This is a genomic window from Burkholderia sp. 4M9327F10 (assembly GCF_005503145.1).
Classification (GTDB): Bacteria; Pseudomonadota; Gammaproteobacteria; order Burkholderiales; family Burkholderiaceae; genus Paraburkholderia.
In genome coordinates, this window is the sequence record NZ_SCNV01000018.1 from 1 (window position 1) to 57671 (window position 57671).

A 57671-nucleotide genomic window follows, 5' to 3' on the forward strand; every position below is an offset into this window, starting at 1 on the left:
ACCATTTGCTGCGTAGCTGTGTGGCCCCGGTTTCCCGAGCATACCCATCCGCGACGCACGAAGTGCGGAGTGGGGTGGATGAGCGCTGTGCCACGAACGAGGGTGGTGCGAGGGCGGGTCTTGTCTTGGGCCGTTCCCGGTGGCGGACCTAGATGGCTCACTACAAACTGGCGGTGTGAGCCCGCTTTCTTTTGCCTACTTTTCTTTGCGGCGGCAAAGAAAAGTAGGTGCCGCCCCGCACAGGGGCAACGCTAATAGACCGATAAGACAACAAGGAAAGGCCAACACCATAAGAACAACCAAACACCAACCCGCCGCAAGGCAAAAAAAACCTCAATCCCGAGCCGAAGAAGCCGCCCCATGACTAAGCCAATCGAGCACAGCGGTAGCATCATCATCCGCGCCACTGCGCGCCTTGGCGACAGCCTCAGCCACATCCTCATTAGGCACGGCGCGCCGAATCGCCACGCCAACAGCAAGAATATCAATCATCACGAGATGCAAAATCCGCGAAATCATGGAAAGCTGTGATTCACGAATCTCAATATGATCAGTCTCAAGCGCCACAGTGGCCCGCTTAGCCAACGGCGTATTGCTAGACGTAATAGCAATCACCTGCGCTCCAGCCTGCATCGCCACATCCAGCACTCGCAGCAACTCAGGCGCACGCCCTGACTTCGACACCGCAACAATCACATCGCCCTTGCCAAGCAGCGCCGCCGACGCTGCCTGCATATACAGATCGCCATAAGCAATGGTCGGAATCCCAAAGCGGAAGAACTTGTAGTGCGCATCCTGAGCAACAATATTCGAATTGCCAAGCCCGTAGAACTCAATGCGCCGCGCGCCGTTCAACAGATCGATCGCCCGTTCGACATGCTCGAAGTTCAAATGCTCGCGCAACTGCAAAATCGCCGAGATCGTGTTGTCCAGCACCTTCGCGCCGAAGTCCGTCGCGGTGTCGCCCAGATGCACCTGGCTGTGGCTCACGGGAATCGTCCCGGTCAGCCCCGTCGCCAGCTTCAGCTTGAAATCGGACAAGCCCTGGCAGCCCAGCGAGCGGCAGAAACGAATCACCGTCGGCTGGCTCACGTCGGCCTTGCGCGCAATGTCCACAATCGGATCATTGATGATCGAACGCGGATGATTCAACGCCAGATCCGCCACGCGGCGCTCTGCCGGCGTCAGCGCGTCGCGCATCTGGCGGATCCGCTCGAACACCGCGGAAGAACTGCCGCCCGCGCGGTTCGACAACTGCTCCGCCAGAATCGCCGAGACGCCAAGGAACGCCGGATACTCCGCCGTGATCACATACGTCGGCACATTCTGCAGATACGTCTCGAAGCGGCCCTTCGCCTCGAAGCGCTTGCGGAACGACGAGCGTGCAAAGAATTCGCCAAGGCGAGGCACCACGCCGCCGCCAATGTAGATGCCGCCCAGCGCGCCAAGCGTCACCGCAATGTTGCCCGCGAAGGTGCCGAGAATGCCGCAGAACACATCTACCGATTCCGCCGCCAGTGGGTCACCGTCGAGCGCGCGCTTGACCACCTCGGAGGTGTCGAAGCCGGCCGCCACGCGTTTCTTGTCGCGTGCTGCCAGTGCCCGGTAAATCACCTCGATGCCAGGGCCCGCGCAGACGCGTTCGAACGATACGTGCGACCACTTCTTGCGGGCGTACTGCAGCACCAGATCTTCGCGTTCGTCCGCCGGTGCGAAGGTGGCGTGACCGCCTTCGCTGCCGAGTGCAATCCAGCGATCGTCGGCGGGAATCAGGCCGGAGACGCCGAGGCCCGTGCCCGGGCCCAGCAGGCCGATCACGCTGTTGGGCCGGCGTGCGCCGCCGCCCACCTGAACGCGTTGCGAGTCGGTCAGGCCCGGCAAGGCCATTGCCAGTGCCGTAAAGTCGTTGACGACCAGCAGCGTGTCGAAGCCCAGCGCACGGCGCGTGGATTCGATCGAAAAGGTCCAGTCGTGGTTGGTCATGCTCACCTGGTCGCCATCGACCGGGTTCGCAATCGCAATCGCCGCATGGTTCACGCGGCCAATCCTGGTGTCCTTCAGATACTTCTTGATGACCTCGGCGACGCCCGGGTAGTCGGCGCACGGGTACACCTGCACCTGGCCAATCTCGCCCGGCCCCGTCTCCAGTGCAAAACGCGCATTGGTGCCGCCGATGTCGGCTAGCAGCCGCGGTCCGTCGGCGTGCTGGCCCGCGCCCGGCACAGCGTTATTTTTCACACCAGTAGACATCGAGTCTCACTCCCTTGTCGTTTGCCAGCTTTGAGATGGCATTTTTTTGTGGCGCAGCGGCGGCGGCATTCAGCACGTCCAGCTTGCGCGGTCCTGCAATCAGCAGAAACAGGCGGCCCATCTGCTTGAGCGCGGACATCGACCAGCTCACGCGCGCATGCGGCGCGCTGCTCGGATGAACCGCGACAAAGCGTTCGGATGTCGTGATGGCGAAGTCCCACTCCGGCGCGTCCGCGAAGATCGACGCCGTGTGGCCGTCCTCGCCCATGCCGAGCACGGCCACATCCGGCAGCGTGCGGCGCGGGTCGGCGTTCAGCGCGGCGACGTGCGCCTCGAGCGATTGCGTGGTGTCGACCAGCGGCCAGAATTCGGCGCCTTGCGCGGCGTTCTGCAACAACGCCTCGTGCGCAAAACGCGAATTGCTCGCGCTGTCCGTTTCCGGCACCCAGCGGTCGTCGACCAGCGTCACGGCAATGCGCGCCCAGTCGAACGGTTGCGTGGACAAGGTTTGCAGGAACGGACGCGGACTGCTGCCGCCCGACACTGCAAGCGTTGTGTGGCCCGCGCCAGTGGCGGTCGCGGCTGCCCGAGCGGCGAGGGACGCGTGTAAAGCGTCGCCCACCGCCTTCGCCAGCGCGTCGGATTGGGCGCGCGGGTCGTCGAAAGCGTGAAGCTCGATCACTTCTCCTCCGTACTGCTTTTTTGTTGGGTCTGCGGAATATGCCGTCACGTCCGGCAACGCCTGCCTGCGGAACTTCAGTGCCGCTGCGGCCATTGCCATCGCTGTGACGGCGCCACCCCGTTCAGTCCATCGGTGTACTGCATGCGGTAGACGCGGCGCGGTCTTTCAATCGCGCCGCGCCGCCGCCATTCAGTTTTCTTCTTCGAGCCAGTAGGTGCCGTGCTGCGCCAGCATCGCACTCGATGCCGCGGGCCCCCATGTACCGGCTGCGTAGGGCTTGGGCGGCCGGTTCGCGGCTGCCCATTCGTTCAGGATCGGTTCGACCCAGCGCCATGCCGCTTCCTGCTCGTCGCGCCGCACAAACAGCGCGAGGCGGCCGTTGATCACGTCGAGCAGGAGGCGCTGGTAAGCCTCCATCTGGCCTTCGCGGAAGAACTGGTCGAACGCGAGGTCGAGGTGGACGCTGGCCAGGTTCATGCCCTCGCCGGGCTGCTTGGCGAGGCAATACAGACGAATCGTTTCATTCGGCTGCAGGCGGATCACCAGCCGGTTCGCGCCCGGACGCAAGGCCGTTGGCCCAAGCGCCGAATGCGGCACGGCACGGAAGTTCACCACGATCTCTGCGACGCGATCGGCCAGACGCTTGCCGGTGCGCAGGAAAAACGGCACGCCGGCCCAGCGCCAGTTTTCGATTTCCACCTTCAGTGCAACGAAGGTCTCCGTATTGGAGTTCGACTTGACGCCGGGCTCGGTGGCATAAGCCGGCACCGGGTTGCCGCGGATCACGCCCGAATGATACTGGCCGCGCACCGCCACCTTGCCGATGTCGCGCGGGTCAATGGGCTTTAGCGCACGCAGCACACGCAGCTTTTCGTCGCGTACGGAGTCCGAATCCATCGAATGGGGCGGCTCCATGGCCACAATCGAGAGCAACTGCAGCAAATGGTTCTGCACCATGTCGCGCAGCGCGCCGGTATTGTCGTAGAAGTCGCCGCGCGCTTCCACTCCCAGTTCTTCCGCAATCGTGATCTGGATGCTCTCGACCCACTCGCGGCGCCACAGCGGTTCGAAGAGGGCATTGCCGAAGCGCAGCGCCAGCAGGTTCTGCACCGGCTCTTTGCCAAGGTAGTGGTCGATCCGGTAGATCTGTTCTTCGGCGAAGATTTCGCCCACAGCGTCGTTGATCGCGTTGGACGACTTCAGGTCGTAGCCGAGCGGCTTTTCCAGCACGATGCGCGCGTTCGTGTTCAGGCCGACAGCGGCGAGCGCGCGGCAGATCGGTACGAACAGCGACGGGCCCGTGGCGAGATAGAACACGCGGATGCCCGGCAGGCCGGCAACCGCATCGCGCAGCAGCGCGAAGTCTTCGGGTTTGCCCAGGTCGAGCTTTACGTACTGGATGCGTTCAAGGAAGCTGGCCCAGGCGGTCTCGTCGAGACCGTTCTTCGAGACATGCGGCTTGACGTGTTCGTTGACCCAACTGATATACCCATCGCGGTCTTCCTCGTGCCGCGCCACCGCCACGATCTTGCCGGCTTCGGCCAGCATGCCTGCACGGTGTGCTTCATACAGTGCCGGGAGGATCTTGCGCATCGACAGATCGCCGGTTCCGCCGAAGAGAACGAAGGTGAAGCTTGAGTCCGTAAACATGAGTCTCCGTCGATGTCCAGGGGCCGCCCGGAGCGACCGTAGTCCGATAAAATTTTTTTTGACACTGAATTGTAGTTTAACTACAATCCAAATCAAGAGGTAGCGCTAAATCGATGAAAAAAGCGTGCGCAGCGAGGCAAGATGCGCGTTTTCCCGAATCGGCAGGCGTCCCCTGCATGTTAATGGACATTGCGTTTCTGCACGTGTTGGCTGCCTTGGTGGCGCACGCCGCAGCGCGGGTGTCAGGGTTAACGTGTGAGGTACCTCGAGTCTGCCGCGCGCGACGCGGGCAGGCAAAAATCAAAAGAGGAGACAGTCAGTTGCATCCCGAACCACTCATCTTCTGAGCTTCCAGCGGCCGAACGTCGGCTCGCCGGCACATGCCCGCGCATGCGCTTGCCCGAAGCTCGATCGCCCAGTGTTTTGCCTGTTTGAACCAACCACAGCACCCTGGAGAATCAGGGGCCATTCGTTTTTTGTTCAGGTGTCTGGAGGAGATAAGCAATGAAATTCCGCGCGATCATGGGCGCTCTGTGCGCCGCAGGTCTGATGTGTGGCGTGTCCGCAGTGCAGGCTGCCGAGTCGATCGAAGTGCTGCACTGGTGGACGTCCGGCGGCGAATCGAAAGCCGTCGGCGTGCTGAAAGATGACATGCAGAAGCAGGGGTACACCTGGAAGGACTTCGCGGTTGCTGGCGGCGCAGGTGCGGCGGCCATGACGGCACTCAAGACGCAGGTGATCTCGGGCAATGCGCCGAGCGCTGCGCAGATCAAGGGTCCGCTGATCCAGGAATGGGCGGAGCAGGGCGTGCTGGTGCCGATCGATTCGGTCGCGGGTGACTGGAAGAAGAACCTGCCGCCGCAGATCGACAAGATCATGCACGCGGACGGCCACTACGTCGCAGCGCCGTTCTCGGTGCACCGCGTCAACTGGATCTGGATCAACAAGGCAGCGCTGGACAAGGTGGGCGCCAAGGCCCCGACCACGTGGCCGGAATTCTTTGCGCTCGCTGACAAGCTGAAGGCTGCCGGCATCCAGCCGGTCGCAGCCGGCGGTCAACCGTGGCAAGACCTGACGCTGTGGGAAGACGTGGTGCTGTCGCAAGGCGCTGACTTCTACAAGAAGGCGCTGGTCGACCTCGACCAGAAGACCCTGACGTCGCAGCAGATGGTCGGCGTGTTCGACACGGTCCGCAAGATCGAGTCGTACATGGATAACGGCCGTACCGGCCGCGACTGGAACCTCGCAACGGCCATGGTCATCAACGGCAAGGCCGGCATGCAGTTCATGGGCGACTGGGCGAAGGGCGAGTTCGCGAATGCGAACAAGACGCCGGGTACGGACTATGTCTGCGCACCGGTGCCGGGCACCTCGAAGGCTTACACGTTCAACGTCGACTCGTTCGTGTTCTTCCAGCAGAAGGGCGCGAAGGACGCCACGCCGGGTCAGCTGGCGCTGGCCAAGACGATCATGAGCCCGGACTTCCAGGAGCAGTTCAGCCTGTACAAGGGTTCGATTCCGGTTCGTCTGGGCGTAAACATGGACAAGTTCGACGCTTGCGGCAAGCAGTCGTACGCGGATGAGCAAACGGCCATCAAGGCCGGCGGTTATGTTCCGTCGCTCGCGCACGGTATGGCTCAGCCGGATGCAACGGCTGGCGCCATCACCGACGTCGTGACGAAGTTCATGAACTCGGACCAGGATTCGAAGAGCGCAGTTGAAGCGCTCGCGAAGGCTGCGAAGACGAAGTAAGTTCAGTAGCACGGCGCCCGGTTGCGACTCCACGCGCCGCCGGGCGCTTCTCTTGAGCACGAAGATTTACCCAGAGTCACAGCCTATGCCGGTTCAGCGTTGCGCATTGCGTGCGCAGTGGCGGGTGGCACAGTTTCAGGAGTCGAGTAGTGACTGCTTCTCTTAGCGGAAACGGGAAAGCCACGGCCTCCGTGACCCGCCGCACGTCGCCCATGGCGGCGCTCGCCGACCGCTGGATCCCGAAGCTGGTGCTTTCTCCCAGCATTGTGATCAGCCTGGTCTTCGTTTACGGCTTCATTGTAATTACCGGCTATCTGTCGCTGTCGAATTCGCGACTGATGCCTCGCTACGATTTTGTCGGCCTCGACCGCTATCGCGAGCTGTTCGATAACGATGTGTGGTGGACCTCGGCCGCCAATCTCGGCTGGTTCGGCATTCCGTTCATCGCAATCTGCGTAGGTCTGGGCCTGTTCCTCGCCATCCTGCTCGACCAGCGGATTCGCAGCGAAGGTGCGTTGCGCGCGGTGTTCCTGTATCCGATGGCACTGTCGTTCATCGTGACCGGCACAGCGTGGCAATGGATTCTCAACCCCAATCTCGGCATGCAAAAGGTGCTGCACGACTGGGGCTGGACGAGCTTCCAGTTCGACTGGCTGGACAATCCGGATCGCGCGATTTTTTGTATCGTGATCGCGGCCGTCTGGCAATCGACGGGCTTCGTGATGGCGCTGTTTCTCGCCGGCCTGCGCGGTGTGGATGCGGAAATTTTCAAGGCGGCACAAGTGGACGGCGCAACGCTGCCCACCATTTACCGCAAGATCGTGATTCCGAGCATGCGTCCGGTGTTTTTCTCGGTGCTGCTGATTCTCTGCCACATCACGATCAAGACCTTTGACCTGGTTGTCGCGTTGACAGCGGGTGGCCCAGGCACCTCGTCGTCGCTGCCGGCCATGTTCATGTACACGTTTTCGTTTAACCGCGGGCAATTGGGCGTCGGCGCAGCGTCGTCGATGATGATGCTCGCAACCGTCGTGGCCGTGCTCGTGCCGCTGATGTATATGGAATCGAGGAGCACGCGTAATGCAGCCTAAGATGACGATCAGCCGTGCCGTCATTTATGCGGCCTTGATTCTGTTTGCGTTGTACTTCCTGTTCCCGCTGTACGTGATGCTCTCGACGTCCTTCAAGGACATCGATCAGTTGCGCACCGGCAACCTGCTGACGCCGCCGTCGCATCCGACTTTCGCGCCGTGGATCAAGGCATGGAGCCAGGCCTGTACCGGCGTGCGTTGCGACGGCATGGAACCGTTCTTCATGAACTCGGTGCGCATGGTGATTCCGGCCGTGCTCATCTCGTCGATCATCGGCGCGTTTAACGGCTACGTGCTGACGCACTGGCGCTTCCGTGGCGCGGACGCGCTCTTCACGATGCTGCTGGTGGGCTGCTTCATTCCGTTCCAGGCCATTCTGCTGCCGATGGCGCGCTTTGAAGGCTTCCTCGGCCTGTCGAACACGGTGGGCGGCCTGGTGCTGGTTCACGTGGTGTACGGCATTGCGTTCACGACGATGTTCTTCCGCAACTTCTACGTCAGCATTCCGGCTGAACTGGTGAAAGCGGCGCGCATTGACGGGGCAGGCTTCTTCCTGATCTTCTCGAAGATTCTGCTGCCGGTTTCGCTGCCGATTTTCATGGTCTGCCTGATCTGGCAATTCACGCAGATCTGGAATGACTTCCTGTTCGGTATCGTGTTCTCGGGTGTCGATTCGATGCCGATCACGGTGGCGCTGAACAACCTCGTGAATACGTCGACCGGTGTGAAGGAATACAACGTCGACATGGCAGGCGCGATTATCGCGGCACTGCCTACGTTGCTCGTCTACGTTATTGCCGGCCGCTACTTCGTGCGCGGCCTGACGGCAGGCGCAGTGAAGGGCTAACCCAAAACGATTGCCGCAGCGCGCCCGCGTGGGGCCTGCGGCGAACCGGCATCCGGCCTGCGCCGCCTGAGTGCGACGCACCTGAAGCTGTATCAGAGACAAGAGGATTCACAGCATGGCAAGCCTTTCCATCCGTGACGTGTACAAGACCTACCCGAACGGGGTGCCGGTCCTGAAGGGTGTCAACATCGACATCGAAGACGGCCAGTTCCTGATTCTCGTTGGCGGCTCGGGCTGCGGTAAGTCGACGCTGCTCAACATGATCGCCGGTCTCGAGACCGTGACGAAGGGCGAGATCCAGATCGACGGCAAGACGGTGAACAACCTGTCGCCGAAGGATCGCGATATCGCGATGGTGTTCCAGTCGTATGCGCTGTATCCGTCCATGACGGTGCGGGACAATATTTCGTTCGGCCTGGGTATCCGCAAGGTGCCGAAGCCTGAGCAGGCGCAGATCGTCGATCGCGTGTCGAGCATGCTGCAGATCCAGCATCTGCTCGATCGCAAGCCGGGGCAGCTTTCCGGTGGCCAGCGGCAGCGGGTGGCGATGGGCCGTGCGCTGGCGCGCGATCCGGTGATGTTCCTGTTCGACGAGCCGCTGTCGAACCTGGATGCGAAGCTGCGCATCGAGATGCGCTCCGAGATCAAGTTGCTGCATCAACGCCTTGGCACCACCATCGTGTATGTGACGCACGATCAGATCGAGGCGATGACGCTGGGCGACCGGATTGCCGTCATGAAGGACGGCGTGGTGCAGCAGTTTGGCGCGCCGCAGGAGATTTATGATTCGCCTTCGAACCTGTTCGTGGCCGGGTTTATTGGCGCGCCGCCGATGAACTTTATTCAAGGCAAGCTGGTGGAGCAGGGCGCGGGAGTGGGTGTCGAGATTGATACCGGGATCAAGCGCAGTGTGCTGAATCTGCCGTTCAACTCGCCCAAGGTTAAGGGACATGTGGGCAAGGAAGTGATTCTTGGCCTGCGGCCTGAGCGCATCACCGATGCTCGTAGCGCGCATAACGTTGATGATGCTCAACTGCAACCGATTGAAGTCAAGGTTGATGTGATCGAGCCGACCGGGCCGGATACGCTGGTGTTTGCCCAGGTGAACGGCAAGCGCGTGGTGAGCCGCGTGCACCCGGCTTCGAATCCGCAACCGCTGACGAACATGACGCTGCTGTTCGATGTGTCGAAGGCGGTGTTGTTTGATCCGGCTAACGAAGAGCGGATTGCGTAAGCGCTAGCTGACGCTTCGACGAAAACAGTAAAGCCCCGTGCGTTGTGAGACGCATGGGGCTTTGTCATTATTTGCGGCCCCTTTATTTGCGGCCCTTTTGCCGTCACGAACCCTGCCCGCAAAAATTCAAAATGGCACTGGCAACCTCATCCGGCGCTTCCCTCTGCGGAAAGTGACCCACGCCCTTGAGCACCACTCGTTGATACGGTCCAGCGAAAAAGCGCTCCTTACCCGCAGAACTATCCGGATGATTGCAGGCATCTGCATCGCCATGCAGAACGAGGCTGGGAACTGACAACACAGGAGCAGGATTCAGGCGCGCTTCGTCTTCCGCATACGCGGGGTCGCCAGCCACAAACCCCCATCTATGCCGGTACGAGTGCAGCACAACACTGGCCCAGTCTGGATTGTCGAACGCGGCGGCTGCCTGGTCGTATTCGTCCTCCGTGTACCAGTTAGCCGGGCACCACGTGTCCCACATCAGACGCGTAAAACCGCGTCGATCCTCTTCGACGGCGCGCTGTCCTCGCGGCGTGGCCATGAACCAGTGGTACCAGTAGTTGCGTGCTTGCAAGTAGGTCAGCGTCTGCTGCGGATCGTTCGTCCCATAGCCCACCGAAAGCATCACCAGATGAGACCCCGCGCCATCGCGCAAGCCGCTGGCGTTAGCCACGGCGCGCGCTCCCCAGTCATGCCCAATCAGAGCCGGCCGATGCACATTCAGGGCGTCGATAAATTCCAGCAGATCGCGCCCAAGCGCCGCGAGTTGACCGCTGCGTGGTGTGTCCGCGCTGCGAAAGCGCGTCGGTCCGAAGCCGCGCAAGGCAGGGCACAGGACCCGATAACCGGCATTTGCCAGATGCTCCGCGACCTGCTGCCAACCTTCCGGAGAGTCCGGCCAGCCGTGAACCAGAACCGCGGTGCGTTCTCCGGCCGGGTTCCACTCCAGGTAGCCCACGTCCAGCTGCGGCGTGCTTACGAACGAGTATTCCATGATCGCTTTCTCCTTCGACCAACGTCGAAGCTTGATTTCGAAGCGTTCAGATTAGGCTATTCTTGCTGGTCTATTCGTGAAGAATGTCGTGATATTGTTTACGTTTCAAAATGAATGCGGGTGCTATCGTGAGCATGGAATCGCGCGCTGCCGGGCTGGAGCTGGTCCTGTTAAGGACCTTTATTGAGGTCGTCGATACAGGCGGCTTTGCGCTCGCGGCGGAGCAACTGGCCCTGACCGCGCCAGCGGTCAGCGGCCATATCAAGCGCCTCGAACAGGCCGCAGGAACCCCTCTGCTGCTGCGCACGACCCGCAGCTTCCGGCTGACGCCGGCCGGCGAAATGCTCTACACGTACGCCCGCAACATCGTCAATCTGGAACGGGAAGTCCGCGCCCGGCTGCGCGACGCGCCGAGCACGGAGCGTCTGCGAATCGGTGCGTCAGAGGACTTCACCGGCGCGTGGCTGCCGGGTGTCCTGCAGATGTTCCGGCGCACGCACCCCGGAGCTTTCGTGGAACTGAAAGTGGGCGTGACGGCCGATCTGGTGAGCGACCTCGAGCGGGGCCACTTCGACGTTGTGTTTGGCAAGCAATGTTCGCGCACACCAGGTAACGGGACGCTGCTCTGGGGCGAGGAACTGGTCTGGGCATTCGACTCTGGAACCGCCTTCGATCCCGGTGACGAGGTGCCCATTGCGGTCTTTCCCGAGCCCTGCGCCTATCGCGAAGCCGCTATCGCCGCCCTGAGCCACGCTGGGAAGCCGTGGCGTCTGGTATTCGAGAGCGGCAGCATGGCCGGCTGCCTGTCCGCTGCGCACGCGGGTTTTGCGGTGACGCCTGTGGCACGCAGTCAGCTACGCGACGGATTGCGTGTATTGACCGTCTCCGATGGAATGCCGGCGCTGCCCGATGTGCAGTTCTACGCATTCGCGAATACGACCTCGCGTGCGACTCGCGAACTGATCGCTGCGGTGGAGAGATCCGGCAGGCGCGCCCGGTTCCACATGCCTGCGCGTTGGTAGCGGTTGAAAGCGACCGCCGTTCAGTGCGGCAACCGTATGTTGAATTTGAACGTGACAAGCCGTGCCAGCAGGATGAAGCCGGTCGCAATCAGCACGCTATAGACGGTATCGAAGTTGAAGTAATCGAGCAGCAGATACAACCAGCAGCCGAGAAACGCACAGGTCGCATACGGCCGCGAGTCCTTCAGGATCAGCGGCACTTCATTGCAGAGCACGTCGCGAATCACGCCGCCGAACACGCCCGTCAGCACGCCGAGAATCACGGACGTGAACCAGGGCATCTGCGCGTCGAGCGCCAGTGACGTGCCGGAAATACTAAAGAGCCCCAGCCCGATCGCATCGGCTATCAGCAATACACGCTCCGACAATAGCCTCGAAGTCATCTTCAGCAGCATCGGCGCGAACAGCGACATCACAAAGATCGCGATCACATACTGCTGATGTTCGACCCAGTAAAACGGCCGTCGCTCCAGCAGCACATCGCGCACGGTCCCGCCGCCGAAAGCCGTCGCCATCGCCACCAGGAAAGTCCCAACCGCATCGAGTTGCCGCGTGCGTGCTTCGATAAAACCCGAGATCGCGTAGGCGAAGATCGCCAGCGCCTCCATGATGGTGAGCGCTAACGTGAGCCTTGGATGCATTAACGACGCCCCTTCAAGGCCTGGTATGGGGGGCTTGCGCCCCCGGCTGCAGCAACACGAGCACAGCACCGGCGCCACCGTCATGTGCTCTTGCCTGGCAAAACGCGATGACCTCTTCCTTCTGCACGAGCCAGGCCCGGACTTTGCCCTTCAGCACCGGCTCCTTGCCGACGGACCCGAGTCCCTTGCCATGAATCACCCGCAGACAGCGCAAGCCGCGCTTGCCCGACTCACGAATGAACTCGGCCAGTGCCTCGCGCGCTTCTTCACGGCGCATGCCATGCAGATCCAACTGAGCCTGCACGATCCACGCCCCGCGCCGCAATTTACGCACGACCTCCTGGCTTACGCCAGGCCGGCAGTACGAAAGCGTCTCATCGGTCTCGAGCAAAACTTCCGGATCAAACTCGTCTGAAATCGCCTCATGCAATACAGCTTCTTCGTCGAGCCTGGTTTGCACCGGCACAGGAGATGGTGGCGTCCGCGCGGGCGGCACTCGTGGCGGCGCCACTAGCGGTGCCACTGCGCCAATTTCCCGCCGGAACAGATCGGCGTCCGCCGACGCTTCACGTTGAACCTGGGCTGCCGCCGCACGTTCACGTTCGCGCCGCTCGGCATCGCCTTTCAGTGCCGCGCGCAAAGCGCCTAAACCGGCAAGGCCGGCGCCCGGCTCGACCTGCGGTTTGGCAGGTGCAGCCGGTGTCGGCGTGGGCTTGACGGCTGCCGAACGGGGGCGTTTCGGCTCGCTAGGGTGGGGCAGATTCTTCGCCATAACGGTGACAAGCGGTAGAGAAATCGATCTTCGCGAGCCCTGATTGCGAGCCGCGCCGTGTATCCAACCGTGCGCCGAATCCGGCGGGCGGGCAGATTCGGATGGATGCGCATTAAAAGCACGAAGGGCCGCCAGCTTTCCAGCCGCGGCCCTTCCTGGGTATTGCGTGCGGTAGCCGGTCAGCATTCAGGCCCAAGCCTGAGCGCCATTTTACCGTTCCCGCTTCACCACACCGGTTTGTGTGCGCCGATTAACGATCCGCTTCGGCACTCATCACGTGCTCGCCGACCATTTCATCAATGGTCTCCAAGTAACGCTGCGCGTCCAGCGCCGCCATACAGCCCGTGCCGGCGCTGGTAATGGCCTGGCGATAGACGTGATCCTGCACGTCCCCGGCGGCAAACACGCCCGGCACGCTGGTGCCCGTCGCGTTGCCCGACAGCCCGCCGTTGGTGATGATGTAGCCGTTCTTCATCTCCAGCTGGCCTTCGAAGATATCCGTATTCGGCTTGTGGCCGATCGCCACAAACAGGCCCTGCAGCGCGATGTCCGTGGTTTCGCCGCTCTTCGTGCTCTTGATGCGCAGGCCGGTTACGCCCGACTGGTCGCCCGTCACTTCATCCAGCACGTGATTCCACTTGATCTCGACGACGCCTTCCTTCTCCTTCGCCAGCAGACGGTCGATCAGGATCGGCTCGGCGCGGAACTTGTCGCGGCGGTGGATCACCGTCACTTTCTTCGCGATGCCGGCCAGGTAGAGGGCTTCCTCGACTGCCGTATTGCCGCCGCCGATCACCGCCACGTGCTGCTGCTTGTAGAAGAACCCGTCGCAGGTCGCGCAGGCCGACACGCCCTTGCCCATGAACGCCTCTTCCGACGGCAGTCCCAGGTACTGCGCCGACGCGCCCGTTGCGATGATCAGCGAGTCGCAGGTGTATTCGCCCGAGTCGCCGATCAGGCGGATCGGCTTCTCGTTGAGCTTCGCCGTGTGGATGTGATCGAAAATGATTTCGGTGTTGAAGCGCTCAGCGTGCTCCAGGAAACGCGCCATCAGTTCCGGGCCTTGCACGCCGTTCGCGTCGGCCGGCCAGTTTTCGACGTCCGTGGTGGTCATCAGCTGGCCGCCCTGGGCGAGACCCGTGACGAGCACCGGGTTCAGGTTGGCGCGCGCCGCGTAGACGGCGGCCGTATAGCCTGCCGGGCCGGAACCGAGGATCAGGACTTTGGCGTGTTTCGTGGTGGATGCGGGCATGATCGAAATCCGTAAAAAGCGCCCGGCTCGCCCATGCGAGGCCGCGCGGCTACAGTTCAACGTGAGCTGGAACTGTAGATGGGTATCAGACGGGCATTATAAAGGTCAGCAGGCGGGGCTGCTTCATGAAGCTTCCTGATCGTCCCGATAGCCTGTTGCGGCCGTTTGGCCCGAAAACCACGCCGGCAGGCCGCAGTTACCGTCATTTACAGCCTTGCGCACGACACTACGTTTACAATAGGCCGGATCGAACGACCCGGCGGCCACGACCGGGCGCCCAGCACCGCCTGGGGCCGCGCCCTGGCCGCTGATGGGCTACACCCGCTACAGGATCAATGGCAAAAGCTCCTTATTCCGCGAGCGCGCAGGCATTGCCGCACCGCATGTCGCGCCTCTTCACCGAAATCCGCTGGATCCTGCAGGTTGCGCTCGGCGTTTTCCTGCTGATGGCGCTTGTCAGCTACAGCCGGCACGATCCGAGCTGGACGCACGCCGCGCAGGTCGACCACATCGCCAACTGGGCCGGCCGCGTCGGCGCCTGGACTTCCGATATTCTGCTGCTTCTGTTCGGCCTGTCCGCGTACTGGTGGGTCGTGCTGCTCAGCCGCAGCATTTCGGCCAACTACCGCCGCATCACCCGTCACGAGGCGCTGCCCGAGGACAAGCCGCGTGATGCGAGCTGGCTTGCCGAGATTTTCGCCTTTGTGCTGGTGCTGCTCGCGAGCGACGGCATCGAGGCGCTGCGCATGTGGTCCCTGAAGGTGCAATTGCCGCGCGCGCCAGGCGGCGTGATCGGCGAGGCCGTGGCGCGCGGCGTTTCGCATGCGCTCGGCTTCACGGGCGGTACGCTCGCGCTGCTGCTGGCGCTAGGTATCGGTTTGTCGCTGTATTTCCGTTTTTCCTGGCTTTCCGTGGCAGAGCGGGTCGGGGATTCGATCATTTCCGCCGTGACTTTTGCCCGGCTGCGCCGCGAAGCCGGCCGTGACCGCAAGCTGGGCGAGGCCGCCGCCGTCAAGCGCGAAGGCAAGGTGGAGCAGGGCCGCGTGCGCATCGAGGAGCACGAGCCCGTCATGATCGTGCCGCCGGTGGCGACGCCGGCCAAGTCCGAGCGCGTCGAGAAAGAGCGCCAGGTGCCGCTCTTCACCGATCTGCCGGGCGATTCCACGCTTCCTCCGATCTCGTTGCTCGATCCCGCGCCCGCCGCGCAGGAAACCATCTCGCCCGATACGCTTGAGTTCACCTCGCGTCTGATCGAGAAGAAGCTGAAGGATTTTGGCGTCGAAGTGAGCGTGGTCGCCGCTTATCCGGGGCCGGTTGTCACGCGCTACGAAATCGAGCCGGCCACCGGCGTGAAGGGCAGCCAGATCGTCAATCTGGCGAAGGACCTGGCGCGCTCGCTGTCGCTGGTGTCGATCCGCGTGGTCGAAACGATCCCCGGCAAGAATTTCATGGCGCTGGAACTGCCGAACCAGCGCCGCCAGACCGTGAGTCTCTCGGAAATTCTCGGCTCGGCTGTGTATGCCGATGCCGCCTCGCCGTTGACCATGGGCCTCGGCAAGGACATTGGCGGCAAGCCGGTGTGCGCCGACCTCGCCAAGATGCCTCACCTGCTGGTGGCCGGCACGACCGGTTCAGGCAAGTCGGTGGGGATCAACGCGATGATCCTGTCGCTGCTCTACAAGGCGAGCGCCGAGCAGGTCCGGATGATCCTGATCGATCCCAAGATGCTCGAAATGAGCGTCTACGAAGGCATTCCTCACCTGCTGTGTCCGGTCGTCACGGACATGCGCCAGGCCGGCCACGCGCTGAACTGGGCGGTCGCCGAAATGGAGCGCCGCTATAAGCTGATGAGCAAGCTCGGCGTGCGTAACCTCGCGGGCTACAACAACAAGATCGACGAAGCCGCCAAGCGCGAAGAAAAGCTGCCCAATCCGTTCAGCCTGACGCCGGACGATCCGGAACCGCTGACGCGTCTGCCGAACATCGTGGTCGTGATCGACGAACTGGCCGACCTGATGATGGTCGTCGGCAAGAAGGTCGAAGAACTGATCGCGCGGATTGCGCAGAAAGCGCGCGCCGCCGGCATCCACCTGATTCTGGCGACGCAGCGCCCGTCCGTCGACGTCATCACCGGCCTGATCAAGGCCAACGTGCCGACGCGGATGGCCTTCCAGGTGTCGTCGAAGATCGACTCGCGCACCATTCTCGACCAGCAGGGCGCGGAATCGCTGCTTGGCATGGGCGATATGCTGTATCTGCCGCCCGGCAGCGGCCTGCCGGTGCGTGTGCACGGTGCTTTCGTCTCCGACGAGGAGGTGCATCGCGTCGTCGAGAAGCTCAGGGAGCAGGGCGAGCCGAACTACATCGAGGGCATCCTCGAAGGCGGCGTGACCAGCGACGGCGACGAAGGTTCTGCCGGCGCCGAGGGAACTGGCGCAGGCGGTGGCGAGTCGGACCCTCTATACGATCAGGCGGTGGAAGTCGTTATCAAGAATCGCCGTGCGTCGATTTCGCTGGTGCAGCGGCATTTGCGGATCGGCTACAACCGCGCAGCCCGCCTGCTCGAACAGATGGAGCAATCCGGGTTGGTGTCGGCGATGTCGTCGAACGGCAATCGCGAGATTCTGGCACCGGCGCGGGAAGCCGAGTAGGCGTCGTAGGCGTTGGCCACGGCCCTGTGACGACCCGCTGTGAGCATGTTTGCTCGCCTTGGGGCAGTGAAGCCAGATATTCCCCCGCGAGCCGCCTGAGCGGCTCATGCACCCAACATAGACGGGCGGCGGCGCTTACCGGGCGTCGCAACGCCTTTGAGCTCGGTCCGATTGAATTCAGGGAGAAAAAATGCAGCAATATGCCGGGCATAGCGCCCATTCTGGCCGTTTCGGTCATCTGCTTCGAACGCTTACGCGCGGCGTGGGCAGCGTTGCGATCGGTGCATCGCTGCTGGTCGCCCAGCAGGCGTTTGCTAGCGGCACTGAACAGTTGAAGGCGTTTGTCGCGCAGGTGCATTCGGCGCGTGGCGACTTCGTGCAGCAGGAAGTGCGTGCGCCGAGCAAGGCGCAAGCCGCGAGCGATGCCGCACAGATCATGCCGAAAAACACAACGTCGAGCGGTACGTTTGTGTTTGCCCGCCCGGGCAAATTCATCTGGTCATATGAAAAGCCGTATGAACAGGTGCTGCAGGCGGACGGCGACAAGCTCTACGTCTACGACAAGGACCTGAACCAGGTGACGGTGCGCGCGCTCGGCGGCGCACTGGGCGCGAGCCCAGCGGCGATCCTGTTCGGCAGTAACGACCTGGACAAGAACTTCACGCTGCGCGACGCGGGTGTGAAGGCGGGTATCGACTGGCTCGAACTGATTCCGAAGGCGAAAGACACGCAGTTCCAGAGCGTGGGCATTGGGTTTCGTGACGGCAATCTGCAAGCCATGGAACTGCACGATGTGTTCGGCAACGTGACCTTGCTGACGTTCTCGAACATCCAGAAGAACCCGCCGCTCCCCGCGGACGCGTTCAAGTTCACGGTGCCGAAGGGCGCCGACGTGATTAACGGGTAAGCGCCGCTTACTCGTCAGCTTTAGCGCCGCGCGGTGGATGCGCGGCTTTCATATCTTCGATAAACGCTTCGACGATATCGGTTCGATGCTGCCGTGCTCGCGTGACCATATGAAACGCCACACGGTACTTCATCTGCGCCGGGTTTAGCGCGGCGAGCAAACCTTGCTTCACATACGGCGCCGCGAAATGCCCCGGCAGATAGCCGAGGTGGTGGCCCGACAGCACCAGCATCGCGACCGCCTCCATGTTGTCGGCCACGGCGGTGACGTTCTCCGGAGTCGTCGAACTCCCGGCCTCGGGTAGCGGGTAACTGCGCCACGCCCACTCATGCAGCGCCGCTTCTGCCGGCGTGACTTTACCGGCCCGTGAGAACAGGGGATGTCCGTTTGCGCAATACGCGAACTGATCCTCGGCGAACACTTCGGTGTATTCGAGCGAGGGCACCCGGTGCCAGAAATAGCCAATCCCCACCTGAATCCGCCCGTTCAGCAGCAGTTCTTCCAACTCGCCCGGCGAGCGCACCAGAATCGAAAACCGTACGGATTGATCGCGCGTGCGAAACCGCCCGATCGCGTTGCTGATGCGCGCGCTCGCCGACACCGGCGTATGCCCGATCATGCCGATGTCGAGCGTGCCGACCAGCTTGCGGCCGACGTTGCGCGCTTGCATGCCGAAGGTGTCGACGGCGGCGAGCAGAGCTCGCGCCGCCTCGATGAACTGCTCTCCACGGGCGGTCAGGCTGAAACCGCTACGGCCGCGCTCGCACAGCCGGTAGCCGAGGCGTGTTTCCAGCGTGGCGAGCTGAGTGCTGATGGTCGATTGGCCGACATTCAGTGTGGCTTGAGCCGGCGAGACGCCGCCGGCGTCCACGATCGCGAGGAATACGCGGATCAGACGCAGGTCGAGATCGGTGAGTTGCGAGAACATGGGTGTGGATACATCGCTATCAATCGATGTGAAGTTTATTCCCCGAGCATTTTATATTGATACAAAGTGCTCAAAAATGAGAATTCTTCCAGCTAATTGACCGATTCGACAGGGTCTTCGCTGGCGATCTTTTCATTGCCGAGACACGATGAATACCTCTTCTTTCATTTCCCCCGATCTTTCCGAACGTCCCCAGCCGTTGTCCGGCAACACAATGCCTCGCTGCGGCGGTATAGCAACGATGATGCGTTTGCCGAATGTCGGCTCGGTGGAAGGGCTCGACGCATGTTTCGTGGGTGTACCGTTCGACCTCGGCACTTCGAACCGTACCGGTGCGCGTTTCGGACCGCGGCAGATTCGCAGCGAATCGGTGCTGCTGCGCCCCTACAACATGGCCACGCGCGCCGCGCCGTTCGATTCGCTGCGCGTGGCGGATATGGGTGACGTCGCGATCAACCCGTACAACCTGCTCGATTCGGTCGCGCGGATTGAAGCCGCCTACGACGAGATTCTCCAGCACGGCACGAAGCCGATCACGCTAGGTGGCGATCACACGATTGCCTTGCCGATTCTGCGGGCGATTCACCGCAAGTACGGCAAGGTTGGACTGATTCATGTTGACGCACATGCGGACGTCAACGACACGATGATGGGCGAGAAAATCGCACACGGCACGCCGTTCCGCCGTGCGGTGGAAGAAGGCCTGCTGGATTGCGAGCGTGTCGTGCAGATTGGATTGCGTGGCACCGGCTACGAAGCGGAGGACTTTGACTGGTGCCGCAACCAGGGTTTCGAAGTGGTGCAGGCCGAAGCGTGCTGGAACCAGTCGCTCGTGCCGCTCATGTTGCGCGTGCGTGAACGGATGGGCGATGCGCCGGTGTACATCACCTTTGATATTGACGGGATTGATCCGGCGTTTGCACCCGGCACCGGCACGCCTGAGATTGCCGGTTTGACCGTGCCGCAAGCGCTCGAGATTATTCGAGGCTCGCGTGGCCTGAACATTGTGGGCTGCGATCTGGTTGAGGTTGCGCCGCCATACGATCCGTTCGGGACGACCGCACTGCTGGGCGCCAATCTCGCATTCGAACTGCTCTGCGTGTTGCCGGGCGTGCAATATCGCCCGGCAAAGCGTTGAAGGTGGGCGCTCCCTTATGCAATCAGGCCTTCAAGCCGGCGATTGACCTGTGGCTCAAGTTGGCGTGTTTCTTTCACAAGATTGACCTGCTTGGCGGATTTCGCAACTTCGAGGATGTCCGGCTTGATGTCATAGCCACCGCGCGTGTTTAACCACGCAAGGACGTCCCACAAGTGCCAGACCGACGGGTTGCCCTCATGGACCGGGATCGGGAAGTCGGCCGCGTGGCTGAGCATCAGCTTGCGCATGTTCTGGCGCGACACACCGGCGACGTCAGCGACGTCCGTGAGGCCGACGAAGTCCGGCGCGGCTTCGACGAGGCGGGCGGACGGCACGGCGCGCTTCACGTCCTCGAGGGCGCTCATCAGCGCCTGGAGTGCGCTGGAGCCTTCGCGAGTGAAGACGAGCGCGATGCGCCCCGGCAGCCCGATGCCGATGGTTGCGTCGTCGCATCCTGCTTCAGCGAGGCGCTCGACGATCTCGTCCTGGTCGCAGTCTTCTGCTGCCAACTGGTATTTCAGCGTGAAGTCGTATTCCATCATTTTTACTCCTGCTTGCCGGCGTGCTTGCGTGTGCCTTCTGGCGCACGCTTGTGCCGATGTGTCGTGCAATTGTCGACCACCCTTCTGAGAAGCCGAGCGTGATTTCCTGGATTCTTGGGCGTGCTCCAGACACTGGTGATGCAGAACTCGCCGCACCGGCATTCCGAGTCGTTGTACGGACAGTACATTTTTCCCCAGGCGTGCCCTTTACCGCCGCTCTTGACGCGCCAACCGGATGCTTCGGCATAGGCCAGTGCGTCTTCTACTTCCTTCTTTGAGTGCGTCCCTCGAATCATCAATGGCCTCATCTTACGTTCGTTGATCATGGTTGTCAAGTGACAACTTGGCTTGTAAAGGCACACCGGAATGCGTCAGTGATTCGTTTTCGGGAGGAAATGAATGTGAGTGAATCTATCTCGCAAATGCAGGTGCCAGATAGCAACTACATCATGTTGGGAGGCCTCGCGCACCCTGAACGGAAGTTATAGGACGAACGGAATATCGGGAGTGGGGCAGCGCGGGGAGGAGGGTGCGCCGCTCGGAGATTCAGGCAGACGGCCCGCGTTGCACGGGCCGTTGGTGCGTATCCGCTTATGCGTAGGCGGTTTTGCGTGCCGACACCATGGCGAAATAGCAGAGTGCGCCGATTGCCAGAGCAGGGAGCGTGGCACCGAGATTCGGCAGCCATTGGTTGATGGCCTGATAGGCAACGATCCCAATTGCCCAGGCCACGAACGCGCTCAGATGCCAGCCGCCTGAGAAGCCGTAACGGCCTTGCAGGTCGGCGAGCGCGGCCGTTTCGATGCGGCGCTTGCGCACGATGAAGTGATCCACCAGCACAACGCCGAACAGTGGCGCGAACACGGAGCCGATCAGCAGCAGGAAGTTCTGGTATTTGGCCATCGGCACGAGCAGGGCGATTGCCGTGCACAGCGCGCCGAACGCGGCCGACAGTAGCGGCACCGTCGCACGGGTCCAGAACGTGCCGGTTGAAACGGCCGCCGAGTGGATATCGGCGAAGGCGTTGTCCACCTCGTCGATCAGGATCAGCAGCAATGCGAGGCCGCCGCCCGCCTGCGCGAGTGCGCCGGTCAGCAATGCATCGCCACCGCCAGCCGCGAGGCCGTAGATTGCGCCGAGTGCGTAAAACCAGATATTCGCGATTCCGTAACCGAGCAAGGTGCCGCGGAACGATTCACCGGCGCGGCGGCCGAAGCGCGTGTAATCGGCAATCAGCGGCAGCCATGACAACGGCATCGCGACGACCAGATCGATCGCGCCGCCGAACGACATATCGCCGGTGCCCGGACGGCGCATCAGCGCCGCCAGGTCATGCTTCGCCAGCAGATTCCACGACAGCCACGCGGCGCCGGCGAGCAGCAGCCAGATGCCCCAGGTCCGCAAAAAGCGTCGCACGAATGACAGGGGGCCGCTGATCGCCAGCAGCGTGGCGAGCAGGCCGAAGACGATCGTCCAGATGAGCGGCATCGACCGGTGGAAGGCCTGCTGGGCGAGTGCGTCGGCCGAATCGCGCATCACGATCACCTCGAACGAACCCCAGCCGACCAGTTGCACCGCGTTGAGCACGGCAGGCACCGAGGCGCCGCGCAAGCCGAGCGTGGGGCGCAACGACGACATGGCGGCAAGTCCCGTATCCGTGCCGATCACGCCGGCGAGCGCGAGCAGCACCACGCCGATCACACTGCCGATGCCAATGGCAGCCAGCGCATGCGGCAGCGACAGCCCCGGTACGAGCAGGGCGCCCGCCTGGGCGACCAGCAGGCCGATGCCGAGCGAGAACCACAAGGCGAAGGCATCGCCGGTGCGAAACGCGCGGCGGGCTTCGGGCACCGGCGTGAGCGGTGCGTAGGTGGAACCGGCGTCGCCGGAGAGTGGATCTTGTGCCATTGGATGTTGTTCCTGTTGGGTCGCGAATTCGCGAATCTGCACTTGTGCACGCGCCTCGCTCGTCACGGCGCGGTCACTGTCATAATGCAGGACCGTGCCGCAGCCTGCACGCCGGCGCTTGCGCTGGCCGGGCGCGCGTCGTGCCGGGTTCTGGTCAGGTGGCCGAACCATGCCGGAAAGCCGAGATTATCCACAAAACGCCATGTTTGAAGAAACCCGTGCCAACGTGCCGCTCGCCGAGCGCTTGCGTCCCCGCAATATCGACGAAGTTATCGGCCAGAAACATCTGCTAGGCCCGAACAAGCCGTTGCGGGTCGCTTTCGAGTCGGGCGAAGCGCATTCGATGATCCTCTGGGGGCCGCCAGGTGTCGGCAAGACTACGCTCGCGCGGCTGATGGCCGATGCTTTTCACGCCGAATTCATCGCGCTGTCGGCGGTGCTCTCGGGCGTGAAGGATATCCGCGAAGCCGTCGAGACCGCGCAAGTGCATCGCGCGCATGGACACCAGACGCTGGTGTTCGTCGACGAAGTGCATCGCTTCAACAAAAGCCAGCAGGATGCCTTCCTTCCGCACGTCGAGTCGGGATTGTTCGTGTTCGTCGGTGCGACGACCGAGAACCCGTCGTTCGAGGTGAACAGCGCATTGCTTTCGCGTGCGGCCGTCTACGTGCTGAAGAGTCTCGATGACGATGAGCAGCGCGAACTCCTCGGGCGCGCGCAGCAGGAACTCGGCGGTCTGACGTTCACGGACGAAGCCCGCGATGCGCTGATTGGTTCTGCCGACGGCGACGGCCGCAAGCTGCTCAACAACCTTGAAATCGTCGCGCGGGCCGCGGCGCAGCAGAAAAGTACGGAGATCGACGGCGCGTTGCTTGGCAGCGCGCTCGCGGAAAACCTGCGGCGCTTCGACAAGGGCGGCGACGCCTTTTACGACCAGATCAGCGCGCTGCATAAGTCGGTGCGCGGCAGCAATCCGGACGGCGCCTTGTACTGGTTCTGCCGGATGATCGACGGTGGCGCGGATGCGCGTTATCTGGCTCGCCGCATCGTGCGGATGGCCTGGGAAGACATTGGCCTCGCCGATCCGCGTGCGGCCCGCATCGCGCTCGATGCCGCCGAAACCTACGAACGCCTCGGCACGCCGGAAGGTGAACTCGCACTCGCCCAGGCGCTGATCTACCTGGCGGTGGCGCCGAAGTCGAATGCCGGCTACATGGCGTACAACGAAGCGCGGCGCTTTGTCAGCAAGGACCAGTCGCGCGGGGTGCCGGTGCATCTGCGCAACGCGCCGACCAAGCTGATGAAAGAGCTCGGCTACGGTCACGAGTACCGTTACGCGCACGATGAACCGGACGCCTACGCCGCAGGCGAGACCTACCTGCCCGACGGGATGCGCGAGCCGCACTGGTACGAGCCGACCCCGCGCGGCCTCGAAGGCAAGATCGGCGAGAAGCTGGCGCGCCTGGCCGAACTCGACGCGCAATGGCGCAGCGAGAACAAGCCAAAAAAGAACTGAGCTCCCCGATGCGCCGGCAGCCCGTGCCGGTGCGCTAAAATCCCAGCTTCATACAACGAACTTCCGCCCCAACCCATGCTCGACATCCAGTTGCTGCGCAAAGACCTCGACGGCGTCGCGAAGCGCCTCGCCGACCGCGGCTATACCCTCGACGTGGCGGCTTTTACCGCCCTCGAAGCGGAACGCCGCGCCGTTCAAACCCGCACCGAAGAGCTGCAGGCCCGCCGCAACAGCCTGTCGAAGCAGATCGGCGCGATGAAAGGGCGCGGAGAGGATACCTCGGCGGTGATGGCCGAAGTGGGCGGTCTGGGCGACGAGATGAAGGCGTCGGCAGTTCAGCTCGAAGATATCCAGAACCGTTTGTCCGACCTTATGCTCGGCATGCCCAACCTGCCGCACGAAAGCGTGCCGGCCGGCAAGAGCGAAGCGGACAACGTCGAAGTGCGCCGCTGGGGCACACCGCGCCAGTTCGACTTCGAGGTGAAGGATCACGTGGATGTAGGCACGCCGCTCGGCCTTGATTTCGAAACGGGTGCGAAGCTCTCCGGTGCGCGTTTCACCATGCTGCGCGGCCAGATTGCGCGTCTGCATCGCGGGCTCGCGCAGTTCATGATCGACACCCACACGCTGTATCACGGCTATACCGAGATCTATACGCCGTACATCGTCAATCCCGAGATTCTCTACGGCACCAGCCAGTTGCCAAAGTTTGCCGACGACATGTTCCGTGTGGAGAAAGGCGGCGCTGAGAATCCGGTGACGCAATATCTGATTTCCACCTCGGAAATTTCGCTGACCAACACGGTGCGCGAAAGCATCGTCGAAGCAGATGCGTTGCCGATCAAGCTGACTGCGCACTCACCGTGCTTCCGTTCCGAAGCGGGCTCGTATGGCCGCGATACGCGCGGCATGATTCGCCAGCATCAGTTCGACAAGGTCGAAATGGTGCAGATCGTCGCGCCGGAAACGTCGTATGACGCGCTTGAACAGATGGTCGGCCACGCCGAGACGATTCTGCAGAAGCTTGAGTTGCCGTATCGCGTCATCACGCTGTGCACGGGTGACATGGGCTTTTCCGCGACGAAGACCTATGACCTCGAAGTCTGGCTGCCTGCGCAAAACACCTATCGCGAGATTTCGAGCTGCTCGAATACCGAGACGTTCCAGGCTCGCCGCATGCAGGCGCGTTATCGCAACGCCCAAGGCAAGCCGGAACTGGTGCATACGCTGAATGGCTCGGGACTGGCTGTGGGCCGGACGCTGGTCGCTGTGCTGGAGAATTTCCAGAATGCCGATGGCTCGGTGACGGTGCCGGTAGCGCTGCGCCCGTACGTTGGGGGCATGGAGCGGCTGGAAGTGGCGGCTGCCTGAGGCTGAGTGGCGGGTTTCCGGGGCCGCTTCGCAGATTCTGTGAAAAGGGGCTTGGAAACCTGTTCCAACTGTTCTATAATCTTCGCTTCGCCAAGCAGCGACCCGCTTGGTGTAGAGGGTGAAGTGTAGTTTGTTCACCGTCGACAATGCCGGAAAGGTGGCAGAGTGGTCGAATGCGCCGGACTCGAAATCCGGTGTACAGTTATGCTGTACCGTGGGTTCGAATCCCACCCTTTCCGCCAGAATTAATCAAAAAACCCCGTAAAGTCAAAGACTTACGGGGTTTTTTGTTTCCCGGCTCACGAAACGACTATCAAATCTAAAATGCCCGACTCGCTGAGAGCGTCGCCGGGCTCTTCGCCCGCCCGTCGTATACCCAATCGCGCAAACGACACATCTAGCAGAGCCGAAAAGGGCATGGCAGAACATTCTCTTGATAAATTGGTTTTTCCCTGAGTCCGCGCTAGCATACGGCGGTCAGGGCGGGGAATGTCCCTGATCAATTCGCACCTTCACGAAGTGCCCGTAACGCTAAGCGTGCCCGATACATATAGGTGTGGTCATGCAACATAATAGCGACAGACCAAAGCGAGCCTTGATTGCCTATTGCGCGCTCGCGGATCGTCTCAAAACGCAGGGCGTCGGCGCCTTGCAATCCCTCATTCCGTTTTTCGCAGAAGCCTGTACGCAGTTTGCTGGCGAGCTTTTTGACGCCCAGAAGTTTTCTGCCGCAGTGGCCGAACGCTACGGAATCAAAATTCCCAGACTCGCTGCCCTCGGATTAGCCGAGCATCTTGTTCGTGAAGGAATACTCGAAGAGATTTCGAATCATGGAGCAAGCTCAGTCTACCGATACCTAAAGCCCGCGCAGATCGCAAGCAGTGTTGCGGCTTCGTCGGTAAGTGAAGTCGAGGTCGAGAAAATTCTCGCCTCGTTTGCTGCGTATTGCCGCGTGGATGATCGCCTCGCGACCATCGATGATGCGTCGCTCCATGCGGGCTTCCTGAGCAGGTTGCTTAACATCGACTCGATGAAACTGCTCGCTCGACGTGAAGCCTCAATTGCCGCAAAAAAGAGTCCCAATACTCTTACCGTTCCATCGCGAACCCCCGCACGGGATGCGCATGAGAGTCAGGAGCTACATCTTGACTTTCTGACTTCACAATTTCTGCTGGACCTGCGTGACAAACAGCAGGCGATGTTCGAAGTTGTTTCGGATGTGGCGTTCGCGAGTATGGCAGCGGAAGCAATCACATGTTTTCTTGAACCGTCAGTCGCCGGAGCCGCACTGGATGGTCTAACTGTTTTTCTTGATTCACCACTATTGCTCGACATGCTCAGTGTTAATGATGAATACGCCGAGTATGGGAAGGAATTGCTCGAAACCATCAAGGCCAGTGGGGCACACGCGGCGGTGCTGGAGCATTGCGTGATAGAAGCCGAAACCGCGGTCTACGCTCAACTTCAGTATTTGCGGTCCGGTGTGAATCAGTTTGGCTACAAATGGGGGGCATCGTCTAAACCCGATCTTCTGAATGCACTGGTAGGCAACGTCGGTGAACGAGCTTATGAACGCCTCAATATCGATGTCCAGCGTGACCCTGATCTGAGTTTGTTTCGTCGATCGCCTACCACCGTAGCGGAGATCGACGCGGAAATGGATAGGCGCATGCAGGCTTGGAAAAATGCAGAGGCGAAAGAGCACGACAGAAAATCTGTCTGGTCAATGCTCACGATCCGGGATACCTCAAGTCCGTGTCCCAAAATATGCGATGCGAAATGGCTCTTGCTTTCACGCAATACCGCCTTGGTCTCAATTGCAAATAACGCTTGGGATCGCTGGCTGAAAGGCACAACCAAGCACAGTTCGGTTCACATCGATAAATGGGCACCCGTTTCGATGTCGGACAAGCAATTTGCGGGCTATGTGTGGGCGCGTGGCGGTGGAGCGAATGTCACAATGCCGCGAACTAGGTTGCTGGCCCACTGTTCGGCTGCTGTTCGCCCGCGCGCTGACGTGAAGGCGAGAGCATACAACTTGGTTTTGGACTTGACCGGGAAGGACGAAGCAGACGATCTTGCCGCTCTGTTGGAGGATCGCGAAGGAGCGCGTGCGCTTATGCGGGTTACCAGAGGCGACCCTGAAGACGTTACGCCGGAACGGCTGCCATTCATTATCGAGCAGGTCAAACTAGCGGCGGGCGAATTTGCTGCCGCTCGTGTTCGCGAGGAAAGTGAGCAAAGAACAAAGGAACTCAATGCCGCTCATGAAGCGGAAAATCAGCGCATACGCGATGAAGCGGCAGCAGCCGAGGCCATGCGGATAGAGGAGGTCGCAGCAGCGGACGTGGCTCTACGCGAGCAAAGAGCGCGACACGAAGAACTCGCCGCCGTGAATCTCGAGCTACAACAGGAGTTAGATGCGCAAAAGGCAGCGGATGCAACTAGGGCAGTGGGGATACTGAAGGACGGCCTCAACGCCGGTACCAGTCGATTTAGCCAATTGCGCTGGGCGACTGCAATATTTTTCGGACTGTTGTCCGGTGCGGTTGCCTACGTCTCGACAGTCAATCCGCTTGTTTCGGTCTGCCTTGCTCCTGTCGTCGCCATCGGTGGGTTTTGGTTCGTTCCTGAGTTCTTGGAATCACCGCTTGACCGAATCGCGATGCGGAAGCTCCGCCGGGTCATTAAAGACAAGGACGAAAGCATTGTGATTCCGGATGCAATGCCGGATTTCAGGCGACGTACATGGAGTGCTATCGCCGAACTTCCCCATTCATCGGCAGCGCAACAGTCTTCCGTGGCCGGGTAAGTAGGTCGCCAATGATCTGAGATGGGACCTGCTGGATGTCGCGGAACGCGATCGTGATCCCGGTTACCGGTCGTCACTGCAATTTGATTGCCTCGTCATTCCCATGCAGCTCGCATTTGGCTGCGGGTTAACGACAGATTTTCCTTTTGTCAATCGTCTGAGAATATGTTTTTCCACCGTTCGCTAGGGGGCAAAAATGGCGATTTACAAGAACGCGAATTACTTGACTCAGAACAACAGCACGGCATTCGATGCTGTTCACAACGCCGGTGCTGCGACACCATATTCGGGGATTTATCGTTGTGAAGGTTGCGGCAAGAATGATGTGTCAACACAGGGACATCCGTTGCCTCCACAGAATCACCACCAACATAACCCGGGGCAAGGTGCTATTCGTTGGCGCCTAATCGTGGCGACCCACTGAGGTGCCCTCGGCGCATGCGCGCTTGACCGTCGCAGTCCCGACGCCGAACTTTTCCGCGGTTTCGCGGATGCTTGCGCCCCTTTCGGCGCGCCATGTCTTGATAGCGCCGTAGTCATACGCTCGGGCGCGCCCCTTGTATTTCCCGTCCGCTTTTGCGATCGCCACGCCCCGGCGCTGCATCTCGGCACGGTTCAGATAATCGGCTTCGCCCTGCGCGGCCATGAACGCTAGCACTGCGTCGCGCGTTGCTTTCTCGATGGCGTCTTTGGCCTTTCCATCAAAGACCATCCCGTTGAGCGTGCATTCGACCCGCACACCCAGTTCCATCAGTCGGCGCATGGTGGCGTGCAACTCGTCGTAACGGCGGCTGATCCGGTCGAGCCAGCGCACGATGAGAATGCCGCCGTGCCGCAGATCGTGTTCGGCTTTGCGCCACTGTTCTCGCGCTTCAGGAGCAACGTGGTAGCCGCTGACGCCCTCATCAATGAAAACGTCCTTGTCCTGCACTCCGTGGGCTTTGGCGTCGTCGTACTGGCTCACGGAGGACTGGCCGTCCGTGGTCGAAATCCGCCCGTAATAGAGTTTGCGCATTGTTTGAATTGGATCATTTGAATTGATAGATCAATTTTAACATGGATCAGATAAACAGTTGATCCTGTTGATCTATGTTCAAACGACCCGGCGCATGGCTCGTTACGGTGTACCCAAATGAGCCATTTCACCATCGCAATCGATGATCTCGCGACGCACGGGTGTCACTGCCCTAGCGGGACGCATTAGATCGAGCGAATCCGCCCGCTGAGATGCGGAGCCACGCGCTCATTAGGTGCTTCAGAGTGACCGACTAGGCTGCGAGTACTCAAGCGCCGATGTCCGACTGTCGCCCAAATAGCCCGTGAGTGGCCGCTATCGGAAGCGACGACAGTCAGTTTGGGGGGGATCATGGCCGGCGCGTCAAGCAGTAGCCAGCCAACAAGAGACGGTCAGTGCGGGCGGTCGAATCGTCGACAATGCAACTCGGGTAGCTAAGACGACTGCTGTCGCTGGCTAATCCATGTGCTCGATGTTCCGGGGCATTTCAACCCAGGCGTGCTTGCGTTCTTCGTACACGGAGAAGGTCGGGGCAGGAAACGTCGGGTCTGCGAATGCCCCGACGGTGATGATGATGCTGTCTTCGCGTTCCTCATTGGTGTAATACACCGTGGCACCGCATGTGGGGCAGAAATAAAATGTGCTCTTGCTTCCGCCGTCGCCAACCCGAACGAATGCGTTTGAGGTACCGGCAATGGTCACCGCCCCTGAGGGAAATCGTGCCTGTGCGGCGAACACGCTACCGGTTCTGCGTTGGCATTCGAGGCAGTGGCAAACGGAAACGCCGACCGGGGCCGCCGATGTCGTGGCTGTGAGTTGTCCACACGCGCAACTGGCAGTTCGTTTCGCTTCGAGCATCCTATTTGCGCTTCCTAAACCTGGTGTTGTACACATCTGCTGTCAACGATTCGGCCTGATCCGGTATAAAAACCTCGGTCTCAGTCGTGTGTGGGCACCTGCCGAGGTGGACGTTATCTTACCTCTTCAAAAAATCGATTTGCGTTACGAATCCCCGCTTCCCGAGGCTCCTAGAGCCCATTGTGGGGCACGTTATGCCAGTCGCATAAGACGCTCTTCGGCCAGTTTCAGCCGCTCAATAGCGGAGCTGCTTTGTTGACAATCACGAAGCTGCATATGGAAGAGGCTGGTACTGGCCGCAAATCAAGTCCAGAAACCGGTCACTCGTTACCTCTATTCTGCGTCTCGCGACGGGATCCTTCGGCGCGTGAGGCAAGGCCCAGTATTTCGCTTCGTTCCATCCATGCTCGCGCGGGCGGCCCATAGTGCTCCTCTGCGTGATGAAGCCCCAGAACCAGAGGTCGTCCCATACCAGCAGGTCGTGATCGCGATAATCAAGCTGGTCATGGAGATAGTTATTGATGCCCGCGAACGTGGCTGCCGGAGGTTCTGGAAGACGACGCGTGAGCGCCTTGAACACCGTCGTAATGACCCTGTCGACCGGAAGGCGCAGGTTGTCCCCTTCGAGCACGCTGGTGTCCCGCCAGAACTTTTTCTTCAGGGGCGGGTTGAGTTCGATGTACGCCAGATTCCTAGCAAACAGGGCGGCAGTCTTGGGGCCCCACCCATCCTTGCGGCGAAGGCCATCGACCAGTTCGTACCTGCCGTGGTCCGTGACGAAACTGCTGAAAGCCCCGAAGCTGCTATGTGCGCCGGCGTCGGTGACATCGGTAAAAAACTTGCAGATCAGATCGAGATTTGGTTGCGATTGACTCTGCAGTGCCTTGTGCATCAACAACAGCGCGCGTTCTTCGACTCGCGGGGGCGACAGCGACTCCGTGATGAAGCCGCGCTGCACCTCCGCATTGATGTTGTGATGCCGGCGTAGGAATGCAAACAGATCGGAAATCGGCTTTGGACGTTGAGGCATTGCTCTCTCCTGACGTGTCGGAATAACATCCGAGAGCCCCAACAAGCTCCGGCCATTCGGATTTTATACGGGCGGGAGCGCGTGACGATGCCTCCATTGTTTGCATGCGGTAATTGGTGATTTGGAACGACCGCTATGAAGAAAGCCGGACGTCCTATGTGGGTCGATTTGAGGCGGTCGTCGTCAGGAAGGGATCGGTCAAGAACGGCCAATCGACTTCGGCGTATAGTTCGTCGACAATGCGTGGAAACTGTTCAAGTGCGGGGTGAAAATGCGGCGGATACTCGCGATCGGTGGCGGCGGATTTACGACTGAAAAAGAGCTGTCACCTGTGGATGCATACATCCGGGAGTTGGTGGGAAAGTCACCGCCCGCGAATCTGTTTTATTGCGACTCCCAGCGGGGATAACTCCGTACAGACCGATAAGTTCTACGCCGTCTATGGAGCACTCGGCTTCGAAACTTCAAATCTTTCGTTCTTCAACGGATGGCCTGCGGCAGGGATTGCGCCATAATGAAAAGCAAGATGGAAACAGTCATTGACGAAGTACCTGAGACGAACCCTCTGTATCGGGACGACGGAGACTTGATGCGTGCGCTCGGTTGCATGACCTATGAGGCGGCACATTTCGAGGCTGCGCTTGACTGGGCATGCGAGATAATCGGTCGTCTTGTGAAAAAGCAAGCGAAAACAAAAAATGAACCCCAAAAAATTGCCTTTTGCCATGCAGAGCTTAAGTCCGGTGCCGTTGCTTGCCCGAATCAGGGCCAGATAGTCGAATGGCTTTCGAGCGCGAAGGAGCTGGTTTACGATCGCAACGCAGCGATACATGGACGACTCTATCAACCCTTCAACGAGCAGTTGAGACGAGCGAAAACCCAACACGGCGATGACATCCCGATATCATCGGCCGAGTTGTATGAGTTAGCCAACAACCTGCAGATCGGGAGGATGTACCTCACATTTGTTGCAAATTACAGTCGCCCAGCAGAGGCAGAAACTCATGGTTTGGCCTAGCGCGGTAGGAGCGCAACACGGAATAGCCCGTATGCTCATTGCGTGAGATATGCACCTGAGTTCGCCTTCCAGTTTGAGAGTTATCAAAATTTTATGGAGGCACGCAGATACGTTTTCGTGATTTTTCGTCAAAAAACAACCTGGCAATTTCGTCCTCATCGCGTTAGCTGCGCTTTCCCATTTAACAACGTTTAACCTCGCACGAACATGGCACGGGTTGCCGGGTTTCAGTAAAATTGTGCGCGTGGCTGATATGGCAGTAGCACTGCCTGATCGTCATTTTATGCGGCGTGGATAATCGGATTTGAAATGCGGGATCAAGGCTCGTCTTTTCCCGCTCAGATGGATTTAACAACGGACCCAATGCCCCGACGACTTACTCTATCGGGTGCAGTTATCTACGAAGTAAAACAGGCTGCCCCTTCTGGAACGGCGGCCGCATTGCGTTTTCCATGACACGGGGTTTCGCATGGCCTATGAAGTACTGGACAAGGCGCTGCGCGCCGGATATGCGCAGTCGGACCGGCTGAACAAACTCGATACGCCGCTTGGCGAAGACTGGCTCGTTCCGATGTACGTGAAAGGCTCGGCCCGCCTCGGCGGAAATGTCGAATTCACGGTTGACGCCGTGTCGGCACATGGTGAGAAGATCAAGCTTGGCGCGCTCATGCTGAAACCGGTCACGCTCTGGATTCAGCAGAACGACGGCAGCTATATGCCAATCCACGGCTATGTGCGGCACGCCCGCCGTCTGGGAAGCGATGGGCCGTTGAGCTATTACCAGATTCAGTTTTCGTCATGGCTGAGCTTCCTCAAACTCGGCAGTGATTGCCGCGACTGGCAGGAAGTCGACGGCAGACAGATTCTCTCCGATGTGTTCGCGAAGACCCCGCAGGCGCAGGGCCAGTTCCGCTTCGATCTGCGCTCGCCAATCCGCTCATATTCGCAGCGGGTCCAGTGGGAGGACGACTGGAATTTTGTCCACCGCAGCATGGAGGAGGTCGGTATCTTCCCGCGCTTCGAATTCGCAAAGGACGGCAAGTCACATACGGTCGTCATCATGGACGACCTGTATTTCGTTCCGTCGCTGCCGAAGCAGGTCGTCCGGTTCAGCCGATCGGACATGGACGAGGAATTCGACGGCCTGACGCAGTGGAGCGAGCAGCAGGATACGCAAAGCGAAACGATTACGACGAACACGTTCGACTACATGCGACCCGACCTGCCGAAGGAGGTCAGTTCCCCGGCATTCAATCAGGACGAACTGCCCGCGCAGGGCGAGCAGTACATCTATACCGGCGGGTACTCGTGGTCGGACAGCGAGATGGGCGAACAGCAGGCACGCATCCGCGCGGAGGAAATGTCGAGCCGCGCGAAACGTTACTTCGGCGTCGGCAGTCTGCGGTGCGCACTGCCCGGTTACTGGTACAGGCTCGACGGCCACCCGGTTCACGACAGCGAACCGGCAAACGACCGCGAGATGGCGATCATTGCCGTCGACTGGCTTGTCCAGAACAACGTACCGGGCATTGAAGCCCTCGCGCGGTTCCCGAAGAGCCTGCGCGCCGAAGTCGAGCAGGCGCGCGCAGCGGGTGCCGGATCGACCGTTCGTCATACAGACGGTAGCGCGGGATTTTTTCAGGTAGAGATCGAGGCGCAGCGGCGTCGCGTGCCGTTCCGCAGTCCGCTCAGACATCACAAGCCCGAGATGCATCTGCAGACGGGCATCGTCGGCACGCCGGACAACGAAGAAATCTTTGTCGACTCCCTGAACCGCTCAAAGGTCTGGCTCTCGTGGAGCCGCAAGAGCCGCAACGAACGCGCGTCTGCGTGGATACGCGCAGCCATGCCGGATGCGGGAAGTCAGCGTGGCGGGCATTTCGCGCTGCGCAAGGGAGACGAGGTGCTGGTCGGCTTCGTTAATGGCGATTGCGACCGCCCCGTAATCATCTCGAGGCTGCACGGGGGCGCGACGAAACCGGTCTTCCATTCGCACGGCCTGTTTTCCGGCCATCGCTCAAAGGAGTACGGCGGCGACGGCTTTAACGAATTCCTCATGGACGACGCCAGCGGGCAGAATCGCCTGAGCCTGTACTCGACGAGTTACAGCACTGGCCTCCATATGGGGTATCTGATCCAGCATACGGATAACACCCGCGGCGCGTTCATTGGCACCGGCTTTGACCTGAGATCGGGCGCTTACGGGGCAATCCGCGCTGCACAGGGCATGGTCATCTCGACGCAGCCCGTGGCAACACAGCCGATGAACGTGGCGGCGGCCACCGGACAACTGGCGTGCGCGGAGGCCGTCCTCGAAACCGTCTCGAAGGCGAGCGAAACGAACCGGGGCGAGAGCCTGCAGGACGGACATGATGCACTCAAAAACTTCACCGACGCGACCCAGCACAGCGTAGCGGCTTCGACCGGCAAGGGTGGCCGAACGGCGGGCGGCGGCACGGGCAATGCGAACGGCTTTTCGAAGCCGGTCATGGTGCTGTCGAGTCCTGACGGCATCGCGGCGACTACGCAGCAGTCGGTACACGTCACGGCCGACGAGCATGTCAACACCGTTGCGCGCAAGAACGTCATTCTCGCGGCCGGTAAATCGCTGCTCGCGAGTGTGATGGACGGTATCAGCCTGTTCGCGCAGAACCTGGGCATCAAGCTGATTGCGTCGAAAGGGAAGATCGACATCCAGGCGCTCAGTGACGCGATGAACCTGCTGTCTCAGCTCGATCTCAAGGTCGAGAGTGCGACGGGACGTCTGGTCCTGACGGCCAAAACGGAAGTGTGGCTTGGTGCGGGTGGTTCGTACATCAGCATCAAGGGCGCGGGAATCGAGAACGTCACGACCGGGCACATTCTGGAACGCTGCGCATCGTGGGACAAACCGGGCGGATCAAGTGCGACGGTCAGCGATCCGTTACAGGCGACACCCGTCGCGAGCAAGGGCGGACGTGGCCTGTCGTTTTCCGGCTGACCGCTCACACCTGTAGACCCTTTCTCAAGAATCACAACGGGAACTGAATCCCATGAGCAATTCGCAACAAGGCGCGCAGCATTCTCATCCGGCGCATCCGCAGGCTGCGGCGACTCCAGCCGCGCCAGCCGCACCGCCCTACAAGCCGCTGGCTTTCAGCTTTCCGTTTGCGCCTGCTGGCAAGGACGATGCAGGCGACCCGATGACGTACATGAAGGCGCTCGGCAATGCGCAGAACGGTTTCTATCCGCTCGGCGCAAACGGCCTGTGGCACGGCGGGATACACTTCGATGGAAAAACCGGCAACGCGCTGAAGCAGGACGTTGGCATTCGCGCGATTGCGGATGGTGAGGTGGTCGCGTACCGGCTCGATTCGAAATACCCCGAACTTGAATATCAGGACAAGCGTTCGGCACTCTATTCGACGGGCTTCGTGCTGGTCCGCCACAAGCTGCAGCTTCCGCCGCCGCAACCGAAACAGGATGCGGCCTCACCGAATGCGGCCAGCACGCAGGGCGCATCCAGCACGCCAGCGGCTCCGGCCTCTGCCGCCAGCCCGGCGAGCGCCCCGGCTGCAGCAAGCAGTCCAGCCGCTGCTGCGCAACCTTCGAAAGCTCCCGCCGCCGACACGCTGGTGTTTTTCAGCCTGTACATGCACCTGCTGGACTGGGTCGGATATGAAATGGCGATGGAAGCCGCGAAGGAGGCTCCCGTTGACCCGAACGCACCGAAAATCGACTCGATGCCGTTCTGGGAAGGCGACCGGTACTATCGGGTCGGTACGAAAGCAAAGGACAAACAGGATGCGCCGAAGCCGAAGGCTCTTCCGTCCCTGCCGCAACAGACGGGTGGCGGGATCGGCGCGGACAGCGATCCGATCGGAGCCTTGATCCAGAACGATTTCAAAATGCCGTCGCCAGCCGCAACTGACACCAGCGATGATAACGACGATACGCCCCCAACGACGCCCGTTACCGGCATCCGTGTGCGCGATTCAGCCAACGGAAAGATTATCGGGTTGCTGCCGACAGGCTCGGAACTGGTCATCTCCACAACGGAGAAGTCGGACAAGCCGGGCTGGGCGAAGATCGCGACGATCAGGAGCGGCACGCCGGTCGGGGCGGTAGCGGGTCAGGACGCGTCGCCACACGCGCCGTACGGCTGGGTGTATGTCAATGAACTGGATATCGTGGTTGATCCGAAGCCCCTCGATCAGGTGGTGGTGCTCAGGACGCCGTTTGCCGTGACGGCAGGGACCGTGATCGGTTATCTCGGCCAGTATCAGGACTACACCGATTCAAGTTCCCTGCCGCCGGGACGCACGCATCCGATGCTGCATCTGGAGACGTTTGCCGGACCAGACCTGCAGGATTTCGTCAGCAGGAGCAGAGACCGGGTCAAACAGATACCGGCGTCTAACGCGTTTCTTGAAGTTTCGCCGGGTGCGTTGCTGGTGACGGATATTCCCGAACCCGACCAGACGCTGACCCAGACCGGTCTCCATCTGGTGCCGCTTGGTGATGCGCAAGGATCACACTGGGTAAAGGTGCAACCGAAGAGTGCTCCACCAGCGGCACCGGCTGCATCAACTCAGGCTGGTCATCATGGCAGCCACCACGGACACCATGCTGCACAGCCGCTCCAGAATGTCGGACCGGCGCTATGGGTCGATGCCAGTCTCGCGAACCAGACGACGACAGCGGTGGTCAAGGGCTGGACAGACTTCCCCCTGAAAGTCGCGAACGCGAAGGGACCGGGCGCGGATTTCCGCGACGTGTTCCGCCGCGTCGATCTCGACAAGCTTGGTGCACAGAACGTTGCGAAGGATGACAAAGGCCAGCACTGGTGGAACATCACGATCGGCACGAAGGACGGCGCAACCCGTCAGGGCTGGGTGTGCGAAAAGGACCATCCGCTTACGCGCATGTGTGGCCCGTGGGACTGGCCTGGCTTTGAACTGATCGACCATAGCAGTATCAAACCCATCGACATGCTGATGCGTTACCTGTATGTCACGCAGCAATTGGTCCATGGGGAGGACGAATCGGAGTTCAAACCAAGCGCATCACTGGTGAACGGTGGCGAACTTATTACGAAACTGGAAAAGGCCATTGACACGAGCCATGATGGCAAGATAACTGCGCAGGAATTGAGGGATGCGCAGCAGACGCCGTGGCTGGCTGAAGCCATTTCGCATCTGGTGGTGCGTTGCGAGAGCGAATGGGGCGGCGGCCCCGGCAAGTGGGATGCCCTGTCGCCGCTGATGAAGGAACTGCTGTGGCTCTGGAAAAGCGAGCTTGAGCGGATCAACAAGCTGCAGTGGTGGGAACAGGTGACGGGTGTTGAGGGCTTCCCGAAGGAGCCAACGCCGTGGCACTTTCATCCGATTGGGCTGATTGGGAATTTCAATCATGCGACAGGCGGCTTGGATGAACTCATTAAGAAAATAGGCGACGCCATTTCCGGCGGCGAGGGTGGTTACGAATCGTATAATACGGGAACCAAGGATGTTCCGGGGGGAGGGGTTGGTCATTCATATATGCATCCTCCGGCAGGAACGGTTACTTCAAAAACAATCGATGAAATCTTGGCAACAGACCCACTCTCTGGTACTGATTCAAATCGAATGTTTGCGACAGGGAAATATCAGACAACGTTATACACACTTAGGTCTGGTAAGGCGGCTTTGGGATTGACGGGAAATGAAAAATACGATGCAGATATGCAGGAGCGTTTTTTCAGAGACTATCTCTTCAACAAGGCCGGGGGTGGTGCATTGGCCGCTTTTGTTAAAAGCGGAAAGGGAACTATAGACGACGCCCAGTATGCTGCGGCGCAGGAGTGGGCTTCTATCTCAGCTCCGCAGGGTCGCCCGATTCAAGACGGTAGAATATCGAACGGTCACATGTCGTACTATCAAGGCGCGGCCAACACGAATAATGACAGTTCCACTGGGAAATTGGTGGATGTTCTCAATCAAATTGAAGGGACGAGGTGATAAACGTGAGGCTAAAATTGTCTTTGAAATATCATTTTTGCGCATTGCTACTTGTTTTTTCCGGTGCTGTGCTTGCTGAGTCAAGCGTTAGTGCACTCAATGTTCCTGCCATAAAAGCCGAGACACCCTACGGTAAGGTTCGTGAAATCATGTTGGAGCATGGATGGAGTCCATATCACGGTGCCAATGCCTTACCGTGTGCTTCTGAAGACGAAAGGTGCAAAGGACGTCCCGAAATGCAAGTGTGCTCAGACGTTGGGCTTGGCCAATGTTCTTGGTTATGGAAAAAGGGCGGGAAGATCGTTCTTATAAAAACACAAGATGACGACTTGTTTTATGGCGTTACTCGGTACTATGGGCATTGAAATGAGGTTTAATACTGAGATCGTTGATTGATCGTAATGATCCGGTTAGTCTGATATAGATTCCTCATAGCCAATGCTGTCTTAATACATCACATCATGATGAACCTCATTCGTGTTGGCGACGATACCGACCACGATGGTAAGGTTGAAACGGGCTCTACAACAATGCGCTTCGACGGTCGTTTCGTCGCCCGCAAGGGTGATCGTGTCTCGTGCCCTCGCCACCCCGACGTGTCGCCCAATGTGATTGAGGAAGGCGACACATCGATGACCGATGGTGGTATCCCGATTGCCCGACACGGGCACCGGGCTACCTGCGGGTGTCACCTGATTTCGAGCCTGGTCTGACCGGTTATAGGGGCTTTATACAATTCGAAGCGGCAGCCATCCAGCCTGCAACGCCGAACACATCCTACCTTCACGTGTACCAACTTTCGTGAAATCCCGACCGGCAAAAAAGAAAACATCACGAGGCAGCCCACGTGCCGCATTGACGAAAGAAAAACTGCTCCCGCCGACGGCCGGATCAGCGCGCGAGGTTTCCCTGCGCAATCACCTTGCGCTTGCTGCTTGCCGCAGCGGTGCCGGAAGCACGGCGCTTCTCGGCGAGATGTTCATCGTGGCCAGCCTGAGCTGGTTTCTGCGAGAAGCAGGTTTCGGCGATGAACCCGATTCCTTCTATCACGATGTACAGGGGGCACTCGAACGTTGCGTTGCGCTCACATTTAGCAGCGAAGCCTGGAGCATTGAATCTGCCGACGAGGTTATTCTTGCGGGGCTGCTGTGTTTCTACGACCAGCAGTTCGCGGCCGCACCAGTTTATGTGATGGATGGTGCGCGAAAGCGGATATTGCGTCTGGCGCAGGCTAAGTGGATGCTCCCGTGGCCCGGCAGGGAGTAGCGCATTGCCTCGCTCCACGCTGGCAGTCATCGGAAGTCCGGGAGCACATCGGGTTGCTGTGAGCGAGGGTTCAAGGTCCACGGCGTAGAAGCGGCAGGAACTGTCCGGCAACAAGTCCATTCGCGTAGTCGGACATGTGATCGCCATAGCTATAAAGATATTTCCCGTTCATCGTCATCGGGCAGACATTCCGCTGCGAGTCACACAGCACAGACGTAGGGTCGTAGACGGTCAGATCAGGATGGCGTGCCTTTATCTGGTCAACGATGCTGCGGTAGGCGGATGTGCGGTCGAGATAACTGCGATAGCTGATTGCACAACGCTGGGCAGCATTGAGGTCCGACACGCCGAGCACGCGATGCACAAACGGCCATGCGAGCGGCCGTCGGTCCATGCACTGCCGGGGATCGCGCAGTTCGGGATTGTCCAGCATGAGCGCGACGCGTTTGCCTGCGTGCAGCAGAACGGCGATTGCATTATCCAGCCCGTCGCCCGCGGCGGACATCGTCGCCTTTGACGAACCGTCATATGCGAACTGCGGACCGACAATATCCCGGCTGGCTGCAACCAGTACGACGGTCGTCAACTCTGGATTGCCGAGCAGCATGCGCAACGCGGCGTTATTCGCCTCGCGACACTCGTCCGCGTCACCCACCGCATTCGATGCGATTTCATGCACGCCAGCCATCGGCGGACAGCTTGCGCGCGCAACCAGCGTCCAGCTCATGCCTGGCATTGACTTACGCACCAGCCCCCAGTACAGCGCGTCGGCCTTGCTGTCGCCCCACACCGCGAAATGGGAGGGTGCCCGTTTGTCCGTCGCGCAGAACTGGAAGAGGTGCCGGTCGGCAGATGACACGCCGCACGTGAGATTGACGAATTCGTGACCCGCGCCCAGCGTTGCCGTGGTGACATCCGCATCCGGGCTGTACCCCTTCCTGAACCCGAACCCTCCGCGAACATACGTCATGCCGCCAAGATACGCCGCGCCGAGCATCAGCACGCACGGCGCAACCAGTTTCCACCGGACCTGCGGCCCGAAGCGAACCGGCCGTTCAACGAGCACGGTTGTCAGCCACGCCAGCGCGATGCTCACGGCGACAATGCCGATCCGCACGCCCACTGGCGGTTCACCGTCCGCGACAATGAAACACAGCGACAGCAGCGGCCAGTGCCACAGGTACAGCGCGTAGCTGATTTTGCCGAACCACACCGCGACCGGATTACCGAGCAGCAGCCGGTTCGCCACCCCTTTCGGACCCGCTGCAATCAACGCTGCCGCGCCTAGCACCGGTGGCACCGCAAACCATCCCGGAAAGGGCAACCGGGAATTCAGCACGATAAACGAGACCACGCACAGCAACAGACCGATCGATGACGCGCTATGGGCGTGGTCGTTTCGCTTCACGCATCTGCCGGAAGCCGCGATTGCGAGCCCGGCGCCTGCGGCCAGCTCCCACATGCGGCTTGTCGGCCAGTAAAACGCGGCGGTCGGGTGATACCGGACCAGCCAGATGGCTGACACGAACGACAGTAATCCGGTCACTGCGCAGACCAGCGCGACCCGACGCAGCCGAACGGCGACGTACATCAGGACAGGCCACACGATGTAGAACTGCTCCTCGACGCCGAGCGACCAGAGATGAAGCAGGGGCTTGGCGGAAGCGGTCTGGTCAAAATATCCGGCTTCCATCCAGAACGCCCAGTTCGAGACGAATCCCGCGCCCGCGAGCACGTGTTTTCCAAGCTCGCGGTACTCGTCGCCGGTCAGGCAGAACCAGCCCATCGCCCACGTCGCGAGTAGCACGGTCACGAGTGCGGGAAATATGCGCCGGATACGCCGCGCATAGAACTGTGCCAGCGAATACTGTCCTGCCTGCATGTCGGCGAGCAGGATGCCGGTAATCAGGTAGCCGGAAATGACAAAGAAGATATCGACGCCGACGAAGCCTCCCGGCAGCACCGCTGGAAACGCGTGAAAGATAACGACCGCGAGCACGGCAATCGCGCGCAGGCCATCAATGTCGGGACGATAGGTGTGTGATCTTGCGGTCGCTACGGCGACAACGGGGAGTGTTCTGGTCATGGTTGTGCGGGTGCGCGAGGCGGGCGGACGGCAAGAAGCCCCCGGATGCGTTCGTGCGCCAGTTCCGGTTTGTAGTGTTTACTCGACAAACAAAGGCGTAACAAACCCCTGCGTCCTGATAGACACAGTCAGCAAGGGAGAGCGATATGGATCAGCGGAAATCGGATTGTAGAGTAAACACGACGTATAATGTCGTGTTTACAGCGTCGTTAATCAGTCTACAGATGGGCATCCTGCCCACCATGACCGTCAAACGATTCGCCTCTGTGCCCACCAAACCCGCCCCGATCTCCATTGCGCTGGGCGGCCGTATCAAGCAGCGTCGGCACGAAGTGGAGAAATCGCAGGAAACGCTGGCGTTCGAGGCGCACGTGGATCGCACCTACATTTCGGCGATCGAGCGAGGCGTCGCCAATCCGTCCATCGAGACGCTGGCGAACATCTGCTATGCGCTGAACGTAACGCTGGCTGAACTGTTCGAGCCGCTGGGTGGCGTTTCACTTGCGCCGACCGGCGAGCGCCGCGCAAATGCTGCGACGCCGCCCGACATCAAACGCTCCCGGTTCCGCTGATCCGTTTTCCGGCTATCTGCTGGCGGGTCATCGCACGACCGTCAACCGGCGTGAAGCATGCGGTTGACGGCGTGCAAATCTGGATGAATCAGGCGACCCAGCCCATCAGGATGCTGCAGCCGACCACTGTGCCGATCAGCAGTCCGACTATCTGCGGCCCGACGCTCCAGAAAATCTTTGCCCCGAGCATTCCCTGCAAACCGCCGCTGGTGATGATGATGTCCGGTTTCGCTGCGCGGCGAAGTGCATTGCCGATCCGCACGCCGACGACGCCCAGTAGTGCGCCCGCAATCCAGACGAAGACGAACTTGAGCGCCAGATGCTGGGTGTGCGGTGGCATATCGGCTCCCGTCGCCATGAATGAGATCAGGAGGGCGATGATCGCCCAGAGCACCGCGCCGAGGCGGCTTTTTCTGGCGGGGGTCTTAACTTGGTTGTTGCTGGTTTCCATGTTTATTCCTTGTTGATAGATAGTGAAGTTCAGATGTAAATGCACGTCGGACGAACGTCATTGCGCCGGAAGAGTGAACCGGAGACGTTTGAGGTAACTACGGCGGCTTATCGGAGCGTTTCTCACGGATCGACACCGCGCCGTCGAGCACCGCGGAAAACGTTTCTCGCGCCGTGATGTAGGTTCCATACCGGGCGCGTTTGCCGGAATCGGGGTTCGCGTAATCCAGGCGTGCGTTGCACGTCGCCATGGGAGCATCGCGCTCCGCCGGATCGAGGATCAGCAGCGCATGGGGCTGGAATCTGCAACCCTGCGTGCGGCCCTCGCTGCCCACGACCAGCACGGCATGCGAAAGGGACTGCCCGATCGGCCGCCAGCTCGCAATCACCAGATGTCCGCGCGACAGTTCCTGTTCGCAGAAGTCGAGCACTTTGCGGTGAGCACCTTCGAGAACGGCGGGTTGCAGGCTCCAGTCGCACTCCCGTATGACCCCCGCCACTTCCGTGAGCGTTGCACCCGTGAAGTACAGCGGCGCTGCACGGTTCCAGAGATCGGCTTCCGGTCCCCGGCGTCGCCACGACACGGCGGTCGGATCGGCGATGCGCCCGAGTATCGCGAGAGCACTTGCCGTAGCGTAAAGCGAGCATGCCGAGTCCCAGTCGCCCTGAAGGGCGTGAATTGCGAATTTCGATCCCGCCCGTAACGTCTGTCCGGGCGTGAGACGGGGATGAAGTCGTTGCACGATGAACTCCCGCATCAGTATTCGCCCGGCAGGAGCACGGTGCTTACGCTTCTGTCGCGCTCGGTGATGATCCAGACGCGCTCCCGCGAGGCGCCAATCTCGTAGCAGGACAGGATGCGTAAGCCGACAACGATTGCTTCGAGATTGAGTCGCACATCCGCTGCACAGAGACTTCCGAAATCGCCGTTCTGATGACGCCATAGCAAGGTCGTAGCATTGGTGCCGGTCCGATCCAGTACATCGATCGCGCCGGGTGTGGCCACGACCTGCCCGAGCGGAAATAGCGGTTGCAACTGGTGATCTGGTGATGTATTCGGTTTCATGATGAGGTTTAGGTATCCGAAATATTTGAGGCGTGAGTCATCTCCGGATGACGATCCGGTCACAGGCTCTGGAGTGGGAAAACTGGAAACGCGAGGCTGCTGCGGGTGCGTTTCAGGAAAACAGGGTGCTACAAGGGAGGTCGACGGTGCAACTCAAGGCACAGACCGGATGAGAACAAAGATTCGCGCAGGTAAAGACAAGGTTGAGGCGATAAAAACGTATTTTTGCCAGAAAATCAACATAAACGGCCATCGAACCGGCATTCGTCGGTGAAAATTTAACACAAATCGCGCTAAATTGATAAAAGAGTCAGATCACCCGATCAAAAATCGGAAAACTTTGCCAATCTTACGGGGTTGCCGCATTTCCGACGCTGCCGGGATGCCAGAAATCGTCTTCCGGCCCGTTTTCCGGGCCGCCAGCGGCTTCCAATTCCCCGGCCAAGGGTTTGCGCGGGGTAAGAGGATGCGGGGCGCTATGGCTCGGATTCCCTTGCTGAAAGAATCGTAATAGTTGACGCGGCGCAGCAATTGCCGGTTCGACCCCGCTCCGGTGCCGAAAATCGGGTCATCCCGCCCATTTTTTAAGCATGATCTGTGGTTTCAGGCGCTTTCAGGTGATTGGCAGTCCAAAGCCTGGTTTAGGAGCTTGTCTTGACCGTCGCCGGTCCGACAAGGCCAGGGATATTGAAGATTCAGTGTCGCTGCGTTCGCGAACGCGAGGTGCAATCACTGTAGTAGATAGCCGAACTGGGTAGCCAATCAGATTCCCGGTGCAAAGATTCCTTGTGGTGTCATACCCGTCGCGCGACGGGTCACACATACGTTGCATGGTGAACCGGCGGTCGATGATGGTGCGGTAGCAGCATGTGCCGACAGCGGCGAACCAGATGTCCGCGATACCTGACGCGTTTGCACACGACACGCGGATGCGCTTCGGCCGCACTTGGGGCAAAAGACGCAACTGCAACCAATGCGCTCAACAAAACCAACGTCATGAATTTCTGCACGATAACTCCTCCATTCACGGAGGTGCGATTCTACCCGGCGGTATGAATGTGTTATCAGGCGCGCATGGGTCGGATGCGATAATGGCCGGTGGGCTGGGACGCCATTGTCCCAAAGACCGATAGCAGCGAAGACCATATACGAGGCATCCGTGGAATACCGCGTTTCCTATGAACACAGCCTTGCAAGCGAGCCAGCCAATTTCATTGCGCAGGTACCGTCGCAGTTAGTCACGGACGTTCCCGCGACGATACCGCGCGCGCTGTTGCCTGAGTTCATCGCTGATCTCATCCGGCAGCGGTCGCCACAGATTGGGCGAATCCGAAACTTGCGCATCCTTTAGGCCACGAATCGGGCGACGTCTAAGTGAAATCAGATGATCCAGCGAGCCGGACGGATCGCCGCCGACATCGAGCGGGTTTCACCCAGAATTGGCCATAGTGTTTCCTGCCCTTGAGGCTAGGGTAAGAAGTCAAGCATTGCCGTGGGCTCGTCGAAGCGCCGCGCTGAGGACTCGATATGACCCTGCTGAAAAGCCGCCTCGCGGCGACAGATTCAAAGCTCAAGGAAATCAAAGGCGCCAAACGGGCATCAGATAAAGTACGTCGTCAGCAGTACAAGCAGACAAAAGCGGATCGTGAACGGAAGGTGATCTTTGTCGGCGAAGCCGTCATGCGTCGTCTCGATCGTGGTGAATGGAACGAAGCCGACTTCCGGCAGATGATGGATGAGGCGCTATCTCGGCCCGCTGATCGTGCTCTCTTCGATCTCGACTGATTTTTCTTTGTCCAACCGGCAACGCAGCGACATTCCGAGGTGTTCCTCGAAGAGCTAATCGATATCCGAGCGCGCTATGTTCTACCTGCACTGTACGACGAAGCTTCTTGACCGTCTGAAATCCGAAGTGGTCACCAGCGGCACCAGCACCACTTGCCTTGGAAGCTGGTACGCCACGGCTTTGCTATGGAAACCGCAGCTTGCGCTCTTCGTCAACGAACGAACGCTTCTCCCGGTCCTGATGCCTTTAGCTCCGGCGTCCAGCACGGCAGCCAGATTCCCCCGCTTCCTAGCCCATGTCCTTGCCGCCCACGGTGTTCAGCCGCCGTTCATTGAGCGAGAGCTACCGGAAATGCAGGAAGTCCGATGCGCAAAGACGACAAATCGTAGTGTCGTCGGCATCATGACCCAGTTTTCCCATTTCGCTGAAGGCTATCGTGGTAGCGACGAAATGAATGACCTTGTAGCGTTGTCGATTAGGCTGGCGCGTATGCCTTGCAGTCCGCTGTACAAGGGGGCCGTGTTCCCGGACAAGGCGCTGCGCGAACTGGTCGGAGCTGGATCACTGCAATAGCGGCCTCGATATCTTTGTCCCCCGGCTTCTTCTTCCGAGGTCTCCGTCAGTTCGTATCGGTAGCGGCGAACCGCGTGCTTGCGATACCGAACGCAGTTGCTACCGGTTCCCATCAACCAGCGACCCCATCACCTGCTTCGTCAGAAATCTGGACGGCTAAACAAATCTCCCCCAGTCAGCGCGCGGTACCATCGCGCGTGGAACAGGTACACACGCTTACGGGCGCGCATCGCCCCCACGTAGAACAGCCGCCGCTCTTCTTCGACAGTTCCCGTGCGGAATGCACGGTGTAGCGGCAATCGCTACGGCGTTCCTCGGTATGAGCCATCAGAAGATCGGCATTGTTTGACGTACCGCGACGCAGATCGCGGCTGGGCCGTCGATCTGTTCCGGTCAAGAGCTTCAAGGTCTCCGCCGTCACGGCCACCAGCAAGCAGGCGAAGAACTTCGACTGACGCTCGAATTGCCCCGACCGTGGAAGGGTGGGGCAATGTGCATAGGCCGAAGCGGTAGTCGGGTACGCGTCTGACCGCGTGTTAGTCTGTTGTGCGGTGACAACCAAAACGGAAAGGGGCCATGTACAGGATGTTCAATCCCATGAATGCTGGCGACGATGTAGGCGTTGACTTTGATCTTGAGGTCAACGGCGTCGTGCAGAAGTTCTGCGTCAGCAGTGAAGCCATCGAAGACCTGAGCAAAAGCGAAAAGCTGCACGGGAGGGAAATGATCGACGCATTCCAAGAATACGCCGACCGGATTTGCGAGGTCGCGCAGCGCAAACACGGTTCACCCAGTAACGGGCGAATCCTCCTGAAGACCTCGGACTTCTGATCTGGTGCCCCGTTCGGTGACGCGATAGGGCTTTGTACCGGCGCTAAAGGTTTGCCCGTGTTGGCGAAGCGTGATACTGGGAGCGGGCGCGTAGTTACGAGTGTGCCCTCGCCATGCACGAGAATGCGCTTGCGTGTGCGCGGAACGTGATTTTCGAAATCGGTGCGGGGCGCACGGTACCGACGGCGTGGCATTTTGGTGAACGCAAGAGCGGTAAGCTGATCCGGATCAATCCGACTGGCTGGCACGTATTGGGTCATGATGCGATCGGCTTACAGGGCCGCTGCGCTGGACGTTCTCCAACGCATGGATGCTGTCCTGCAAATTGGATGACGGGCGAACGGTCGGTTTTTTCTTTCTTCCACACGATGCGGCTACATTCAGTCGTGCGGCGCAATGCAGCCGAGTGTGGACAGGACGCGTTCGCTCATGGGGCATACTCCTCAAGCACGCGATCCTGCAATGACACAAACTGGACGTGGTTTCGCTCCTCGAGCGCGACGTAGCCAGGTGATGAGGCAACAATAAACCCACGTGCGATGAGCTGCTGCTTTGCATCGCGCACTTCCATGCAAACATGCTCAGCGTCGGATTTGAATTTTGCGCAAACGCCAGCAAAATGTTTCTGCTCATCATTGAACTGAAGTTGCACGGCGGAACGCGCTATCAGTGCTGGTATCGACGCATAGATGACGACGGCAAGGCAAACGGTGAGAAAGAACGCAAACGCGCCGAGAGTGCTCATACTCGCCAGTGCTATTGCCTTTGTCTGCCGATGATCCCGAAGCAGCCTGACTGACTTGCGGGGTCGAGTGACAACCGTCCAACGCTGGGACACTGCCCGGATTCCCCTTTCAAGTAATCCGAAAATAAAAAACAGCACAAAGACATACACAGCCATCCCGACTGCTAACGCGACTGCCGCACCGAACAATGACGGCACGTTTGAGTGCGTGTCGTTTCCTAACACCCGGGCAACGACGCTGAAGAGAGCATCGCCCCCGTATACGAAGTAGTCCGTCGTCGACTTCGGAAATAGACCTGCGTCCAGATGGTGATGCCCGTAGTAAAGCTCGAGATACACGAACCCGCACTGGAAAACAGCGCACACGAAGAGAAACCCCGTAAGGTTGAGCGCAAATATGCGAGCCGTCGTAAGCTTAAAGCCAGTGGTCTTGCCAGTTTCATCTGCAACGTCGGGTGTCGACATGTCCATGTTTCTTCCTTGCAATGCCAGTTGATTTCGATCTGCATCACCGTAGCGGCCGGAAGTTTGGCAGTTGGAGCCGATTGCTGCAAGCCGTTGAAAGGAGCCGTTGTTGCCTGAACAACGATTGCTTTAGCGAACTCAGACTGGCAGTTTCAATTCGACAACGACATCTGGTTGGCCTGCCGGTTCAATGCCTGCGATCACGGACACGGCATGGCACTGATACCCGAAGAGCACGAGCGGGAAATCCCGCTCGTGCTCCGCATTGATCACTGCTGGGTGTCGAGCCCGAACGCGCACGCCGGATACCGATGCGCCCATTTCGGAAACTCGGGGCGGAGATTTTCACGAGACAGGATGCTGGCAACAGGTAACGCAGTCTCCATTGGCACATCGTCCACGATGTCAATCCCCGTCATTGTCCGTATCCTCGATCGAAGGCGAGCCAAGGACGACGCCGGATAGATTGTGCGGAGTTCACGACCACTGGCCCATAGTTCGAGCGCGTGCCGTAGAGGCCGATCGAGGACCCGGTTGATGACCGGCCGTAACGTATTTAGCGGCACGTGAGAATCGAACCGAAGCTTTTCTATCTCTTGCCAGTAAACGTCGTCGACTATTTCCCGCATCCATGCCGAACCACGCGTGAGGCCGTTGCGCGTCAAATATTCCTTCGGCACCTTCAGCTCTGCACGGATGCTTTTTCTGGCGACCGTTGTCAGCCCCACCCACACTTTAGCGGCATCAGCTTCGCCGACAACTGCTTGCAGATGGCGAAAAGCGTGCGTACGGCGATCAGTCAATTCCTGCGCCTTGTCGTACATCACCAGTACAGGCCCGTTCTGATGTTTGCCCAGACGTATGCCGGTTCCCTCATTCAGGCAACCAGGCCGAAACTCCCACGACGTGTTGCGCAATATGTGCCGATAAAACTGCTTCTGCTCCATACCATCCGGTAAGCCAAAACGCTGAGTGATGTGAATTTCAGAAAGATCGAACTCACCGCCAAACCACGCTGCGCGCTGCTCGTCGGTGTATGTGATCTTGAGTACGTCCAGCACAGCGCAGATCAGCGTGCCGCCCAGCAGGCAGACATCGTTCGATCCGAACGAATTGTGCCCCTGCAACGGTTTGAGGGGGCAACCGCGAATTTGAATCGCTGTACCGGCGTGCAGGGACATTACGTCGATAAACGCACCACGAGGCTGCAGCATGACTTTTTTGCTGAAACGGGAGAAGACGGGGGCGGCATCTGAATTCTCATACCGCTTGCCCCGTTCGTTGCCGAACTGTTCGTGCGGGTGAATAATAGTTACATCCAATAGATCAATCATTCGTTTACCTAATCAATATTTATAGATTCGTTTCTGCTGTAGACATCACTATTTACAGGATTGGGAATCTCAATATGAGAGGGAGTAGATTAGTATCCCCAGCTGGTAAGCAACAGTCGCCAGACAATGCGTTTCTTTGCGCCAGTTGGAACGCCCGGATAAATGAAGATAGTGGTACACATGCTCGGCTTTCGTATTAGGTCATGCATGCGCATGCGCTGCAGGTATGCAACAGATCGGCGTCAGGCTGCAACAGTTCGATCTTTGTCTGCCAGACCGGGCCGTACTGCATTGAGCGTGGCGTGATCAGGAAACGCTCATCTTCTCGAAGTGCTGACGGGATTGATGGGAGCGGATCGTCGATCCAATAGCGCAACCGGTCGCAGGTGAGGATCACACCGTCAACGAGGTTCAGCGCGTCCCGGATTTTCCGGGGGAGGCGGGATGGGGGTGACATGGTTAGTTTCCAGTGCTCCCTACTGCGCCGGGTGGTGTCGGGGCGGGAGCGTTCGGTTTGTCGTGGAAGGGATTGCTGAAGCGCGGCTGTCTGGTCAGACAGCCGCACTGCGCACCAGGCTTTACAACATTTTTCGGCGGGCGCTCATTGCGGTTGTTGCGCGATCCTGCGGCCTACGGCGGGGGCCGCAATGGGTGCCACTAAGCAACGCGATTGCGCCGCTCGTTCGGAGGAAGCCGAGCGTCCAGCGAGTCTGCGTTCGCGCCAGCCGACTTGGCGGGTTGCTGGCAGTGCTGGCCTGCGGTCATTGCGCTTTTGGGCATGTCGTGGCCAGAAAGCGCAATGGACGCATTTGCTTCCGACGGCTTGCGCGGCGGCGCAGACTGACCGCCGTCAGATGTTGCAGCTTCCTCCACGACGTGCCCCAAGTCCTGAGGCATGGAAGGGGCCAAGTCCTGCGTCTTGTCGGTGCTGCCAACGACTACATCCTTGCCCCCGGACTTACGCGTCCACAGGATGTCGAGGTTGTAATCGGTCGCCCAGCGGTCATGCCAGCCCGTAGGCGGAGAAACGCCCACTGCATTCTTCGGCGAAATCATCGGGGGGGCAACGCCGCGCGAGATGTTCGACGGGGAGATGTCGATGACCTGCCCGATCTTTGCGAGCGACACTTTCTCTTTGTGCAGGTGGGCGTGGCGCAACACATACCACGCCAGCCGGATGATCGCGCGCTCCGCGATGAACGGCTCCGGGCGGTAGGTGTAAGCGCCGTCCGGGTCGAGGAACCCTTCGACCATCACGCGACCGATACCTTGCGGATGCCAGTTCGCCAAGGTCACATTGGTCAGCACGAGTGCGATCTGCGCACGCGGCCCCGGCTCACATTTGCCAGCCTCCACGAAGACCTGGCAATGCTCGCGAAGCCAGGTCACATCTTGCTTCCTCGTGTGAAGAATGAAGATGACAATCAGCGCACCGAGCTTATGCGCCTCCGCGTTGAGCTGGGCCAGTGCCGCGATCACGTCGTCACGCGTCAAGTCCTTGTATTCGACCTGAGCGAAAATGCATGCGCCCGGTTTCAGGCGGCCTATCGCAATGTGGGCACCCTCTGGCGCGAGAATATGGAAGCGGGTGCAGCGGTCGATCTGCTCTATCAGCAGCTTCTTCGCCCGAATGGCCTTGGCCGCGTATGCCATCACCGGTTTCGCCTTGTTCGAGCCGGACGCGTACAGAAAGGTAATGGTGGAGACAGGGTTGACCGGCTGGTCGGCGATAACCTGATTTTCGAGGATGCCGCTCGCGACGGCGGCCTCGGTAGCCGCGAAGTTCGTCGGATCACTGCACGTCACGATCGCGACGCCTGTCCGCGGCTCTACGGCGGTGAGGAATGCCTTCTTTATCGCTTGCGCGATTTCGGGCGCCTCGAGCACGGGGCCGTCGTCGGCCGCGGTCAATCCGGGACCAGTTGCCGCCGACACATGATCGGCGGGCGCGGTTGTCGAGGGCGTATTGTTGCCGGGCGCCTCATCGGCCGACGGCGGCAACGGCTTTTGCGGCTGCTCCATTATTTAGCCTCCTTCGATGCGAGGAAAGCCGCAATGGTCGACTCGGGCCAGATGCGGATGCGCGCGGTAATGCGCAACGGCACGAGTTCGCCCGATTTTACGAGTTTGTACAGGGTCGTCCTGCCGATGTTGAGCATCTGGCAGACTTCATCCGCGAGATAATTGCGCTGGACAGCGGGCGCGGTTGCGTTACGCGTGTTGGAGTGGATGTGCGCCGCGACCGGCGTGTCGGATTCGACGTGCTGGCAAGCCGCTGCCTGCGAGCGCGGCGGCGAAACAGCAATGGCCGCAGAGCTTCCCGAGAGGGCCGCGCTCACTGGCGATGGGATGGGGTTCTTATGACGTGAGTTCATTTGTGCGCTGGCATTGGGTTGGCATGAATTTATGCGCAACGTCCAGACGCAGAAGGGCTTACCCTATCTGTTTCACACGCTTGTGCAGATTTGCAAAGCGTGTGGCGCTGGACGCGCAAACATAAACAGATACAGGCAAACCCCACTCACCATGTGTGGCGGGCGTTCAACTGTCGGCCCCTCGGCGGAAGACGACTCCGATTCGGTTGATTGGCCTATTCGCAGATTATCGGTGGTCGATTTCCCGGCTCCAGGCGGCTTACGGCTCCGATCCCAGAACACTTTGGTAGTCGACCTGCCGGTCCACGAGTTGCTACTTTAGCAGACATATTGTTCTCGTGAGTCTTCGTAGCTTTTTAGATTCACCTAAATTCCCTTGAACTCCCGCGACGCACTCAAGCGCAGAAATTTGCCCAATCTTGCATCAATGCCGCCCGCTTTACGAACAGGTCGCCACGGGCATACGCCGCTTCGGCTTTGTCCTTGATGCCGTGCGCCAAAGCAGCCTCACAGACTTCGCGCGGATAGTGGGTCGTTTCGCCCGCCCAGTCGCGGAACGTCGAGCGGAAACCGTGGACCGTGATGTCCTCGCGCTTCATGCGTTCCAGCAGTTGCAGCATTGCCATGTTGGACAGCGGGCTTTTATCACGCCTACCCGGGAAGATGTAATCACCCCGCTTCACTTCCTGCTGCGCCTTGACGAGAGCGATTGCTCGGGCGGGCAGCGGAACGCGATGCTCCTTTCTCATCTTCATGCGCTCGGCAGGGATGGTCCACACGCCCTCGTCCAGATCGAACTCGGACCATGTGGCACCAATCACTTCATTCGTTCGGGTCGCAGTCAGAATAAGAACCTCAAGGGCGCGTGCGGCGGTACCTTCCTGCGCGCGCAGCTTTATCATGAACGCGGACAGGTCGGCATACGGCAGGGCCGGATGATGCGTCACTTTCTGGACGCGGGAACGTTTCGGTAACAACGTGTCCAGGTGGCCCTTCAGGCGTGCCGGATTCTCCCCGGAGCGGTAACCGCGAACAGTCGCCCAGTCGAGTACCGACTCGATCCGGCCGCGAAGGCGCGAGGCTGTTTCCGTTTTTGTCGTCCAGATCGGTTCCAACACCTTCATGACGAGCGTGGTGTCGATGGCGGCGACGGAGCGCGAATCGAAGACCGGGTAAGCATAGGTGGTCAGCGTATTGGTCCACTGCTCGGCGTGCTTGATGTTTTTCCACCCGGTCCGGTGCGCGTCGATATACTTCTCGGCACAGTGCTGGAAGCTTATCTCGTCGGCTGCGGCGGTTGTATCTGCCTTACGCTTGGCTTCGCGGGAGTCAATAGGGTCGATTCCGTCGAGCAGAAGACGGCGGCAGTCAAGGGCACGTGTTCGGGCTTCTGCCAAACCGATAGTGTGAACGGGACCAAGTCCCATGCCTCGCGGTTTACCCTTGAGCATGTAACGGAAGAGCCACGACTTGGCACCGGCGGACGTGATCTGGAGATAAAGGTTGCCGCCGTCGGCATACAGCCCCGGTTTGGTTGTCTTGGCGACCGCTAGTTGGCTAAGTTTGTTTATGGCTCTTGGCATTTTGACTACAAAATGACTATCAAATTAAAGTCTGATTGTACCCAAGTTCATCCGAGTTCAAGTGACGGCAAACACCGGGATATCGGTCGGCAAGCCAATGCTGGCAAGGGATGTCGCGAATTCTAGTGATCACCGATGAACATCGATGCATTCAATCTTGACGGACACCCTTTCCGCCAGAATTTTTAAAAACCCCGCATAGCCAAAATGGCCTGCGGGGTTTTCGCTTTTTGTCCGTCGGGACCATTCAGTTCAGACCAGCCGGATTAGAGATCCGCAGCCTCCACCCACCGTCGCGGCCCTTTTCCATTACCTGTGTAGCGGTGCCGCGCTCATCGAGTACCTGACCGTCCGGCAGCGTCACGTTCAAGGTCCAGTCGAGCAGGACGAGCGCGATATCGCCACTCACCAGCACACGGCGTACCTCGTTACGCAGGTGCGGGCGCAACGTCAGCAACTGAGCGAGGCTGCTGCGCAATTGAGCCGGGCTTCCTTGCACCACCTCGCCGTTCGTCATCCGCATCGTGGCCTGATTGCCAAACAAGCCGAGCACGGCGTCGAGATCACCGGCGTTCAGCGCTGCATCGAAAGCGACCGGGACCTGTTCCGGCGTGCTGCACACGGCGGAGTTGTTCTCGATCGCGCCGACGAAGCGCGCAATCGTCCGCGCCACATCAGCCGGCGCCTCTAGCGGCGACAGGTGTCCCGTTCCGGGCAAGATATGCATCGCAGCATGCGGGATGCGGGGCAGCAGTTCCGCTTGCAGCGTTGCGACGCGATCCACCTGGTCAAGCTCGCCGGAGATGACGATGGTCGGCACGTCGATGGACGCCACCGCCTCGGTGATGTCTTCGCGCATGGCCACGTTCGGCCAGGCCGCTTTGGCTTGCGGTGCAGCTTTCAGGCTGTCCTCGATGACTTGCTCGCGGCGAGCGGCGTCGAGCGGCTTTGCGGTCAGGACGTGATCGATGACGAATTCGACCGATTCGCGCGATTGATACGCGCCAGCCAATGTCGCGCGTTGCTCGTCGGAGAGGACCATCGGCGACGGCGGTGACGGCGCGACGAGCACAAGGCCTTCAAGCCCGCTCGGCCGACGCGACGCAATAAGTTGCGCAACCTTGCCGCCCATCGAATGGCCGACCAGGACGTAGCGCTGCAGACCCAGCGCCTTGATGACGCCTTCTGCGTCGGCGGCGAGATCGGCGATGCGGTAGCCGTCAGCGGGCGCCTCGGAATCGCCCCAGCCGCGGTGATCGGTGGCAACGATCCGGTACCGCCCGGACAGTTCGCTCGCTACCCCGTCCCATGTGCGCGACGAGCCACCGTAGTAGTGCAGGAACACCAGCGCCAATTCGCCGCTGCCTTGCTGCGTGACATGAATCCGCGTGCCGTTCGATTTGATTTCCATTTCCAGACTCCTTCTCCGTTAGGTCGTGTCGGCATCTTAGATTCAAGCCTTGGGTTTGATAATTGCCGTTTCAGTGGGATCAGTCGATAATCGTGTTATCGAATTGGAGGGCGCATGGACCGATTGACGAGCCTCGGCGTATTTGTCGCCGCTGTCGAGGAAGGCAGCCTTGCCGCGGCGGCGCGGCGCTTCGGGCTGTCGGCGGCGATGGCCGGCAAGCATGTGAGCGCAATCGAGGCCGAACTGAATGCGCGCTTACTCCAGCGCACGACGCGGCGCCTGAGCCTGACCGATATCGGCCACACCTACTACGAGCGCTGCAAGCGGATTCTCGAAGCATTCGATGAGGCGAACCGGGAAGCGAACGATTTGCAGGGCACGGCGCGCGGTGTGCTGCGCGTCGCAGCGCCGGTGACGTTCGGCGCGATGCATCTGGGCGGGGTCGTCGCGCGTTATCTGGAAGACCATCCGCACGTGAATGTGGAAGTGCTGCTCGGGGATCGCTACGTCGATCTCATCGATACCGGTGTCGACGTCGCGATCCGGATCGGACGGCTGCAGGACCCGGGACTTGTGACGCGGCGGCTCGCGCCGTGCCGGATGGCCGTTTGTGCGTCGCCTGCGTACCTCGAGCGCCATGGGACGCCGCGCAAGCCCGACGACTTGCGGCGCGCGCAGCGCCTTGCCTTCAGCGAGGCTGTGTCGGCCGGCGACTGGACCTTGCTCGATGCTAGAAACCGCCCGCACGTCATCGACGGACCTTGCCGCATGGCGGCCAACAATACGCAGATGCTGCTCGCCGCCGCGCTTGCCGGAGCCGGCATCGCGTATGGGCCAACGTTCGTGTTCGGCGAGCACCTGGCGCGCGGCGAACTGGTGGAACTGCTGCCGGCGTATCGCCCGGCCGAGCTGGCCATTCAGGCGGTTTATCCGAGCGCGCGGCGCATACCGCTCAAAGTGCGCCGGTTTGTCGATTATCTTGCCGGGACGTTTGGCGATGAGCCGCCTTGGGATCGGAAGGCGATGCTTTAGAAGAACGGCATCGATGCATGGGGCGCGCCCTCGATCTGTCCCAGCTACGGCCACCGACTCATCTGCCGGCGAATCAAGGCGCTGCCTGGCCGAGACCCATGGACGCCGCCTAGTTGCGGCCAAACAGTTGCCGGTACTGCGCTGGTGTCAACGCCGTCAGCTCCTTGAACATGCGCCGCATGCCCGAGTCGCTGCAGAAACCGAGTTCGGCACTGATAGTGCTGGCCGGCACAGTCGTCATGATCAGCCTCTCGCTGACCTGATTCAACTTGATCTTGCGCGCATAGGCGCTCACGCCGCAACCCGTCAGCGCCGATACCTTGCGTGCCAGAGTGCGTTCCGTCGTATTCAATCCGGAGGCGAGTCGCGACACCGTGATGTCGGCGGCCGGAAGCCGCTGCACCAATGCGTGCAGTGCGCGCAGCATCCCGTCTGTTTGCTCGACCAGATGCAAAGACTGGAACGCCTGATGGGTGCGCTCCGGTCGCGGCAATACCATGAGTTTGGTCAGGTCGCGATATGCCTCTGCGCTGATCTGTTGCTCAATGAGCGCCTGGGCAATCGGCAGATAGCCGTTTACTCCAGAAGCAGTAGCGGTGAGCTTGTTGACAACGCAAGTTTGTTCGCTCTGCCATGCCACCTTCGGATGGATTTTCCTCATAGCGTCCGAGAGCCACCAGGTCACGGTCGCAGGCTGGCGGTTTAATCTGCCGGAAGCCGCAAGCAGGCAAACACCCGTGCAATAGCTCCACACGGCCGTCGTGGTCCGCAACCCTGCGAGCACCGCTATCAGGGGCTTGTTTTGTTTAACCGCTTCTTCTATGTGGTGCAGTGATTCGGCCCACAAGCCAGGCACCAGGACGGCGTCCAGGTCGGCAGTGAGCAGCGGGTCAGACGGCTTTAGTTTGACGCCATGCGCGCACTCAACGCTACCGTCCCCAAGAGCGACAAAGCGGGTCTCGAATAACTGCTGGCCGGCGCGCCGGTTCGCTCCGTGCATCAGATCGGCAAATGCAAACAATCCCGCTGGCATGCAACGGGGATAGAGAAGCAGTCCGATTCGAAGAGGGCGCCTCATGACATAAATTGACTGGTTATTGGCATATTGCGCCATTGTAGCCATTCGAGGGCGGACTCATAGTTGGGGCTGCTTTCACCAATACGGTTTGACATGAAAATAACCCAACTGCGTAACGCCACAATCATTGTGGAGTTCGGTTCGTATCGCATTCTGGTGGACCCGATGCTGGCAGCACGTGGCGCGCTTCCGCCGCTTCGTCTCTTCAACGGTCAACGTCAGCGGAACCCGCTCGTCGACCTGCCATCCGTTGCGGATGTTGCACTGGAGTCGGTCACGCATTGCCTGATTACCCATTGTCAGAAAGGACACTTCGATCACCTGGACCGAGCTGGCATGCGCTGGCTACGCCAGCGTCAAACTCCGGTGATCTGTACTCCACACGATGAGGTCTTTTTGAGGCAGCGCGGCCTCAACGTATTGCCTTTGCCTGAGGATCATACGGAGCCTCAAGCCTTCCTGGGCGGCACGATACGCACTGTACGCTGCACACATGGGCGCGGGCTGATCGGTTTGTTGATGGAGCATGGCGTCGGCTACCTGATCGAGATGCCCGGCGAACCGTCGCTCTATCTCGCGGGGGACACGGTGCTGACCCAGGAGGTGCGTGATTTCATATCACGGCATCAACCGCAGGTCTGTGTCATACCGGCGGGTGGTGCGCGATTCGATGCCGGCCAGGACATCATCATGGGAACGGAGGATGTGATCCAGTTCTCACAACTTTCGCAGGGAGTCGTTGTGGCCAATCATCTGGAGGCGCTCAGCCACTGCCCGGTAACCCGTTCGGAATTGCTGCTGGCGTCGACGCAAGCCGCTTTGGTGTCACGCATGCGTATTCCTGCCGACGGTGAAACACTGGATTTTTCAATCGGCCGGTAGTGATTCTTGTGAACGGTTTATCTTTAGTCATCGGCCAAAAAATCATTGATATGCAAAGTGAATAACGCGTTAAAGCGCGTTTTTCGAAGCGTTTTGCGGATCAGGAATGGATGCGTCGTGATAAAAGACGGTCCAGTCGCCGAAGAACCGTTCGTCATAGGGAAAGGTGTTCTCCACGAGATCGATGACGATTTCGTCCTGTAGACCAATAACGGGGTCCTGTACGTGCAGCGTGCCGGCAAGCGGAAAGAAGAGTCGCGCGGTTACCGAATCGGCG

Annotated in this window: 50 protein-coding genes and 1 tRNA gene (1 of these 51 running past the window's edge); 24 read left to right on the forward strand and 27 right to left on the reverse strand. The window is 59.9% G+C overall.

Annotated elements, in window-relative coordinates; genetic code table 11:
• Window positions 1-333 precede the first annotated feature (333 nt).
• The 3 genes from FFS45_RS17865 to zwf form a co-directional block, all read right to left on the reverse strand.
• Entirely contained in the window at window positions 334-2250 is a 1917-nt protein-coding gene (locus tag FFS45_RS17865; RefSeq protein ID WP_137955960.1) for a bifunctional transcriptional regulator/glucokinase, read from the reverse strand.
• The gene (gene pgl / locus FFS45_RS17870) at window positions 2228-2932 is read right to left on the reverse strand and encodes a 6-phosphogluconolactonase (protein WP_137955961.1); all 705 of its coding nucleotides are present in this window, start codon (window positions 2930-2932) and stop codon (window positions 2228-2230) included. The genes FFS45_RS17865 and pgl overlap by 23 nt, the downstream gene beginning before the upstream one ends.
• Before the next feature lie 189 nt (window positions 2933-3121).
• Window positions 3122-4582, reverse strand: coding sequence for a glucose-6-phosphate dehydrogenase (zwf, locus tag FFS45_RS17875; RefSeq protein ID WP_137955962.1), 1461 nt, complete (start codon window positions 4580-4582; stop codon window positions 3122-3124).
• A gap of 504 nt (window positions 4583-5086) precedes the next feature.
• On the opposite strand from zwf, the gene FFS45_RS17880 reads away from it, so the two are divergent.
• From FFS45_RS17880 to ugpC, 4 genes are all read left to right on the forward strand, one after another.
• Window positions 5087-6334 carry an ABC transporter substrate-binding protein gene (locus tag FFS45_RS17880; protein WP_137955963.1) on the forward strand — a complete coding sequence of 416 codons (1248 nt, stop codon included), beginning with the start codon at window positions 5087-5089 and terminating at the stop codon, window positions 6332-6334.
• A 149-nt stretch (window positions 6335-6483) separates the two neighbouring features.
• Entirely contained in the window at window positions 6484-7425 is a 942-nt protein-coding gene (locus tag FFS45_RS17885; RefSeq protein ID WP_137955964.1) for a sugar ABC transporter permease, read from the forward strand.
• The gene (locus FFS45_RS17890; protein ID WP_137955965.1) at window positions 7415-8272 is read left to right on the forward strand and encodes a carbohydrate ABC transporter permease; all 858 of its coding nucleotides are present in this window, start codon (window positions 7415-7417) and stop codon (window positions 8270-8272) included. The genes FFS45_RS17885 and FFS45_RS17890 overlap by 11 nt, the downstream gene beginning before the upstream one ends.
• Window positions 8273-8387: 115 nt before the next feature.
• Window positions 8388-9506 (forward strand): sn-glycerol-3-phosphate ABC transporter ATP-binding protein UgpC, encoded by a 1119-nt coding sequence (gene ugpC / locus FFS45_RS17895; protein ID WP_137955966.1) that lies wholly within the window; start codon window positions 8388-8390, stop codon window positions 9504-9506.
• A 103-nt stretch (window positions 9507-9609) separates the two neighbouring features.
• Here the strand turns inward: ugpC and FFS45_RS17900 are convergent, their stop codons facing one another.
• A complete protein-coding gene (locus FFS45_RS17900; RefSeq protein WP_137955967.1) occupies window positions 9610-10503 on the reverse strand; it encodes an alpha/beta hydrolase in 894 nt (297 codons plus the stop codon).
• 131 nt (window positions 10504-10634) lie between these two features.
• Between FFS45_RS17900 and FFS45_RS17905 the strand changes: the two genes are divergently transcribed.
• A complete protein-coding gene (locus FFS45_RS17905) occupies window positions 10635-11522 on the forward strand; it encodes a LysR substrate-binding domain-containing protein (RefSeq protein WP_137956073.1) in 888 nt (295 codons plus the stop codon).
• Window positions 11523-11542: 20 nt separating this feature from the next.
• Here the strand turns inward: FFS45_RS17905 and FFS45_RS17910 are convergent, their stop codons facing one another.
• From FFS45_RS17910 to trxB, 3 genes are all read right to left on the reverse strand, one after another.
• Entirely contained in the window at window positions 11543-12163 is a 621-nt protein-coding gene (locus FFS45_RS17910; protein ID WP_137955968.1) for a trimeric intracellular cation channel family protein, read from the reverse strand.
• A gap of 13 nt (window positions 12164-12176) precedes the next feature.
• Window positions 12177-12935: a Smr/MutS family protein gene (locus tag FFS45_RS17915; RefSeq protein WP_137955969.1), complete on the reverse strand. Its 759-nt coding sequence runs from the start codon at window positions 12933-12935 to the stop codon at window positions 12177-12179.
• Between the two features lie 250 nt (window positions 12936-13185).
• A complete protein-coding gene (trxB, locus tag FFS45_RS17920) occupies window positions 13186-14187 on the reverse strand; it encodes a thioredoxin-disulfide reductase (protein WP_137955970.1) in 1002 nt (333 codons plus the stop codon).
• Window positions 14188-14522: 335 nt separating this feature from the next.
• Between trxB and FFS45_RS17925 the strand changes: the two genes are divergently transcribed.
• Window positions 14523-16838 carry a DNA translocase FtsK gene (locus tag FFS45_RS17925; RefSeq protein ID WP_137955971.1) on the forward strand — a complete coding sequence of 772 codons (2316 nt, stop codon included), beginning with the start codon at window positions 14523-14525 and terminating at the stop codon, window positions 16836-16838.
• A 190-nt stretch (window positions 16839-17028) separates the two neighbouring features.
• On the forward strand, window positions 17029-17745 hold the full coding sequence (gene lolA / locus FFS45_RS17930) for an outer membrane lipoprotein chaperone LolA (protein ID WP_137955972.1): 717 nt from the start codon (window positions 17029-17031) through the stop codon (window positions 17743-17745).
• A 7-nt stretch (window positions 17746-17752) separates the two neighbouring features.
• Here the strand turns inward: lolA and FFS45_RS17935 are convergent, their stop codons facing one another.
• Window positions 17753-18673, reverse strand: coding sequence for a LysR family transcriptional regulator (locus FFS45_RS17935; RefSeq protein ID WP_137955973.1), 921 nt, complete (start codon window positions 18671-18673; stop codon window positions 17753-17755).
• 148 nt (window positions 18674-18821) lie between these two features.
• Between FFS45_RS17935 and speB the strand changes: the two genes are divergently transcribed.
• Window positions 18822-19811: an agmatinase gene (gene speB, locus FFS45_RS17940; protein WP_137955974.1), complete on the forward strand. Its 990-nt coding sequence runs from the start codon at window positions 18822-18824 to the stop codon at window positions 19809-19811.
• Window positions 19812-19825: 14 nt separating this feature from the next.
• Here speB and FFS45_RS17945 read toward each other — a convergent pair whose 3' ends face one another.
• From FFS45_RS17945 to cytX, 3 genes are all read right to left on the reverse strand, one after another.
• Window positions 19826-20350: a DNA-binding protein gene (locus tag FFS45_RS17945; RefSeq protein ID WP_137955975.1), complete on the reverse strand. Its 525-nt coding sequence runs from the start codon at window positions 20348-20350 to the stop codon at window positions 19826-19828.
• Between the two features lie 5 nt (window positions 20351-20355).
• A complete protein-coding gene (locus FFS45_RS17950; protein ID WP_137956074.1) occupies window positions 20356-20649 on the reverse strand; it encodes a hypothetical protein in 294 nt (97 codons plus the stop codon).
• A gap of 295 nt (window positions 20650-20944) precedes the next feature.
• Window positions 20945-22261: a putative hydroxymethylpyrimidine transporter CytX gene (gene cytX, locus FFS45_RS17955; RefSeq protein WP_137955976.1), complete on the reverse strand. Its 1317-nt coding sequence runs from the start codon at window positions 22259-22261 to the stop codon at window positions 20945-20947.
• A gap of 202 nt (window positions 22262-22463) precedes the next feature.
• Between cytX and FFS45_RS17960 the strand changes: the two genes are divergently transcribed.
• The 4 genes from FFS45_RS17960 to FFS45_RS17975 all read left to right on the forward strand — a co-directional run bounded on the left by FFS45_RS17960 (window position 22464) and on the right by FFS45_RS17975 (window position 27960).
• Window positions 22464-23777, forward strand: a complete 1314-nt coding sequence (locus FFS45_RS17960; RefSeq protein WP_137955977.1) for a replication-associated recombination protein A — start codon at window positions 22464-22466, stop codon at window positions 23775-23777.
• Between the two features lie 75 nt (window positions 23778-23852).
• Window positions 23853-25148: a serine--tRNA ligase gene (serS, locus tag FFS45_RS17965; RefSeq protein ID WP_137955978.1), complete on the forward strand. Its 1296-nt coding sequence runs from the start codon at window positions 23853-23855 to the stop codon at window positions 25146-25148.
• 151 nt (window positions 25149-25299) lie between these two features.
• Window positions 25300-25390 (forward strand) — tRNA-Ser (locus FFS45_RS17970).
• Between the two features lie 320 nt (window positions 25391-25710).
• Window positions 25711-27960, forward strand: a complete 2250-nt coding sequence (locus FFS45_RS17975) for a hypothetical protein (RefSeq protein ID WP_137955979.1) — start codon at window positions 25711-25713, stop codon at window positions 27958-27960.
• 403 nt (window positions 27961-28363) lie between these two features.
• On the opposite strand, the gene FFS45_RS17985 is transcribed toward FFS45_RS17975, so the two are convergent.
• The 3 genes from FFS45_RS17985 to FFS45_RS17995 form a co-directional block, all read right to left on the reverse strand.
• Window positions 28364-28975 carry a recombinase family protein gene (locus FFS45_RS17985; protein ID WP_137955981.1) on the reverse strand — a complete coding sequence of 204 codons (612 nt, stop codon included), beginning with the start codon at window positions 28973-28975 and terminating at the stop codon, window positions 28364-28366.
• Between the two features lie 456 nt (window positions 28976-29431).
• Window positions 29432-29869 carry a GFA family protein gene (locus FFS45_RS17990; RefSeq protein ID WP_349292323.1) on the reverse strand — a complete coding sequence of 146 codons (438 nt, stop codon included), beginning with the start codon at window positions 29867-29869 and terminating at the stop codon, window positions 29432-29434.
• A gap of 226 nt (window positions 29870-30095) precedes the next feature.
• Window positions 30096-30863 (reverse strand): hypothetical protein, encoded by a 768-nt coding sequence (locus FFS45_RS17995; RefSeq protein ID WP_137955983.1) that lies wholly within the window; start codon window positions 30861-30863, stop codon window positions 30096-30098.
• Window positions 30864-31377: 514 nt separating this feature from the next.
• Between FFS45_RS17995 and FFS45_RS18000 the strand changes: the two genes are divergently transcribed.
• The 5 genes from FFS45_RS18000 to FFS45_RS18020 all read left to right on the forward strand — a co-directional run bounded on the left by FFS45_RS18000 (window position 31378) and on the right by FFS45_RS18020 (window position 39125).
• On the forward strand, window positions 31378-31881 hold the full coding sequence (locus tag FFS45_RS18000) for a hypothetical protein (RefSeq protein WP_171029680.1): 504 nt from the start codon (window positions 31378-31380) through the stop codon (window positions 31879-31881).
• Window positions 31882-32350: 469 nt separating this feature from the next.
• Window positions 32351-34861, forward strand: a complete 2511-nt coding sequence (locus FFS45_RS18005) for a type VI secretion system Vgr family protein (protein WP_137955985.1) — start codon at window positions 32351-32353, stop codon at window positions 34859-34861.
• 52 nt (window positions 34862-34913) lie between these two features.
• Entirely contained in the window at window positions 34914-37859 is a 2946-nt protein-coding gene (locus FFS45_RS18010; RefSeq protein ID WP_137955986.1) for a lytic transglycosylase domain-containing protein, read from the forward strand.
• Between the two features lie 461 nt (window positions 37860-38320).
• The gene (locus tag FFS45_RS18015; protein ID WP_137955987.1) at window positions 38321-38572 is read left to right on the forward strand and encodes a PAAR domain-containing protein; all 252 of its coding nucleotides are present in this window, start codon (window positions 38321-38323) and stop codon (window positions 38570-38572) included.
• Between the two features lie 142 nt (window positions 38573-38714).
• On the forward strand, window positions 38715-39125 hold the full coding sequence (locus FFS45_RS18020) for a hypothetical protein (protein WP_137955988.1): 411 nt from the start codon (window positions 38715-38717) through the stop codon (window positions 39123-39125).
• A gap of 70 nt (window positions 39126-39195) precedes the next feature.
• On the opposite strand, the gene FFS45_RS18025 is transcribed toward FFS45_RS18020, so the two are convergent.
• On the reverse strand, window positions 39196-41211 hold the full coding sequence (locus tag FFS45_RS18025) for an acyltransferase family protein (protein WP_137955989.1): 2016 nt from the start codon (window positions 41209-41211) through the stop codon (window positions 39196-39198).
• A 242-nt stretch (window positions 41212-41453) separates the two neighbouring features.
• Between FFS45_RS18025 and FFS45_RS18030 the strand changes: the two genes are divergently transcribed.
• Window positions 41454-41783 carry a helix-turn-helix transcriptional regulator gene (locus FFS45_RS18030; RefSeq protein WP_137956075.1) on the forward strand — a complete coding sequence of 110 codons (330 nt, stop codon included), beginning with the start codon at window positions 41454-41456 and terminating at the stop codon, window positions 41781-41783.
• An 88-nt stretch (window positions 41784-41871) separates the two neighbouring features.
• Here FFS45_RS18030 and FFS45_RS18035 read toward each other — a convergent pair whose 3' ends face one another.
• The 3 genes from FFS45_RS18035 to FFS45_RS18045 all read right to left on the reverse strand — a co-directional run bounded on the left by FFS45_RS18035 (window position 41872) and on the right by FFS45_RS18045 (window position 43299).
• Window positions 41872-42234 carry a hypothetical protein gene (locus FFS45_RS18035; protein ID WP_137955990.1) on the reverse strand — a complete coding sequence of 121 codons (363 nt, stop codon included), beginning with the start codon at window positions 42232-42234 and terminating at the stop codon, window positions 41872-41874.
• A 97-nt stretch (window positions 42235-42331) separates the two neighbouring features.
• The gene (locus FFS45_RS18040) at window positions 42332-42976 is read right to left on the reverse strand and encodes a hypothetical protein (RefSeq protein ID WP_137955991.1); all 645 of its coding nucleotides are present in this window, start codon (window positions 42974-42976) and stop codon (window positions 42332-42334) included.
• Between the two features lie 14 nt (window positions 42977-42990).
• Window positions 42991-43299, reverse strand: a complete 309-nt coding sequence (locus FFS45_RS18045; RefSeq protein ID WP_137955992.1) for a hypothetical protein — start codon at window positions 43297-43299, stop codon at window positions 42991-42993.
• Window positions 43300-44458: 1159 nt separating this feature from the next.
• Between FFS45_RS18045 and FFS45_RS42385 the strand changes: the two genes are divergently transcribed.
• From FFS45_RS42385 to FFS45_RS18070, 4 genes are all read left to right on the forward strand, one after another.
• Window positions 44459-44650 (forward strand): hypothetical protein, encoded by a 192-nt coding sequence (locus tag FFS45_RS42385; protein WP_137955993.1) that lies wholly within the window; start codon window positions 44459-44461, stop codon window positions 44648-44650.
• Between the two features lie 176 nt (window positions 44651-44826).
• Window positions 44827-45084: a hypothetical protein gene (locus tag FFS45_RS18055; protein WP_137955994.1), complete on the forward strand. Its 258-nt coding sequence runs from the start codon at window positions 44827-44829 to the stop codon at window positions 45082-45084.
• Between the two features lie 76 nt (window positions 45085-45160).
• Window positions 45161-45658: a hypothetical protein gene (locus FFS45_RS18060; protein WP_137955995.1), complete on the forward strand. Its 498-nt coding sequence runs from the start codon at window positions 45161-45163 to the stop codon at window positions 45656-45658.
• Between the two features lie 597 nt (window positions 45659-46255).
• A complete protein-coding gene (locus tag FFS45_RS18070; protein ID WP_171029681.1) occupies window positions 46256-46489 on the forward strand; it encodes a DUF1488 family protein in 234 nt (77 codons plus the stop codon).
• 427 nt (window positions 46490-46916) lie between these two features.
• Here FFS45_RS18070 and FFS45_RS18075 read toward each other — a convergent pair whose 3' ends face one another.
• The 7 genes from FFS45_RS18075 to FFS45_RS18105 form a co-directional block, all read right to left on the reverse strand.
• On the reverse strand, window positions 46917-47705 hold the full coding sequence (locus FFS45_RS18075) for a hypothetical protein (protein WP_137955998.1): 789 nt from the start codon (window positions 47703-47705) through the stop codon (window positions 46917-46919).
• A 263-nt stretch (window positions 47706-47968) separates the two neighbouring features.
• Window positions 47969-49033 carry a phage/plasmid replication protein, II/X family gene (locus FFS45_RS18080; protein ID WP_137955999.1) on the reverse strand — a complete coding sequence of 355 codons (1065 nt, stop codon included), beginning with the start codon at window positions 49031-49033 and terminating at the stop codon, window positions 47969-47971.
• A gap of 196 nt (window positions 49034-49229) precedes the next feature.
• Complete coding sequence (locus tag FFS45_RS18085) at window positions 49230-49490, reverse strand: hypothetical protein (RefSeq protein ID WP_137956000.1); 261 nt, start codon at window positions 49488-49490, stop codon at window positions 49230-49232.
• A gap of 200 nt (window positions 49491-49690) precedes the next feature.
• A complete protein-coding gene (locus tag FFS45_RS18090; protein ID WP_137956001.1) occupies window positions 49691-51055 on the reverse strand; it encodes a hypothetical protein in 1365 nt (454 codons plus the stop codon).
• On the reverse strand, window positions 51055-51408 hold the full coding sequence (locus tag FFS45_RS42390) for a helix-turn-helix domain-containing protein (RefSeq protein WP_249362835.1): 354 nt from the start codon (window positions 51406-51408) through the stop codon (window positions 51055-51057). The genes FFS45_RS18090 and FFS45_RS42390 overlap by 1 nt, the downstream gene beginning before the upstream one ends.
• 395 nt (window positions 51409-51803) lie before the next feature.
• The gene (locus tag FFS45_RS18100; RefSeq protein WP_137956002.1) at window positions 51804-52991 is read right to left on the reverse strand and encodes a site-specific integrase; all 1188 of its coding nucleotides are present in this window, start codon (window positions 52989-52991) and stop codon (window positions 51804-51806) included.
• Between the two features lie 247 nt (window positions 52992-53238).
• On the reverse strand, window positions 53239-54402 hold the full coding sequence (locus tag FFS45_RS18105) for an alpha/beta fold hydrolase (protein ID WP_137956003.1): 1164 nt from the start codon (window positions 54400-54402) through the stop codon (window positions 53239-53241).
• 114 nt (window positions 54403-54516) lie between these two features.
• On the opposite strand from FFS45_RS18105, the gene FFS45_RS18110 reads away from it, so the two are divergent.
• On the forward strand, window positions 54517-55434 hold the full coding sequence (locus FFS45_RS18110) for a LysR family transcriptional regulator (protein WP_137956004.1): 918 nt from the start codon (window positions 54517-54519) through the stop codon (window positions 55432-55434).
• Window positions 55435-55543: 109 nt separating this feature from the next.
• Here the strand turns inward: FFS45_RS18110 and FFS45_RS18115 are convergent, their stop codons facing one another.
• The gene (locus FFS45_RS18115) at window positions 55544-56548 is read right to left on the reverse strand and encodes a helix-turn-helix domain-containing protein (protein ID WP_249362836.1); all 1005 of its coding nucleotides are present in this window, start codon (window positions 56546-56548) and stop codon (window positions 55544-55546) included.
• A gap of 57 nt (window positions 56549-56605) precedes the next feature.
• Between FFS45_RS18115 and FFS45_RS18120 the strand changes: the two genes are divergently transcribed.
• Window positions 56606-57394 carry an MBL fold metallo-hydrolase gene (locus FFS45_RS18120; RefSeq protein ID WP_137956005.1) on the forward strand — a complete coding sequence of 263 codons (789 nt, stop codon included), beginning with the start codon at window positions 56606-56608 and terminating at the stop codon, window positions 57392-57394.
• A gap of 69 nt (window positions 57395-57463) precedes the next feature.
• Here FFS45_RS18120 and FFS45_RS18125 read toward each other — a convergent pair whose 3' ends face one another.
• On the reverse strand, window positions 57464-57671 hold the 3' portion of the coding sequence (locus tag FFS45_RS18125) for a hypothetical protein (RefSeq protein WP_137956006.1). It continues 395 nt past the right edge of the window; only the last 208 of its 603 coding nucleotides appear in the window; the start codon falls outside the window, past its right edge — the gene reads right to left on this strand; its stop codon occupies window positions 57464-57466.

Bases quoted from the DNA above. Each gene is read 5' to 3' on its own strand.
- FFS45_RS17865 (WP_137955960.1), bottom strand. From the start codon at position 2,250: ATGTCTACTGGTGTGAAAAATAACGCTGTGCCGGGCGCGGGCCAGCAC.
- zwf (WP_137955962.1), bottom strand. From the start codon at position 4,582: ATGTTTACGGACTCAAGCTTCACCTTCGTTCTCTTCGGCGGAACCGGC.
- FFS45_RS17880 (WP_137955963.1), top strand. From the start codon at position 5,087: ATGAAATTCCGCGCGATCATGGGCGCTCTGTGCGCCGCAGGTCTGATG.
- FFS45_RS17890 (WP_137955965.1), top strand. From the start codon at position 7,415: ATGCAGCCTAAGATGACGATCAGCCGTGCCGTCATTTATGCGGCCTTG.
- ugpC (WP_137955966.1), top strand. From the start codon at position 8,388: ATGGCAAGCCTTTCCATCCGTGACGTGTACAAGACCTACCCGAACGGG.
- FFS45_RS17905 (WP_137956073.1), top strand. From the start codon at position 10,635: ATGGAATCGCGCGCTGCCGGGCTGGAGCTGGTCCTGTTAAGGACCTTT.
- FFS45_RS17910 (WP_137955968.1), bottom strand. From the start codon at position 12,163: ATGCATCCAAGGCTCACGTTAGCGCTCACCATCATGGAGGCGCTGGCG.
- FFS45_RS17915 (WP_137955969.1), bottom strand. From the start codon at position 12,935: ATGGCGAAGAATCTGCCCCACCCTAGCGAGCCGAAACGCCCCCGTTCG.
- trxB (WP_137955970.1), bottom strand. From the start codon at position 14,187: ATGCCCGCATCCACCACGAAACACGCCAAAGTCCTGATCCTCGGTTCC.
- FFS45_RS17925 (WP_137955971.1), top strand. From the start codon at position 14,523: ATGGCAAAAGCTCCTTATTCCGCGAGCGCGCAGGCATTGCCGCACCGC.
- lolA (WP_137955972.1), top strand. From the start codon at position 17,029: ATGCAGCAATATGCCGGGCATAGCGCCCATTCTGGCCGTTTCGGTCAT.
- FFS45_RS17935 (WP_137955973.1), bottom strand. From the start codon at position 18,673: ATGTTCTCGCAACTCACCGATCTCGACCTGCGTCTGATCCGCGTATTC.
- speB (WP_137955974.1), top strand. From the start codon at position 18,822: ATGAATACCTCTTCTTTCATTTCCCCCGATCTTTCCGAACGTCCCCAG.
- FFS45_RS17945 (WP_137955975.1), bottom strand. From the start codon at position 20,350: ATGGAATACGACTTCACGCTGAAATACCAGTTGGCAGCAGAAGACTGC.
- FFS45_RS17950 (WP_137956074.1), bottom strand. From the start codon at position 20,649: ATGATTCGAGGGACGCACTCAAAGAAGGAAGTAGAAGACGCACTGGCC.
- cytX (WP_137955976.1), bottom strand. From the start codon at position 22,261: ATGGCACAAGATCCACTCTCCGGCGACGCCGGTTCCACCTACGCACCG.
- FFS45_RS17960 (WP_137955977.1), top strand. From the start codon at position 22,464: ATGTTTGAAGAAACCCGTGCCAACGTGCCGCTCGCCGAGCGCTTGCGT.
- serS (WP_137955978.1), top strand. From the start codon at position 23,853: ATGCTCGACATCCAGTTGCTGCGCAAAGACCTCGACGGCGTCGCGAAG.
- FFS45_RS17975 (WP_137955979.1), top strand. From the start codon at position 25,711: ATGCAACATAATAGCGACAGACCAAAGCGAGCCTTGATTGCCTATTGC.
- FFS45_RS17985 (WP_137955981.1), bottom strand. From the start codon at position 28,975: ATGCGCAAACTCTATTACGGGCGGATTTCGACCACGGACGGCCAGTCC.
- FFS45_RS17990 (WP_349292323.1), bottom strand. From the start codon at position 29,869: ATGTGTACAACACCAGGTTTAGGAAGCGCAAATAGGATGCTCGAAGCG.
- FFS45_RS17995 (WP_137955983.1), bottom strand. From the start codon at position 30,863: ATGCCTCAACGTCCAAAGCCGATTTCCGATCTGTTTGCATTCCTACGC.
- FFS45_RS18000 (WP_171029680.1), top strand. From the start codon at position 31,378: ATGAAAAGCAAGATGGAAACAGTCATTGACGAAGTACCTGAGACGAAC.
- FFS45_RS18005 (WP_137955985.1), top strand. From the start codon at position 32,351: ATGGCCTATGAAGTACTGGACAAGGCGCTGCGCGCCGGATATGCGCAG.
- FFS45_RS18010 (WP_137955986.1), top strand. From the start codon at position 34,914: ATGAGCAATTCGCAACAAGGCGCGCAGCATTCTCATCCGGCGCATCCG.
- FFS45_RS18015 (WP_137955987.1), top strand. From the start codon at position 38,321: ATGATGAACCTCATTCGTGTTGGCGACGATACCGACCACGATGGTAAG.
- FFS45_RS18025 (WP_137955989.1), bottom strand. From the start codon at position 41,211: ATGACCAGAACACTCCCCGTTGTCGCCGTAGCGACCGCAAGATCACAC.
- FFS45_RS18030 (WP_137956075.1), top strand. From the start codon at position 41,454: ATGACCGTCAAACGATTCGCCTCTGTGCCCACCAAACCCGCCCCGATC.
- FFS45_RS18035 (WP_137955990.1), bottom strand. From the start codon at position 42,234: ATGGAAACCAGCAACAACCAAGTTAAGACCCCCGCCAGAAAAAGCCGC.
- FFS45_RS18045 (WP_137955992.1), bottom strand. From the start codon at position 43,299: ATGAAACCGAATACATCACCAGATCACCAGTTGCAACCGCTATTTCCG.
- FFS45_RS18055 (WP_137955994.1), top strand. From the start codon at position 44,827: ATGACCCTGCTGAAAAGCCGCCTCGCGGCGACAGATTCAAAGCTCAAG.
- FFS45_RS18060 (WP_137955995.1), top strand. From the start codon at position 45,161: ATGTTCTACCTGCACTGTACGACGAAGCTTCTTGACCGTCTGAAATCC.
- FFS45_RS18070 (WP_171029681.1), top strand. From the start codon at position 46,256: ATGAATGCTGGCGACGATGTAGGCGTTGACTTTGATCTTGAGGTCAAC.
- FFS45_RS18075 (WP_137955998.1), bottom strand. From the start codon at position 47,705: ATGGACATGTCGACACCCGACGTTGCAGATGAAACTGGCAAGACCACT.
- FFS45_RS18080 (WP_137955999.1), bottom strand. From the start codon at position 49,033: ATGATTGATCTATTGGATGTAACTATTATTCACCCGCACGAACAGTTC.
- FFS45_RS18085 (WP_137956000.1), bottom strand. From the start codon at position 49,490: ATGTCACCCCCATCCCGCCTCCCCCGGAAAATCCGGGACGCGCTGAAC.
- FFS45_RS18090 (WP_137956001.1), bottom strand. From the start codon at position 51,055: ATGGAGCAGCCGCAAAAGCCGTTGCCGCCGTCGGCCGATGAGGCGCCC.
- FFS45_RS42390 (WP_249362835.1), bottom strand. From the start codon at position 51,408: ATGAACTCACGTCATAAGAACCCCATCCCATCGCCAGTGAGCGCGGCC.
- FFS45_RS18100 (WP_137956002.1), bottom strand. From the start codon at position 52,991: ATGCCAAGAGCCATAAACAAACTTAGCCAACTAGCGGTCGCCAAGACA.
- FFS45_RS18105 (WP_137956003.1), bottom strand. From the start codon at position 54,402: ATGGAAATCAAATCGAACGGCACGCGGATTCATGTCACGCAGCAAGGC.
- FFS45_RS18110 (WP_137956004.1), top strand. From the start codon at position 54,517: ATGGACCGATTGACGAGCCTCGGCGTATTTGTCGCCGCTGTCGAGGAA.
- FFS45_RS18115 (WP_249362836.1), bottom strand. From the start codon at position 56,548: ATGGCGCAATATGCCAATAACCAGTCAATTTATGTCATGAGGCGCCCT.
- FFS45_RS18120 (WP_137956005.1), top strand. From the start codon at position 56,606: ATGAAAATAACCCAACTGCGTAACGCCACAATCATTGTGGAGTTCGGT.